Annotated in this window: 52 protein-coding genes (1 of these 52 only partly in view); 34 read left to right on the top strand and 18 right to left on the bottom strand. The window is 68.0% G+C overall.

Going from position 1 to position 47,550, the window contains the following annotated elements; genetic code table 11:
* Positions 1–182: 182 nt before the first annotated feature.
* The 9 genes from rnr to HPA02_RS00700 all read left to right on the top strand — a co-directional run bounded on the left by rnr (position 183) and on the right by HPA02_RS00700 (position 8,483).
* Positions 183–2,555 carry a ribonuclease R gene (gene rnr / locus HPA02_RS00740; protein ID WP_146800867.1) on the top strand — a complete coding sequence of 791 codons (2,373 nt, stop codon included), beginning with the start codon at positions 183–185 and terminating at the stop codon, positions 2,553–2,555.
* Positions 2,556–2,653: 98 nt separating this feature from the next.
* A complete protein-coding gene (gene rlmB / locus HPA02_RS00735) occupies positions 2,654–3,403 on the top strand; it encodes a 23S rRNA (guanosine(2251)-2'-O)-methyltransferase RlmB (RefSeq protein ID WP_146800890.1) in 750 nt (249 codons plus the stop codon).
* A gap of 404 nt (positions 3,404–3,807) precedes the next feature.
* Positions 3,808–4,188 (top strand): 30S ribosomal protein S6, encoded by a 381-nt coding sequence (gene rpsF, locus HPA02_RS00730; protein ID WP_146800865.1) that lies wholly within the window; start codon positions 3,808–3,810, stop codon positions 4,186–4,188.
* Positions 4,189–4,214: 26 nt separating this feature from the next.
* The gene (gene rpsR / locus HPA02_RS00725; RefSeq protein ID WP_146800863.1) at positions 4,215–4,442 is read left to right on the top strand and encodes a 30S ribosomal protein S18; all 228 of its coding nucleotides are present in this window, start codon (positions 4,215–4,217) and stop codon (positions 4,440–4,442) included.
* A gap of 13 nt (positions 4,443–4,455) precedes the next feature.
* Positions 4,456–5,307 carry a hypothetical protein gene (locus tag HPA02_RS00720; protein WP_146800861.1) on the top strand — a complete coding sequence of 284 codons (852 nt, stop codon included), beginning with the start codon at positions 4,456–4,458 and terminating at the stop codon, positions 5,305–5,307.
* Between the two features lie 15 nt (positions 5,308–5,322).
* Positions 5,323–5,769 (top strand): 50S ribosomal protein L9, encoded by a 447-nt coding sequence (gene rplI / locus HPA02_RS00715; RefSeq protein WP_146800859.1) that lies wholly within the window; start codon positions 5,323–5,325, stop codon positions 5,767–5,769.
* A 185-nt stretch (positions 5,770–5,954) separates the two neighbouring features.
* Entirely contained in the window at positions 5,955–7,343 is a 1,389-nt protein-coding gene (dnaB, locus tag HPA02_RS00710; protein WP_146800857.1) for a replicative DNA helicase, read from the top strand.
* Between the two features lie 87 nt (positions 7,344–7,430).
* Positions 7,431–7,724 carry a hypothetical protein gene (locus tag HPA02_RS00705; RefSeq protein ID WP_146800855.1) on the top strand — a complete coding sequence of 98 codons (294 nt, stop codon included), beginning with the start codon at positions 7,431–7,433 and terminating at the stop codon, positions 7,722–7,724.
* Positions 7,725–8,180: 456 nt separating this feature from the next.
* Positions 8,181–8,483, top strand: a complete 303-nt coding sequence (locus HPA02_RS00700) for a DUF6482 family protein (RefSeq protein WP_146800853.1) — start codon at positions 8,181–8,183, stop codon at positions 8,481–8,483.
* Between the two features lie 56 nt (positions 8,484–8,539).
* Here the strand turns inward: HPA02_RS00700 and HPA02_RS00695 are convergent, their stop codons facing one another.
* Positions 8,540–8,950 carry a thiol-disulfide oxidoreductase DCC family protein gene (locus HPA02_RS00695; RefSeq protein WP_146800851.1) on the bottom strand — a complete coding sequence of 137 codons (411 nt, stop codon included), beginning with the start codon at positions 8,948–8,950 and terminating at the stop codon, positions 8,540–8,542.
* Positions 8,947–10,548, bottom strand: coding sequence for a cryptochrome/photolyase family protein (locus tag HPA02_RS00690; protein ID WP_146800849.1), 1,602 nt, complete (start codon positions 10,546–10,548; stop codon positions 8,947–8,949). The genes HPA02_RS00695 and HPA02_RS00690 overlap by 4 nt, the downstream gene beginning before the upstream one ends.
* 139 nt (positions 10,549–10,687) lie before the next feature.
* Here HPA02_RS00690 and hemH point away from each other — a divergent pair, with 139 nt between their 5' ends.
* Positions 10,688–11,677 (top strand): ferrochelatase, encoded by a 990-nt coding sequence (hemH, locus tag HPA02_RS00685; protein WP_146800847.1) that lies wholly within the window; start codon positions 10,688–10,690, stop codon positions 11,675–11,677.
* A 41-nt stretch (positions 11,678–11,718) separates the two neighbouring features.
* Here the strand turns inward: hemH and HPA02_RS00680 are convergent, their stop codons facing one another.
* Genes HPA02_RS00680 through HPA02_RS00655 form a run of 6 tightly spaced genes read right to left on the bottom strand, consistent with a single transcriptional unit; the run spans position 11,719 to position 17,535 of the window.
* Positions 11,719–12,111, bottom strand: coding sequence for a Na+/H+ antiporter subunit G (locus HPA02_RS00680; RefSeq protein WP_146800845.1), 393 nt, complete (start codon positions 12,109–12,111; stop codon positions 11,719–11,721).
* A gap of 22 nt (positions 12,112–12,133) precedes the next feature.
* Entirely contained in the window at positions 12,134–12,403 is a 270-nt protein-coding gene (locus HPA02_RS00675; RefSeq protein ID WP_146800843.1) for a K+/H+ antiporter subunit F, read from the bottom strand.
* Positions 12,397–12,894, bottom strand: coding sequence for a Na+/H+ antiporter subunit E (locus HPA02_RS00670; RefSeq protein WP_146800841.1), 498 nt, complete (start codon positions 12,892–12,894; stop codon positions 12,397–12,399). Before HPA02_RS00670 ends, HPA02_RS00675 begins: the two co-directional genes overlap by 7 nt.
* Positions 12,891–14,408, bottom strand: a complete 1,518-nt coding sequence (locus tag HPA02_RS00665; protein ID WP_146800839.1) for a monovalent cation/H+ antiporter subunit D — start codon at positions 14,406–14,408, stop codon at positions 12,891–12,893. The genes HPA02_RS00670 and HPA02_RS00665 overlap by 4 nt, the downstream gene beginning before the upstream one ends.
* Entirely contained in the window at positions 14,405–14,746 is a 342-nt protein-coding gene (locus tag HPA02_RS00660; RefSeq protein ID WP_146800837.1) for a Na+/H+ antiporter subunit C, read from the bottom strand. Before HPA02_RS00660 ends, HPA02_RS00665 begins: the two co-directional genes overlap by 4 nt.
* Entirely contained in the window at positions 14,746–17,535 is a 2,790-nt protein-coding gene (locus HPA02_RS00655) for a monovalent cation/H+ antiporter subunit A (RefSeq protein WP_146800835.1), read from the bottom strand. Before HPA02_RS00655 ends, HPA02_RS00660 begins: the two co-directional genes overlap by 1 nt.
* A 300-nt stretch (positions 17,536–17,835) precedes the next feature.
* Between HPA02_RS00655 and HPA02_RS00650 the strand changes: the two genes are divergently transcribed.
* The 11 genes from HPA02_RS00650 (at position 17,836) to HPA02_RS00600 (ending at position 27,090) form a co-directional block, all read left to right on the top strand.
* Positions 17,836–20,163: a putative monovalent cation/H+ antiporter subunit A gene (locus tag HPA02_RS00650; RefSeq protein ID WP_146800833.1), complete on the top strand. Its 2,328-nt coding sequence runs from the start codon at positions 17,836–17,838 to the stop codon at positions 20,161–20,163.
* Positions 20,156–20,593, top strand: coding sequence for a Na+/H+ antiporter subunit B (locus HPA02_RS00645; protein WP_146800831.1), 438 nt, complete (start codon positions 20,156–20,158; stop codon positions 20,591–20,593). Before HPA02_RS00650 ends, HPA02_RS00645 begins: the two co-directional genes overlap by 8 nt.
* Positions 20,594–20,620: 27 nt before the next feature.
* Positions 20,621–20,968 carry a Na+/H+ antiporter subunit C gene (locus HPA02_RS00640; RefSeq protein WP_146800829.1) on the top strand — a complete coding sequence of 116 codons (348 nt, stop codon included), beginning with the start codon at positions 20,621–20,623 and terminating at the stop codon, positions 20,966–20,968.
* Complete coding sequence (locus HPA02_RS00635) at positions 20,965–22,473, top strand: Na+/H+ antiporter subunit D (RefSeq protein WP_146800827.1); 1,509 nt, start codon at positions 20,965–20,967, stop codon at positions 22,471–22,473. The genes HPA02_RS00640 and HPA02_RS00635 overlap by 4 nt, the downstream gene beginning before the upstream one ends.
* Entirely contained in the window at positions 22,470–22,943 is a 474-nt protein-coding gene (locus tag HPA02_RS00630) for a Na+/H+ antiporter subunit E (protein ID WP_146800825.1), read from the top strand. Before HPA02_RS00635 ends, HPA02_RS00630 begins: the two co-directional genes overlap by 4 nt.
* A gap of 12 nt (positions 22,944–22,955) precedes the next feature.
* A complete protein-coding gene (locus HPA02_RS00625; protein ID WP_146800823.1) occupies positions 22,956–23,225 on the top strand; it encodes an MrpF/PhaF family protein in 270 nt (89 codons plus the stop codon).
* Positions 23,218–23,622, top strand: a complete 405-nt coding sequence (gene mnhG / locus HPA02_RS00620; protein ID WP_146800821.1) for a monovalent cation/H(+) antiporter subunit G — start codon at positions 23,218–23,220, stop codon at positions 23,620–23,622. The genes HPA02_RS00625 and mnhG overlap by 8 nt, the downstream gene beginning before the upstream one ends.
* A 133-nt stretch (positions 23,623–23,755) precedes the next feature.
* The gene (locus HPA02_RS00615; RefSeq protein ID WP_146800819.1) at positions 23,756–23,899 is read left to right on the top strand and encodes a DUF2256 domain-containing protein; all 144 of its coding nucleotides are present in this window, start codon (positions 23,756–23,758) and stop codon (positions 23,897–23,899) included.
* The gene (locus HPA02_RS00610) at positions 23,896–25,302 is read left to right on the top strand and encodes a DASH family cryptochrome (RefSeq protein WP_146800817.1); all 1,407 of its coding nucleotides are present in this window, start codon (positions 23,896–23,898) and stop codon (positions 25,300–25,302) included. Before HPA02_RS00615 ends, HPA02_RS00610 begins: the two co-directional genes overlap by 4 nt.
* Positions 25,299–25,754: a DUF3429 domain-containing protein gene (locus HPA02_RS00605; RefSeq protein ID WP_146800815.1), complete on the top strand. Its 456-nt coding sequence runs from the start codon at positions 25,299–25,301 to the stop codon at positions 25,752–25,754. Before HPA02_RS00610 ends, HPA02_RS00605 begins: the two co-directional genes overlap by 4 nt.
* A 67-nt stretch (positions 25,755–25,821) precedes the next feature.
* Positions 25,822–27,090: a lytic murein transglycosylase gene (locus tag HPA02_RS00600; RefSeq protein ID WP_146800813.1), complete on the top strand. Its 1,269-nt coding sequence runs from the start codon at positions 25,822–25,824 to the stop codon at positions 27,088–27,090.
* On the opposite strand, the gene HPA02_RS00595 is transcribed toward HPA02_RS00600, so the two are convergent.
* Genes HPA02_RS00595 through HPA02_RS00585 form a run of 3 tightly spaced genes read right to left on the bottom strand, consistent with a single transcriptional unit; the run spans position 27,076 to position 29,542 of the window.
* Complete coding sequence (locus tag HPA02_RS00595; RefSeq protein ID WP_146800811.1) at positions 27,076–27,840, bottom strand: DUF1499 domain-containing protein; 765 nt, start codon at positions 27,838–27,840, stop codon at positions 27,076–27,078. The genes HPA02_RS00600 and HPA02_RS00595 overlap by 15 nt on opposite strands.
* 26 nt (positions 27,841–27,866) lie before the next feature.
* The gene (locus HPA02_RS00590; protein WP_146800809.1) at positions 27,867–28,748 is read right to left on the bottom strand and encodes a GGDEF domain-containing protein; all 882 of its coding nucleotides are present in this window, start codon (positions 28,746–28,748) and stop codon (positions 27,867–27,869) included.
* Positions 28,739–29,542, bottom strand: coding sequence for an EAL domain-containing protein (locus HPA02_RS00585; RefSeq protein WP_146800807.1), 804 nt, complete (start codon positions 29,540–29,542; stop codon positions 28,739–28,741). Before HPA02_RS00585 ends, HPA02_RS00590 begins: the two co-directional genes overlap by 10 nt.
* 223 nt (positions 29,543–29,765) lie before the next feature.
* Between HPA02_RS00585 and HPA02_RS00580 the strand changes: the two genes are divergently transcribed.
* From HPA02_RS00580 to nfsA, 3 genes are all read left to right on the top strand, one after another.
* A complete protein-coding gene (locus tag HPA02_RS00580; protein ID WP_146800805.1) occupies positions 29,766–30,104 on the top strand; it encodes a hypothetical protein in 339 nt (112 codons plus the stop codon).
* 38 nt (positions 30,105–30,142) lie between these two features.
* Positions 30,143–30,625: a hypothetical protein gene (locus tag HPA02_RS18175; RefSeq protein WP_186809895.1), complete on the top strand. Its 483-nt coding sequence runs from the start codon at positions 30,143–30,145 to the stop codon at positions 30,623–30,625.
* Between the two features lie 495 nt (positions 30,626–31,120).
* Positions 31,121–31,852 carry an oxygen-insensitive NADPH nitroreductase gene (gene nfsA / locus HPA02_RS00570; protein WP_146800803.1) on the top strand — a complete coding sequence of 244 codons (732 nt, stop codon included), beginning with the start codon at positions 31,121–31,123 and terminating at the stop codon, positions 31,850–31,852.
* Between the two features lie 40 nt (positions 31,853–31,892).
* Here nfsA and HPA02_RS00565 read toward each other — a convergent pair whose 3' ends face one another.
* Positions 31,893–32,414: a YgjV family protein gene (locus HPA02_RS00565; protein WP_146800801.1), complete on the bottom strand. Its 522-nt coding sequence runs from the start codon at positions 32,412–32,414 to the stop codon at positions 31,893–31,895.
* A 204-nt stretch (positions 32,415–32,618) separates the two neighbouring features.
* Here HPA02_RS00565 and HPA02_RS00560 point away from each other — a divergent pair, with 204 nt between their 5' ends.
* The 5 genes from HPA02_RS00560 (at position 32,619) to HPA02_RS00540 (ending at position 36,866) form a co-directional block, all read left to right on the top strand.
* Positions 32,619–33,329 carry an IclR family transcriptional regulator gene (locus HPA02_RS00560; RefSeq protein ID WP_146800799.1) on the top strand — a complete coding sequence of 237 codons (711 nt, stop codon included), beginning with the start codon at positions 32,619–32,621 and terminating at the stop codon, positions 33,327–33,329.
* Positions 33,326–34,276: a formimidoylglutamase gene (gene hutG, locus HPA02_RS00555; RefSeq protein ID WP_244945827.1), complete on the top strand. Its 951-nt coding sequence runs from the start codon at positions 33,326–33,328 to the stop codon at positions 34,274–34,276. Before HPA02_RS00560 ends, hutG begins: the two co-directional genes overlap by 4 nt.
* 77 nt (positions 34,277–34,353) lie before the next feature.
* The gene (gene gltS, locus HPA02_RS00550; RefSeq protein WP_146800797.1) at positions 34,354–35,559 is read left to right on the top strand and encodes a sodium/glutamate symporter; all 1,206 of its coding nucleotides are present in this window, start codon (positions 34,354–34,356) and stop codon (positions 35,557–35,559) included.
* Positions 35,560–35,670: 111 nt separating this feature from the next.
* Positions 35,671–36,237, top strand: coding sequence for a nucleoside deaminase (locus HPA02_RS00545; RefSeq protein ID WP_146800795.1), 567 nt, complete (start codon positions 35,671–35,673; stop codon positions 36,235–36,237).
* Positions 36,234–36,866, top strand: coding sequence for an SDR family oxidoreductase (locus HPA02_RS00540; protein WP_146800793.1), 633 nt, complete (start codon positions 36,234–36,236; stop codon positions 36,864–36,866). The genes HPA02_RS00545 and HPA02_RS00540 overlap by 4 nt, the downstream gene beginning before the upstream one ends.
* A 22-nt stretch (positions 36,867–36,888) precedes the next feature.
* Here HPA02_RS00540 and HPA02_RS18170 read toward each other — a convergent pair whose 3' ends face one another.
* The 3 genes from HPA02_RS18170 to HPA02_RS00530 form a co-directional block, all read right to left on the bottom strand.
* Complete coding sequence (locus HPA02_RS18170) at positions 36,889–37,059, bottom strand: hypothetical protein (protein ID WP_186809894.1); 171 nt, start codon at positions 37,057–37,059, stop codon at positions 36,889–36,891.
* 278 nt (positions 37,060–37,337) lie between these two features.
* Complete coding sequence (locus tag HPA02_RS00535; RefSeq protein ID WP_146800791.1) at positions 37,338–38,537, bottom strand: MFS transporter; 1,200 nt, start codon at positions 38,535–38,537, stop codon at positions 37,338–37,340.
* Positions 38,534–39,100, bottom strand: a complete 567-nt coding sequence (locus HPA02_RS00530; RefSeq protein WP_146800789.1) for a TetR/AcrR family transcriptional regulator — start codon at positions 39,098–39,100, stop codon at positions 38,534–38,536. Before HPA02_RS00530 ends, HPA02_RS00535 begins: the two co-directional genes overlap by 4 nt.
* A gap of 321 nt (positions 39,101–39,421) precedes the next feature.
* Here HPA02_RS00530 and HPA02_RS00525 point away from each other — a divergent pair, with 321 nt between their 5' ends.
* Complete coding sequence (locus HPA02_RS00525; RefSeq protein WP_146800787.1) at positions 39,422–40,705, top strand: MFS transporter; 1,284 nt, start codon at positions 39,422–39,424, stop codon at positions 40,703–40,705.
* 62 nt (positions 40,706–40,767) lie between these two features.
* Here HPA02_RS00525 and HPA02_RS00520 read toward each other — a convergent pair whose 3' ends face one another.
* A complete protein-coding gene (locus HPA02_RS00520) occupies positions 40,768–40,980 on the bottom strand; it encodes a hypothetical protein (RefSeq protein ID WP_146800785.1) in 213 nt (70 codons plus the stop codon).
* Between the two features lie 374 nt (positions 40,981–41,354).
* Here HPA02_RS00520 and HPA02_RS00515 point away from each other — a divergent pair, with 374 nt between their 5' ends.
* From HPA02_RS00515 to HPA02_RS00505, 4 genes are all read left to right on the top strand, one after another.
* Positions 41,355–41,930, top strand: a complete 576-nt coding sequence (locus HPA02_RS00515; protein WP_146800783.1) for a dienelactone hydrolase family protein — start codon at positions 41,355–41,357, stop codon at positions 41,928–41,930.
* A 28-nt stretch (positions 41,931–41,958) separates the two neighbouring features.
* A complete protein-coding gene (locus HPA02_RS18165; RefSeq protein WP_186809893.1) occupies positions 41,959–42,099 on the top strand; it encodes a hypothetical protein in 141 nt (46 codons plus the stop codon).
* Positions 42,100–42,149: 50 nt separating this feature from the next.
* The gene (locus HPA02_RS00510; RefSeq protein ID WP_186809892.1) at positions 42,150–42,482 is read left to right on the top strand and encodes a DUF427 domain-containing protein; all 333 of its coding nucleotides are present in this window, start codon (positions 42,150–42,152) and stop codon (positions 42,480–42,482) included.
* A gap of 324 nt (positions 42,483–42,806) precedes the next feature.
* Positions 42,807–43,379: a hypothetical protein gene (locus tag HPA02_RS00505; protein WP_146800781.1), complete on the top strand. Its 573-nt coding sequence runs from the start codon at positions 42,807–42,809 to the stop codon at positions 43,377–43,379.
* Positions 43,380–43,406: 27 nt separating this feature from the next.
* Here the strand turns inward: HPA02_RS00505 and recD are convergent, their stop codons facing one another.
* Positions 43,407–45,701, bottom strand: a complete 2,295-nt coding sequence (recD, locus tag HPA02_RS00500; RefSeq protein ID WP_146800779.1) for an exodeoxyribonuclease V subunit alpha — start codon at positions 45,699–45,701, stop codon at positions 43,407–43,409.
* Positions 45,698–47,550: the 3' end of an exodeoxyribonuclease V subunit beta gene (gene recB, locus HPA02_RS00495; RefSeq protein ID WP_146800777.1), read on the bottom strand. The gene runs 1,939 nt beyond the window's last position; 1,853 of the gene's 3,792 nt are visible here — the last part of the coding sequence; its start codon lies off the right edge, out of view; it ends in the stop codon at positions 45,698–45,700. Before recB ends, recD begins: the two co-directional genes overlap by 4 nt.

Genomic DNA, 47,550 nt, shown 5'->3' with positions numbered 1-47,550 from the left:
AAGTGGCGAGCATAATACCGATTTCGCCGGGTTTTGCAAGCCCTGCCGCCGGCTTTCTAAGGGGAAATCGCCGCAATGGTTGGGTCGAGCGATACCTAAGGCTATACTGCGGCCATGAAACCGACCCTTCCTGCCTCACGCCCGCGCCTCTCGCCCATTTTTTGTTCAAGGATGCCACACGCATGACCCACTGGACGCTCAGCGACGACCCCCACGCGGAACGTGAAGCCCACAAGTACGACAAGCCAGCCCCCAGCCGCGAGTACCTGCTCGCCCGCCTGGAGGAGTACGGCAAACCCATTACCCACGAGAACATGAGCCGCATGCTGGGCCTCGACGACGAGGACCTGATCGAGGCGGTGCGCCGCCGCCTGGCGGCCATGGAGCGGGATGGCCAGGTGCTGCGCAATCGCCGCGGCGCCTATGCATTGATCGACAAGCTCGACCTGATCAAGGGCAAGGTGTTGGGCCACCGTGACGGCTTCGGCTTCGTGCTGCGCGACGACGGCAAGAAGCCCGACCTGGTGCTGCCGCCGCGGCAGATGCGTCGGGTCTTCCATGGCGATCATGTGTTGGTGCGCATCAGCGGTCGCGACCGCCGGGGGCGCGACGAGGCGACCATCGCCGAGGTGATCGCCCGCAACACCCAGACCATCGTCGGCGTCTACCGGGCCAATACCCCGGAATTCGGCGTGCTGATTCCGGAGAATGCCCGTATCACCCAGGAGGTGATCATTCCCCACAGTGCCTGCGGCGGTGCCCAGGACGGCCAGGTGATCTCGGCACGCATCGTCAAGCAACCGGAGACCCGGGTGCAGCCGGTGGGTGAGGTGATCGAGGTGCTCGGCGAGCGCATGGACCCGGGGATGGAGATCGATATCGCCATCCGCAGCTACGAGATTCCCGCCGACTTTCCGCCCGACGTGCACGACCAGATCAGCAGCATGTCGGCCGAGGTGGCCGAGGCGGACAAGGCGCATCGCATCGACCTGCGCGACCTGCCGCTGGTGACCATCGATGACGAGAGCGCCAAGGACTTCGACGACGCCGTCTGTGCCTGGAAGACCAAGTCCGGTAGCTGGAAGCTCGTCGTGGCCATCGCCGACGTCTCCCACTACGTGCGTCCCGGCTCGCCCCTGGACCAGGAGGCGATCGCCCGCGGCAACTCGGTCTACTTCCCCGGGCAGGTAGTGCCCATGCTGCCGGAGCTGCTCTCCAACGGGCTCTGCTCGCTGAATCCGAGCGTTGATCGCCTGGCCATGGTCTGCGAGATGAATATCTCTCAGAGCGGCGCCATCAGTCGCTATCGCTTCTACGAGGCGGTGTTCCAGTCTCATGCGCGGCTCACCTACAACAAGGTGGCGGCGATCCTCGACGAGGAGAGCGAGGACGGCGATGCCCTGCGCCAGGAGTATGCGCCCCTGGTCAAGCCGCTGCAGGACCTGCATGCCCTCTACAAGCTGCTGCGCCAGGCCCGGGAAACGCGCGGCGCCATCGACTTCGAGACCACCGAGACCGCCATCCTCTTCAACGAGGAGCGCAAGATCGAGAAGATCGTCCCGCGTTCGCGCAACGATGCCCACAAGCTGATCGAAGAGTGCATGCTGGCCGCCAACGTGGCCACCGCCCGCTTCCTCGACAAGCATGACCTGCCGGCGCTCTATCGCATTCACGAGAAGCCCTCACCGGAACGCCTCGACAAGCTGCGGCTGTTCCTCAACGAGCTGGGGCTCTCCCTGGGCGGCGGCGACGACCCGACGCCCCAGGACTATCGGGACCTGGCCGAGGCCATCAAGGGGCGCCCGGACGCCGATGTCATCCAGACGGTGATGCTGCGTTCCATGAGTCGGGCGATCTACTCGCCCCAGAACGACGGCCACTTCGGCCTGGCCTACCCGGCCTATGCCCACTTTACCTCGCCGATCCGCCGTTACCCGGACCTGTTAGTGCACCGCGCCATCCGTTCGGTGATCCGCGGGCCGCGCCAGACCAATACGGTGCTGCGTGCCGAGGGCGCCAAGGTGGAGCCGCCCAGCAAGTGGGCGCCCTATACCTTCGAGCAGATGCTCGAGCTCGGCGAGCACTGCTCGATGACCGAGCGCCGCGCCGACGACGCCACCCGCGATGTCGAGGACTGGCTCAAGTGCGAGTTCATGTCCGATAAGCTGGGCGAGGTCTTCGATGGCACCATCGCCTCGGTGACCCAGTTCGGCATCTTCGTGCGCCTCGACGAGGTCTACGTGGAAGGCCTGGTGCACGTCACCTCGCTGCCCTCCGACTACTACCACTACGAGGCCGAGAAGCATCGCCTCAAGGGCGAGCGCAGCGGCATGAGCTATCGCCTCGGCGATGGCGTCACCGTGCAGGTGGCGCGGGTCGATCTCGACGAACGCAAGATCGACTTCGAGCTGGCCGATGACAAGCCGCGTCCCCAGCGCGTGCCGCGGCGCCGCAAGGAGGCGCCGGCCGCCAATGCACCCCGGGAGGCCAAGAAGGACACCCAGGATAACGCCAAGGGCAGGCGGCGCGGGCCGCGGCGGAGTCGCCGCCGGTGAGTGACAAGCGCGGCAACAAAAAGGGTGGCCGTCGCCCCGGTAACGTCGCCCGTGGCCCCCGCTCGAAGGGCGTCGTAGCGACTCCGGCGGGGCTCGATATGGTGCACGGCGTGCACGCCGTCCAGGCGCTGCTGGAGCGCGGCGAGGCGCCCCGGGAACTCTGGGTCCAGGAGGGCGACGCCGGTCGGCGCCTGGCCGAGCTCCTCGAACGGGCCGGGGCCCGGGGGGCTCGGGTGCTGACCCAGCCCCGGGACCTCCTCGATCAACTGACTCAGGGCGCCGCCCACCAGGGCCTCGTCGCCTTCTGCCCGCCCTTGGCCTTCGCCGGCGAGGAGTCGCTGTGGCTGCAGCTGGGCGCCTGGCCCCATGCGGCCCCGCCGCTGCTGCTGATCCTCGATGGCGTCACCGATGTGCACAACTTCGGCGCCTGTTTGCGCAGCGCCGATGCCGCCGGGGCGCATGGCGTCATCGTCACCAAGGACAAGGCGGCGCCACTCAATGCCACGGTGCGCAAGGTGGCCTGCGGCGCCGCCGAGAGCGTGCCGATCTATCAGGTCACCAACCTGGCCCGCACCCTGGCCAAACTCAAGGAGCAGGGCGTGTGGCTGTTCGGCACCGCCGGCGAGGCCGAGGCCAGCGTCTATGACGGTGACTATCGCGGGCCCACCGCCCTGGTGATGGGCGCCGAAGGCAAGGGCCTGCGCCGCCTGACCCGAGAAGCCTGCGACACCCTGGTCAAGTTGCCCATGGCGGGCAGCGTCTCCAGCCTCAATGTCTCGGTGGCCACCGGTATCTGCCTCTTCGAAGCGGTACGCCAGCGCCAGTCAGGCATCGCCCCTAGCCAGTAGTGGGCATGCCCCGATGGCTCCGGTCAGGAGGGACCTCCGGGCAGAGTGGCTCGCTCACCTCCGGGACGAAACCCCGACGCTTCGCGAGCCGGGTGACACGCACAAGGCCGGACCGAGGTCCCTCTCGCCGGCCTTAAATCGACATCCCTGTCGATTTGCGCTACCCGGCTCGCTGCGTGTCGGCGTCCCGGCGAAATCGCTCGCCCACTCTCCCCGGTGGCCGCGTGCCCAGTCTGGGATGAAGTGCAGTTTCCGGCTTGTCGCCCTTGCGTCGCGGGGCGGCAGTCCCTAAAATATTGGCGCCCGTGCGTCCTTCGCGCGGGCGTTAGTGTTTCCACTATCACCTCCTTGCTTCTTCGGGCCTCCGTGCGCCCCAGGAAGCTGTCAAACCGAAAGGAGCCACCATGCGTCATTACGAAATCGTCTTCATGGTCCACCCGGATCAGAGCGAGCAGGTGCCCGCCATGGTCGAGCGCTACACCGGCCTCGTCACCGAGAGCGGCGGCAGCGTGCATCGCCTGGAAGATTGGGGCCGTCGTCACCTGGCCTACCCGATCAACAAGATCCACAAGGCCCACTATGTGCTGATGAACGTCGAGTGCAGCGGCGAGACCCTCGAGGAAATCGAGAACATCTTCCGCTTCAACGATGCCATCATCCGCAGCCTGGTCGTGCGCTGCAAGGAAGCCATCACCGAAGCCTCACCGATGATGAAGCCGGCAGAAGAGAAGCGTCCGCGTCGCGAAGAAAAGCCGCGCAGCGCCGAAACCGCCGAAGCTAACTGATTCCGCACGTCCAGAGGAGATTTACAATGGCACGCTTTTTCCGTCGCCGTAAGTTCTGCCGTTTCACCGCCGAAGGCGTGAAGCAGATCGACTATAAAGACATCGATACGCTCAAGGCCTACGTCACCGAAACCGGCAAGATCGTGCCGAGCCGTATCACCGGCACCAAGGCCCGTTATCAGCGCCAGCTGGCCACCGCTATCAAGCGCGCCCGCTACCTGGCCCTGCTGCCCTACTCCGACAGCCACCAGTAATTCCGGATACGCGATGCTGCCCTTCGCCCGATGGCTGATGCGCGGAACGCCCCAGGCGGTGGCAGCGGCGGCGATCGCCGCCCTGGTGCCGTGGCTGTTCTGGCTGAGCGCCGCCATCGCCGCTTTGGTGACCCTGCGCCGCGGCATGGCACCGGCCCTGCCGGTGATCCTCGCCGCCGCCCTGCCCTCGGGCTGGTGGTGGATGCAGGGGGACGTGATTCCCCTGTCCTGCGTGCTGTTGGCCACCCTGATGGCGGTGGTGCTGCGCGCGCGGATGCGCTGGAGCGAGGCGCTGATCGTCGGCGCCCTGGCCGCGGCGGGGATGGTCCAGCTCGGGGTCTTCGTGCCCCCGGGGGGCGTGGGCCCGCTGCTCGAGCAGCTGCGCCAGGGCTCCGCGGAGGTGGACGCCATGCTCCGCGAGTTGGCCAGCCAGGGCATCGCCACCGAGCAACTGGCGACGCTGCTGGTGGGTGGGGTCACCGGGGTGATGGTGAGCCTGACCGCGGTGGGGTGTCTGGCCCTGGGGCGCGCCTGGCAGGCGGGGCTGTATAACCCCGGTGGCTTTCGCGAGGAGTTCCACGGCCTGCGCCTGGCGCCCCGCGAATTCGCCATCCTGCTGGTGCTGGGCATCGTTGGCCTGGTCCTGGGGCTTCCCGCCCTGGCCATGCTCGCCTGGGTGCCCCTGCTGGTCGCCGGCATCGCGCTGATTCACGGAATTATCGGTATCAAGGGGATGAACGGGCTCTGGTTGGTGGCCTTCTATGTATTGCTGATCGCCACCTGGCCCACGATTCTGATTGTGCTGCTGCTGGCCATGATCGACAGCGTCGCGGATCTCCGCGGCCGCCTGGTCCGCAGCGACTGACAAGAGGTTCACGAGATGGAAGTCATTCTGCTCGACAAGATTGGCAAGCTGGGTGGCCTGGGTGACCAGGTGACCGTCAAGGCCGGTTACGGCCGTAACTACCTGGTCCCGTACGGCCTCGCCGTGCCGGCCACCAAGGACAACGTGGCGGCCTTCGAGGCCCAGCGTGCCGAGCTCGAGGCCCAGGCCTCCGAGCGCAAGGCCGTGGCCGAGGCGCGTGCCGCCGAGCTGTCCGAGATCGAACTCTCCCTGGTCGCCAAGGCCGGCGACGAGGGCAAGCTGTTCGGTTCCATCGGCCCGCGCGACCTGGCCGAGGCCCTGAGCCAGGCCGGTCTCGACGTCGCCAAGAGCGAAGTGCGCATGCCGGAAGGCCCGATCCGTGCCACCGGTGAGTACGACATCGACCTGCAGCTGCATGCCGAAGTCGGCACTACCGTGCGCATCGTGGTGGTCGCCGAGTAAGCGGCCCGCCACTCGCCCCGCCGCCCCAGGCGGCGGGGCAGGAAAGGCCCCGGGGGTTCGTCCTCCGGGGCCTTTCGCGTCTCTGGCGCCGCCGGGAAATCGGGCATGGGGCCAGGCGGTCGCTTGGGGTAGAATGCTCGGGCTCGTCCCGAGCATCGTCGTTCCAGCCAAGGCCCTCATGCGTCATGAATGAATTCGCCGAGTCCGATCAGGAAACCGCCGCCCTCAAGGTGCCGCCCCACTCCCTGGAGGCGGAGCAGTCGGTGCTGGGCGGGCTGATGCTCGATAACCAGGCCTGGGATACCGTTTCCGAACGGCTGACCGCCAATGATTTCTACCGCTACGAGCACCGCCTGATCTTCAATGCCATGCAGTCCCTGGCGGAGGGCGCCCATCCCCTGGACGTGGTGACCCTCTCCGAGGCCCTGGAGAATCGTGACCAGCTGGAGACGGTGGGGGGGCTGGCCTACCTGGCCGAACTGGCCCGCAATACCCCGTCCGCCAGCAATATCCGCGCCTATGCCGATATCGTTCGCGAGCGGGCGACCCTGCGCAAGCTGATCCAGGCCGCCAACCAGGTGGCCGAGAGCGCCTTCGCTCCTCAGGGGCGCCCCGCCGACGAGCTGGTCAACGAGGCGGAGCGGCTGGTCTTCCAGATCAGCGAGGAGCGCCCCAAGTCCGGCGGCGCCATCGGCATGAGCGAGCTGCTGGCCAAGGCGGTGGATCGCATCGACGAGCTGTTCAACCTCAAGGGGCAGATGACCGGCCTCTCCACCGGCTTCCGCGACCTGGACGACATGACCTCGGGGCTGCAGCCCTCGGACCTGGTGATCATCGCCGGGCGACCCTCCATGGGCAAGACGACCTTTGCCATGAACCTGGTGGAACATGCGGTGATCTCCGGCGATAAGCCGGTGATCGTCTTCTCCATGGAGATGCCCGCGGATGCCCTGATGCTGCGCATGCTCTCCTCCCTGGGGCGCATCGACCAGACCCGGGTGCGTACCGGCCAGCTGGAGGACGAGGACTGGCCGCGACTGACCTCGGCGGTCAACCTGCTCAAGGACAAGCAGCTCTTCATCGACGATACCGCGGCCCTGTCACCCAACGAGATGCGCTCGCGGGTGCGGCGCATCGCCCGGGAGCACGGCAATGTCGGCCTGATCATGATCGACTACCTGCAGCTGATGCAGATCCCCGGCTTCTCCGAGAATCGTACCGGCGAGATCTCCGAGATCTCGCGCTCGCTGAAGGGCATCGCCAAGGAGTTCGGCTGCCCGGTGATCGCCCTGTCGCAGCTCAACCGCTCCCTGGAGCAGCGCCCCAACAAGCGCCCGGTGATGTCGGACCTGCGCGAGTCGGGTGCCATCGAGCAGGATGCCGATGTCATCGCCTTCGTCTATCGTGACGAGGTGTACAACGCCGACAACCCGGATAACAAGGGGCTGGCGGAGCTGATCATCGGCAAGCAGCGTAACGGCCCCATCGGCACCGTGCATATGGCCTTTATCGGCAAGTACACCCGCTTCGAGGACCTGGCCCCGGATAGCTACGGCCAGCATATGGGCGAGTGACGAGGCTCGTCCTGGGCGTGATGCCGACTTGAGGCTTGGGCTCGGCCCCGTATAATCGCGACCCTCGATCATCGATAGGAGACAACCATGGCAGGCGGATTTCGACGTGGCGGCCGCAAGCGCACCCCCAAGCTGGAGGGCCGCGGCGAGCTGCAATCCCTGGAGCGGGAGGGCCCCTTCAAGGAGTGGCTGGGCATGCCCGACCTCTACCGCTACCAGCTGGTGGTAGACGGCGAGACCTACAGCTACCAGACCGAGGACGCCGAGCTGCCGGTCAGCGTGGGCGACCGGGTGGTGTTCCGCTACAAGGAGACCAAGGCCGGCAACTGGGTCGACCGCAACTCCCTGGGCAAGGCCATCGACCCTTCCGAGTATCAGTAACCGAGACAACAGCGGCCAAATGGGTGGACCGCAGCCCTCTCGCTCACTGGGCCAGGCCATCGACCCCTCCGAGTATCAGTAACCGAGACCCAGGCGGGCAACTGGGTGGACCGCAGCCCTCTCGCTCGCTGGGCAAGGCCATCGACCCCTCCGAGTATCAGTAACCGAGACCCAGGCCGGCAACTGGGTGGACCGCAGCCCTCTCGCTCGCTGGGCCAGGCCATCGACCCTTCCGAGTATCAGTAACCGAGACCCAGGCGGGCAAGTGGGTGGACCGCAGCCCTCTCGCTCGCTGGGCCAGGCCATCGACCCTTCCGAATATCAGTAACCGACGGTCGGCCGGGGAACCCTCCGGGCAAGGCAAAGGTCATAGGACCACTATCTGAGTGTCATCTCGTTGTCATTTGATGCGTTCAGTGTGCAGGAAAGAGAAACCTGCTTTGCTTTGGAGGGATTATGGATATTCATCATCTGAAGGCCTTCGTGGCCGCCCATGACAATTTCGAGATCCGCGTGATCACGCATTCCGGCAGCCGCTTCTACCAAGTGGAAGTGGAGGACCTGGAAGGCAAGCATGAGCTGCTGACCCGGGCCGGCAAGCCGATGCTGTTCCGCGCCCTGGACGACGTCTACCTGGAGCTCAAGCGCGCCGGCATCCACCGTGCCTACCTGGTGCAGCACGTGCCCCAGGACGAGGTAATCGGCCGCCAGGCTCACTACCACGACCCCCTGACCTCACGCATTCCCCTGGCCTTCTGACGGCCTCCTCCCGTCGCCGTCCACGGCGACGCTCACCTGTCGCACCGCACACTCTCTTATCTTTCTCGCTTATTGGCCCCGGGGCAGCGTTCTCCCCGGCCCAGCCAGCGCCCCAGCCGCAGCCGATGGTGGGCGAAGCCGAGATATCCCCAATCCAGTACCTGGCGTAGCCCTGGTAGCGTACTCAGCCATACCAGGCGCCGATAGCCTAGGCCGTGGTAGAGGGCGCGGCTGGCATCCATTCCCCGATACCAGCGACCCTCGGCGTCGCGTAGGTGCAAGCGCCCCATCAGGGCCTCGACGGTGACGCCCAGTGCCGCGGGATCGAAGTCATCGGCCTGGATATCCACCAGGCGCACCCGCCGTCGCCGCGGATGGCGCGACAACCAGGCCACCTCCCTGAGGCACAGCGGACAGTGACCGTCGTAGAAGAGAGTCACCGGCGTGACCGGGGCATGGGGCGTCATGGCGAGGACTCCCGATACCGATACCCCAGCGCGTGTTGGTGGGCCTGGTCGCCGCCCGCCCAGCGGGGCGCCGTCTCGCAGGCCAGCCCCTCGAGGAAGGCCTCGGCCTGTTGGCGGATGGCCTCGCGCTTGGCCTCGCCCATGCGCTCCAGGCCGGCATAGATCAGCCGCATCCGCGGATTGCTCGCCAGTCGGTCGCGGTGACGCATCAGGAAATGCCAGTAGAGCGCGTTGAGGGGGCAGGCGTGGGTGCCGGTGACCCGCTTGGGATCGTAGCGGCAGTGGCGGCAATGATCCGACATGCGATCGATGTACTTGCCGGAGGCACAGTAGGGCTTGGAGCCCATCAGGCCGCCATCGGCGTGCAGCACCATGCCCAGGGTATTGGGCAGCTCCACCCACTCGCAGGCGTCCGCATAGACCGCCAGGTACCAGTCGCAGAGCGCCTGGGGCGCCACGCCGCAAAGCAGCGCGAAGTTGCCGGTGACCATCAGCCGCTGGATATGGTGGGCATAGGCGTGGTCGCGGGTCATCTCGATGGCCCGCCTGAGGCAGTGCAGCTCGGTGTCGCCGCTCCAGTAGCAGCTCGGCAGGCCACGGCTGGCCTCCAGGTGATTGCCGCGCTTGTAGTCCGGCATCCGGGTCCAGTAGAGGCCGCGCACATACTCGCGCCAGCCGAGGATCTGGCGAATAAAGCCCTCTACCGAGTTCAGCGGCGCGCGCCCCTCGAGGTACTCGCGCTCTGCGGCCTCGCAGGTCTCGCGGGGCGAGAGCAGGCCGAGGTTGAGGGCGGCGGCGAGCCGCGAGTGGAAGAGGCGCGGCGCCTCGTCGCTGATGGCGTCCTGGTAGCGGCCGAAATGGGCCAGGCGCGTCTCGAGAAAGTCCGCCAGCTCGGCCCGGGCCTGGGCTCGGGTCACCGGCCAGTCGAAATCCTCGAGGCGGCCGAAGTGCTCGCCGAAGTGTTCCGCCACCAGCTCGAGCACGTCCCGGGTGATGGCATCCGGGGCATGGCGCAGCGGGGCGGGCAGGGGGGGCGCATCCGCCAGCGGGTGACGGTTGTCGGCATCATAGTTCCATTTCCCCCCCAGGGGGGCGCCAGCCTCCATCAGCAACCCGGTGGCGCGGCGCTGGGCCCGGTAGAAGTGCTCGAGGCGCGGCTGCTTGCGGCCTCGCATCCAGGCGGCGAACGCCTCCGGGGTGGTGTAGAAGCGGTTGTCCTCGAGCAGTCGACAGGGTAGGGGCCCGGCCTCGCGCGCCTTGAAGGCCTCCCACAGTCGCCACTCCCCGGGGCGCACCACGCGGATCTCGTCACAGCCGTAGTACCGGGCCAGGCGCTCGGCTTCCGAGACCAACGACTGGGTGTTGTCCGGGGCGTCCAGGGCGCTGTAGTGCACCCTCAGGCCGCGCGCGCGGAGCTCATCGGCGAAGTGGCGCATGGCCGCCAGCATCATGGCGATCTTCTGGGGGTGGTGGGGCACATAGCGCCCCTCGTCGGCCACCTCGCAGAGGGCGATCACGGCGCCGTCGGGGAGGGCCTGCAGGCTCGGCAGGTCGTGGCTGAGCTGGTCGCCGAGCACCAGGATCAGTGGCTTGGACATGGTCTGACCTGAAGTTATACAAATATTGATGATAGTATAACTTCATTCCGCCTTATCGCGAGCCACTGATACAATGGCTCGCGATTCTATGACCTCGGCGTGCCATGGCCGGTGACGCCACCCCAATCAGGAGCCCCCTATGTCCACCCCCCGATTCGGCGTGATGCTGGTCAATCTGGGCACCCCGGATGCCCCCACCCCCCAGGCCGTGCGCCGCTACCTGGCGGAGTTTCTCAGCGACCGCCGGGTGGTGGATGCGCCGCGCTGGCTATGGTGGCCGATCCTGCATGGGGTGATCCTGCGCTTTCGCCCGCCGCGGGTCGCCAAGGCCTACGCCTCGGTATGGACCGACGACGGCTCGCCGCTGCTGGCCATCGGGCGGCGCCAGCAACGGGCCCTGGGCGAGCGACTCGAGGCCGAGCTGGGCGAGGCCATTCCGGTGGAGCTGGCCATGACCTACGGCAATCCCTCGCTGGTGGACGCGGGGCTCAGGCTGCGTCAGGCCGGTGTCGAGCGGATCCTGGTGTTGCCCCTCTACCCGCAGTTCTCGCGCTCTACCACGGCGGCGGTCTTCGATGGTCTGGCCCGCGCCCTGGCGCGCTGCCCGCACCTACCGGAGCTGCGCTTCGTTCGCGACTACCACGATCACCCCGCCTATATCGGCGCCCTGGCGGCGAGCATCCGCGAGCACTGGGCGGCCCACGACGGCGAGCGCGGCAAGCTGATGTTCTCCTATCACGGCATCCCCAAGCGCTATGCCGACCAGGGCGACCCCTACCCGCGCCACTGCCAGCGCACCAGCGAGCTGGTCGCCGAGGCCCTGGGGCTCGGCGAGGACGACTGGCGGCTCTGCTACCAGTCACGCTTCGGCCGCGAGGAGTGGCTCAAGCCCTACACCGACGAGACCCTCAAGGCCTGGGGCGGCAGCGGCGTCGAGCACGTGGATATCATCAGCCCGGCCTTCGCCGCCGACTGCCTGGAGACCCTGGAGGAGCTGGAGGAGGAGAATCGCGAGAATTTTATCGCCGCGGGGGGCAAGACCTATCGCTATATCCCGGCCCTCAATGACCGCGACGACCATATCGGCCTGCTCGCCGAGCTGGTCAGGACGCATAGCCAGGGTTGGTGAAACGCCCGGCGCCGGGGTTGCCCCGGCGCCGGGTCCTGGGGTTAGCCGTGGCCCCGGTCGGGGTGCGGCACCGGCTTCTCGCCGACCTCCTCCGGGCGCAGCTCCAGCGGCTTGCCGCGGGTCTTGTCGGCGTGGCGCAGCTTCTGGTGCAGGCCGGTCTTGGCCAGCAGGTGAGCGGTGACCGGAGCGGTGATAAACAGGAAGAGGGTGATCAGCATCTCCTGGATATCGGGTTTGCCCTCGGTGACCCAGAAATAGAGCATGGAGGCGATCAGCATGCAGCCGATCCCCAGGGTGGTGGCCTTGGTGGGGCCATGCAGGCGCATGTAGAAGTCACGCAGGTGCGCCATGCCCAGCGAGCCGATAAAGATAAAGGCACCGCCGGCGATCAGCAGCAGCGAGATCACCCCTTCCAGTAACACGAAGACAGTCATAGCGTCCCTTTCCTTCCGCCGCCTACTCGATGATATCGCCGCGCAGCAGGTATTTGCAGACCGCCACCGTGCTGATAAAGCCCAGCATGGCGATCAGCAGCGCCGCCTCGAAGTAGGTCTTGGTATTGAGCCAAAGCCCCAGCAGCACGATCAGGGCGATGGAGTTGACGTACATGGTATCCAGGGCCAGCAGGCGGTCCGGCATGTCCGGCCCCACGGTGAGGCGGTAGACGTTCAGTGCCAGTGCCGCGAGCACCAAGGTCAGGCTGATCCAAAGTGCCGTATCTAGCATTCGTAGATCTCCTTCAGGGGCCGCTCGTAGCGCTCGCGAATCTCCGCGATCAGCGCCTCCTCGTCTTCCACGTCCAGGGCATGAATCAGCAGGGTCTTGCCATCCATGCGCAGGTTGGCGGAGACCGTCCCCGGGGTCAGGCTGATGGTGTTGGCCAGCAGGGTGATGGTGAAGCGCTGCTCCAGCATCAGCGGATACTCGACGAAGGCCGGGCGCATGCGCCGCCAGGGATTGATGATCAGCCAGGAGACCTGCAGGTTGGCGACGATGATGTCACCGAGCACCCGCAGGGCGAAGCGCAGCAGCAGCCAGGGCTTCTGCACATGGGGCTGAGCATCCCAGAAACGCCGGGTGGCCAGCGGGATCAGGACCCCCAGGAGGCCGCCGAGCAGGATATGGCCGAGGGAGAGGCTGCGCACCAGCAGCAGCCAGACCACCAGCAGCAGGATCGTCAGCAGCGGAGTGGGTAGCCAGGAACGGGGAGTGATCATGCCTCGTCTCCGTCAGTGGTCTCGGGCAGCAGGGCGCGGATATGTACGGCGGGCTCGCCGAGTTGCTCCGCGGTGGCCTGGGCGTAGTCGCTGACCGGGCCGGCCAGCACCACCAGCAGCGGCGCCGCGGCGAGCAGCCAGGTCACGCCGAACAGCTGACGCTTGGCCAGCGGCTGCCCGCTGGGCTCGCCTTCGTGGCTGCGCCAGAAGAAGGTCGAGCCGGCCCGGGAGAGGGCCACCAGGCTGCCCAGCCCGGCGAGCAGCAGCAGCGGCCACAGCCACAACTGCTGCTCGGCGCTGGCCGCCTGCATCAGCAGCGCCTTGCCGATGGCCCCGGAGAGCGGCGGCAGGCCGGCCACCGCCGCGCCCCCCAGCAGGAAGAGCACGCCCAGCAGGGAGGCGTTGTAGAGCGGCCGGCCCTTGACGATGCGGGTCCCCGCCTTGCCGCGTTGCTTGCCGATCAGTTCGGCGAGCAGGAAGAGGCCCCCGGTGACCAGGGTGGTATGGGGCAGGTAGAAGAGCAGGGCGGCGGTAGCCGCCTCGCTGCGCATGCCGATACCGGCCAGCAGGGTGCCCACCGAGATCAGCACCAGGTAGGCCACCAGCAGCCGCAGGTCGCGGGCGGAGAGCACCCCCAGGGTGGCCATCACCAGGGTGCCCAGCGCCAGCCACCATACCCAGGGCTGGTCCAGCGCCGCCAGGGCCCCGGCCTGGTCGCCGAAGACCAGGTGATAGACCCGCAGGATGGCGTAGATGCCCACCTTGGTCATGATGGCGAAGAGTGCCGCCACCGGCGCCGGCGCCGCGGCATAGGCCTTGGGCAGCCAGAAGTAGAGGGGCAGGATGGCCGCCTTGAGGCCAAACACCACCAGTAGCATTAGGCCGCCGGCGCTGACCAGGCCGGCCCGCTCGGCGGGCAGGCTGGCCAGGCGCTGGGCCATGTCGGCCATGTTGAGGGTGCCGGTGGCGCCGTAGAGGACCCCCACGGCGATCAGGAACAGCGCCGAGCCGGCCAGGTTGAGCACCACATAGTGCAGGCCGGCCTGGATGCGCGCCTTGCCGCCACCGTGCATCAGCAGGGCATAGGAGGCCAGCAGCAGCACCTCGAAGAAGACGAAGAGGTTGAACAGGTCGCCGGTCAGGAAGGCGCCGTTGATGCCCATCAGCTGCCACTGGAAGAGGCCGTGGAAGTTGCTGCCCTGCTCGTCATCGCCGCCGCAGGCGAAGACCACGCAGCCCAGCGCCAGCAGCGAGGTGAGCAGCACCATCAGCGCCGAGAGGCGGTCGAGCACCATGACGATGCCGAAAGGCGGCTGCCAGTCGCCGAGGGCGTAGTAGGTCACCTCGCCGCTGGCTGCCTGGGCCACCAGGGCGATGCTGATCGCCACCAGCAGGACGGTGGCGGTGACGCCGATGATCCGCTTGGGGCGGGTGGCGCCGCCACGACCGCGCAGCAGAATGATCCCGACCACCAGGGGCAGCACGATGGGCAGGACGATCAGGTGCTGGATCATGACGCACGATCCTCCCGGTTATCCTCGCCATCCACGTGATCGTTGCCCAGGTCACCCCGGGCGCGCATGGCCAGGATCACCGCGAAGGCGGTCATGGCGAAGCCGATGACGATGGCGGTCAGCACCAGGGCCTGGGGTAGGGGGTCGGCATAGTCGCTGGGGCCATCGACGATCACCGCGCCATCGGTGGTCAGGCCGCCCATGGAGAACAGGAAGAGGTTGACCGCATAGGAGAGCAGGGTCAGGCCCACCACCACCGGGAAGGTGCGTCCGCGCAGGGTCAGGAACAGGCCGCAGGCGCTGAGCACGCCGGTGGTCACGGCATAGAGGCTTTCCATCAGTGCTTCTCCTCCTTGCTGGGGCGGTGGGGCGTGGTCAGCTTGCCCAGGTTGGCGAGGATCATCAGGGTCGCCCCCACCACCGCCAGGTAGACCCCCAGATCGAAGAGCATGGCGGTGGCCAGCTCGATATCGCCGATGGCGGGAATATGGAAGTGACCGAAGGCCGAGGTCAGGAAGGGCCGCCCGAACAGCCAGCTGCCCAGGCCGGTGAGGGTGGCGATGGCCACCCCGGCGATGGCCACCGGCTGATACTGGAAGTCGAGGCGCTGCTGGGTCCACTCCACCCCGCGGGCCATATACACCAGGATCAGCGCCACGGCGGTGATCAGGCCGGCGATAAAGCCGCCGCCGGGCAGGTTGTGGCCGCGCAGGAAGATAAAGGCCGAGACCAGCAACGCCAGGGGCAGCAGCGCCTGGGAGACGCTGGTCAGGATCAACGGGTAGCGGTCCGGCGACCAGACGCGTCCCTCGCCGTCACTGTGGGGCATGAACAGGCGCAGGCGATTGAGCAGCTTGAAGATCGCCAGGCCGGCCAGGGCCAGCACGGTGATCTCGCCCAGGGTATCGAAGCCGCGGAAGTCCACCAGGATGACGTTGACCACGTTGTGGCCGCCGCCGCCGGGTACGCTGTTGGCGATAAAGAAGTCCGAGATGCCGTGGTTGTCGCGGGTCAGCACCGCATAGTTGAGGCTGGCCACCACCATGCCCAGGGACGCGGCCAGGCCCAGGTCGCGGATATTGCGCCCCGCCGAGGACTCCCGGGGGGTCTTCTGGGGCAGGAAGAACAGCGCCAGCATCAGCAGGATCATGGTCACCACCTCCACCGAGAGCTGGGTCAGCGCCAGGTCGGGGGCGGAAAAGCGGGCGAAGGTCAGCGACACCACCAGGCCCACCACCGAGAGCATCAGCAGCGAGATCAGGCGGTAGCGGTGGGTCGCCACGGTGCCCAGGGCGCCGAAGATCATCAGCGCCGCGCCCAGCAGCAGGATGCCATCGGCCTCCTGGGTGGGACGCGCGCCGGCCAGGCTCGGCAGCTGCAGCAGGCCGATGGCCCCCAGCAACAGCGCCGCGCCCAGCAGCCAGCTCATGTAGCGCTGCAGGGAGCCGTTCTCCAGGCGGACGGTCAGGCGCTCGCTCCAGGTCATCAGCCGCTGCACGGCCCCCTCGAAGATCAGGCGCGCGTCCATGGGGGAGAACTGGCGGCCGAACTGGCGGAGGTGGGCATGCAGGGCATAGAGCAGGACCCCGGCGATCAGCGCGATCACGCTCATCAGCAGCGGCAGGTTGAGGCCGTGCCAGATGGCCAGGTGGAACTCCAGCGGAGTCAGCAGCACGGCCTCGACGGCCAGCCCCAGGGGCACCTCGGCGATCACCGGCAGCAGCCCCACCAGGACGCACAGGGCCGCCAGCAATTCCACCGGGGCGCGCATCAGGCGCGGCGGCTCATGGGGCGACTTGGGCGGCGCCTTGCGCGCCGGCTTGAAGAAGACCGCATGCACCAGGCGCAGCGAGTAGGCCACCGAGAGGATGCCGCCGAGGGTGGCGAGCACCGGCAGCAGCCAGCTCAGGCCGCCCAGCAGCGGCGAGGCGGCGGCCTCGGCGAAGAACATCTCCTTGGAGAGGAAGCCGTTGAACAGCGGCACCCCGGCCATGGCCGCGGCGGTGAGGCTGGTCAGCAGGGCGGTGACCGGCATCGCTCGGCGCAGCCCGCCCAGGCGCCCCAGCTCGCGGGTGCCGGTCTCGTGGTCGATGATCCCGGCGCTCATGAACAGCGCCGCCTTGAAGGTGGCGTGGTTGAGGATATGAAAGAGGGCGGCGAGGATCGCCAAGGGACTGCCGATGCCCAGCAGCACCGTGATCAGGCCCAGGTGACTCACCGTGGAGAAGGCCAGGATCGCCTTGAGGTCGGTCTTGAGCAGGGCGAACCAGGCGCCGTAGAGCAGCGTGGCCATGCCGGTCAGGGTGACGATCAGTTCCCAGGCCTCGCTGCCGGCGATGGCCGGATGCAGGCGCGCCATCAGGAAGATCCCTGCCTTGACCATGGTCGCCGAGTGCAGGTAGGCGGAGACCGGGGTCGGCGCCGCCATGGCGTGGGGCAGCCAGAAGTGGAAGGGGAACTGCGCCGACTTGGTAAAGGCGCCGAGCAGCACCAGCACCAGCATGAGCGGATAGCGCGGGTCGGCGAGGATCGCCTCGCGGCTCTCCAGCACCACGCCCAGGTCGAAGCTGCCCGCCATGTCGCCCAGCAGCAGCAGGCCCGCGAGTAGCGCCAGACCCCCGGCGCCGGTCACGGTCAGCGCCATGCGTGCGCCCTTGCGAGCGTCGGTCCAGTGGGACCAGAAGCCGATCAGCAGGAAGGACGACAGGCTGGTCAGCTCCCAGAACAGCCACAGCAGCAGCAGGTTGTCCGCCATGACGATGCCCACCATGGAGAGCATGAAGAGCATCAGGAAGCTGTAGAAACGCGCGAAGGGCTCGTGGGCCTCGAGGTAGTAATGGGCGTAAAGCAGGATCAGCAGGCCGATGCCCAGGATCAGACTCACGAAGAGCAGTGACAGGCCGTCGAGGCGGAAGGCCAGGTCGAGGCCCAGTTGCGGTACCCAGGCCAGCTGGAAGCGTGGCAGGTCGCCGGCCAGCAGGGCCGGTACCTGGGAAAAGACCAGCAGCAGGGCCAGTATGGCCGGGGCCGCCGTGGCCAGGCTGCAGAAGCGGCGTCCGCGCTGCCGGGTCAGCAGCGGGACCACGACGCCAAGCAGGGCCAACAAGGGAATCCATGGCAAGATCATCGTTCGGTCGTCCTGGGTGGCTCCGAAAAACGTGGGTTTGATACCGGTTATTTCGCGTCGAGGCAAGGTCGCGGGGTGCCGTTGGCACATGCCTTGCTGGCGTCGAGGCCGCCCTACTCTACAGTAAAGGGGCCGGGGCGCCGAGCCCTACACTTGCTCGGCAGCCCCTTGAATCGCTAGAGTTTACCTCACCGTTTCGCTGGCGCATGGCTCCCAGCGACCCGCGGAATCGACCCCGTTTCTCCCGGCAGCCGGTGTCCGCATGGCCCGCCGAGGGACCGACAGAGGAGCGTCGTTATCGTGCAATTCGCCGTGCTGGGGGGCTTCGTCTTGGCGGCCTTCGCGCCGCTGCTGCATCGTTGGTTCGGCGAACGAACCGGCTGGGTCCTGGCCCTGTTGCCCGGGGCACTGCTGCTCTGGCTGCTGGGGCAGCTGCCGACGGTGGTGGCCGGCGAGACCCTGGTCTTCGAGCAGGCCTGGGTGCCCGGCCTGGAGATCACCCTGACCTTCCTGCTCGACGGCCTGTCGCTGCTCTTCGCGCTGCTGATCAGCGGCATCGGCGTGCTGGTGCTGATCTATGCCAGCGGCTACCTCAAGGGGCACCCCGACCTGGTGCGCTTCCATGTGGTGATCCTGGCCTTCATGATGTCGATGCTGGGGCTGGTGCTCGCCGACAACCTGGTCAGCCTGTTCGTCTTCTGGGAGCTGACCAGCATCACCTCCTACCTGCTGATCGGCTTCAACCACACCGATCTCGAGGCGCGTAAGTCGGCCCTGCAGGGACTCTTCGTCACCGTGGGCGGTGGCCTGGCGCTGCTCGCCGGCCTGATCCTGCTGGCCCTGGCCGGCGACAGCTGGTCGCTGCAGGAGCTCACCGGGCGCGGCGAGCTGCTCCGCGGCCACGACCTCTACCTGCCCATCCTGCTCTGCCTGCTGGCCGGCGCCTTCACCAAGTCGGCGCAGTTCCCCTTCCACTTCTGGCTGCCCAATGCCATGGCGGCGCCGACCCCGGTCTCCGCCTACCTGCACTCGGCGACCATGGTCAAGGCGGGAGTCTACCTGCTGGCGCGGCTCTCGCCGGCCCTGGGCGGCACCCCCGCCTGGGAGGCCTGGCTGTGCCTGATCGGCGCCCTGACCATGCTCACCGGCGCCTTCCTGGCCCTGCGCCACACCAATATCAAGAAGCTGCTGGCCTACTCCACGGTGATGGCGCTGGGCACCCTGACCCTGCTGCTGGGCATCGGCAGCGAGCAGGCCATGGTGGCCTTCGCCACCTTCCTGCTGGCTCACTCCCTCTACAAGGGGGCGCTGTTCATGGTCGCCGGTATCCTCGACCACGAGACCGGCACCAAGGATATCGCCCTGATGGGCGGCCTGCGCCGGGTGATGCCGGTCACCGCCCTGTGCGCCGCCGTCGCCGCCCTCTCCCTGGGCGGGGTGATCCCGCTGTTCGGCTTCGTCGCCAAGGAGCTGCTGTTCGCCGCCGCCTGGGAGGGCGGCTGGCGCGACCTGCTGCTGCCGGCGACCCTGATCGCCGCCATCCTGACCCTGGCGGCGGCGGCCATCGTCGGCATCCGGCCCTTCTTCGGCGAGCGCCGCGAGTTGCCCCGGGACCCCCACGAAGGGCCCGGGACCATGCTGCTGGGGCCGGTGCTGCTGGCCGGGCTGTCGTTGCTGCTCGGGCTCTGGCCCGGCGCCGCCGAGGGCTTGGTGGCGGCCACTGCCAGCAGCGTCGGCGGGGCGCCGGTGGCGGCCTCTCTCTACCTCTGGCATGGCATCAATGGCCCCCTGCTGCTGTCGCTGGTCAGCCTCGCCCTGGGCCTGCTGCTGTTCCGCCACTGGGCGCGCTGGCGCGCCGCCCTGCGCCCCCTGGAGCCGTTGATCCAGCGGGGCCCCGAGGCGCTGTATTTCCGCCTGATGGATGCCCTCGTCGAGGTCGCCGAGTGGCAGACGCGGCTGTTGCAGAACGGCTATATGCGCAACTACCTGGTGATGATGCTGCTGGTGCTGGTGGGGCTGACCGGGGTGACCCTCTTCGCCCGCCACGAGCTGCACCTGGCCGTCGCCCTGGACGTGCAGCTGCACGAGGCGCTGGTGGTCGGCCTGATGGTGGCCGGGGCGGTGATGGCCTGCGTGCTGCGGGCGCGCCTGGCGGCGGTGGCCTCGGTGGGGGTGATGGGCTTCTGCATCGCCCTGACCTTCGTGCTGTTCAGCGCCCCGGACCTGGGCATCACCCAGTTGCTGGTGGAGACCCTCACCGTGATCCTGCTGATCCTGGTGCTGTTTCGCCTGCCGCGTTTCGCGCGCCTCTCCTCGCCGCTGGAGCGGGTCCGCGACCTAGTGGTCGCCGCCGCCACCGGGGGCCTGATGACCCTGCTGATCCTGCAGGTGGTAAGCATCGATCCCTTCTCCAGCATCTCCGACTACATGGTGGCCAACAGCCAGCCCCTGGGGCATGGCCACAATATCGTCAACGTCATCCTGGTGGACTTCCGGGCCCTGGACACCCTGGGCGAAATGTTCGTGCTGGCCCTGGCCGCCATCGGCGTCTTCGCCATGCTGCGCTTCCATGCCGGGGAGTACGAGACGCGCGACCGCCAGGCGCGGGGGGAGGTCGTGGATGATTAGATCGGGCACCCTGATCCTGCACGTGGCGGCACGCCTGCTGATGCCGCTGCAGTTGCTGTTTTCAGTGTTTCTCCTGCTGCGCGGCCACGACGAGCCGGGGGGTGGCTTTATCGCCGGCCTGGTGGCCTCGGGGGCCTTCGCCCTCTACCTCTTCGCCTTCGGTCCCCGGGCCACCCGGCAGATGCTGCGGGTAGCCCCCCAGGACCTGATCGGCCTGGGACTCTGCCTGGGGGTGATCTCGGCGCTGCCGGCCTGGTGGCAGGGGCAGCCCTTCCTGACCGCCCAGTGGTGGACGATTCCCTGGATCGACTTCAAGTTCTCCACCCCCTTGATCTTCGATATCGGCGTCTACCTGGTGGTCCAGGGCTCGGTGCTGATCGCGGTGCTGGCGCTGATGGAAGGGGACAGCGAGGAGGTGAGCCATGACTGATCACCGTGCAACCACGGGAGGTGTGCCATGGAACCCTTGATGGCCCTGGCGATCGGCATCCTCTATGCCACCGCCATCTACATGATGCTGCGGCGCTCCATCGTCAAGCTGGTGATCGGCCTGATGCTGCTCTCCAACGCCGCCAACCTGCTGATCTTCGCCTCCGCCGGCATGCGCCGCGGGGCCCCGCCGCTGGTGCCCGAGGGCGCCACGGCGCCGCTGGGTCTGGTGGCCGACCCCTTGCCCCAGGCGCTGGTGCTGACCGCCATCGTGATCGCCTTCGGCGTGCTCTCCTTCGCCGTGGTGCTGATTCGCCGGGCCTACGAGATCGTCAAGGCCGATGACCTGGACCAGATGAAGGATACCGATACGTGAATCCCGAGGTGGCACTGCCGATCCTGATTCCGCTCTTCTCCGGGGCCCTGTCGCTGCTGTTCTGGCGCCTGCGCAGCATGCAGCGCCTGGTGGCGGTGGCAGGCACCGCCGCCCTGCTGATCACCAGCCTGTGGCTGCTGGCCTCGGTGAGCCGCGACGGCATCCAGGTCATGCACATGGGCAACTGGCCGGCGCCCTTCGGCATCAGCCTGGTGGCCGACCTGCTGGGCGCCATCATGGTGGTGCTCACCGGCATCATTGGCTTCGCCGTGGCGCTCTTCTCGCTGGCCACCGTCGGCCGCGGTCACGAGGCCTTCGGCTACTTCCCGCTGATGCATCTGCTGCTGGCCGGGGTGGCGGGGGCCTTCCTCACCGGCGATATCTTCAACCTCTATGTGTGGTTCGAGGTGATGCTGGTGGCCTCCTTCGCGCTGCTGATCCTGGGCAGCGAGAAGGCGCAGATGGAGGGCGCCATCAAGTACGTGGCCCTGAACCTGCTCTCCTCGGTGATCTTCCTCAGCGCCGTGGGGCTGCTCTACGGCCTGGTGGGTACCCTCAATATGGCCGATATCGCCCAGCGCCTGGGGCAGCTGGAGGAGGGCGGGCTGGTGGACGTGCTGGCGATGATGTTCATGGTCGCCTTCGGCATCAAGGCCGCCGCCTTCCCGCTGTTCTTCTGGCTGCCGGCCTCCTACCACACGCCGCCGGTGGCGGTCTCGGCGCTGTTCGCCGGCCTGCTGACCAAGGTCGGGGTCTACGCGCTCTACCGGGTCTTTACCCTGATCTTCAATCAGAGCCCCGACTACACCCACGAGATCCTGCTCTGGGGGGCTGGCCTGACCATGCTCACCGGGGTGCTGGGCGCGGCGGCCCAGTTCGAGTTCCGGCGCATCCTGTCGTTCCATATCGTCAGCCAGATTGGCTACATGATCCTGGGACTGGCGCTGTTCACGCCGCTGGCCCTGGTAGGCGGCGTCTTCTACATCATGCACCACATCATCGTGAAGACGAATCTGTTCCTGGTCAGCGGCTTCGTCCATCGCCTCAAGGGCAGCTACCAGCTCAAGAAGCTCGGCGGCCTCTACAAGAGCCACCCCTGGCTGGCGGTGCTGTTCCTGATTCCGGCCTTTTCCCTGGCCGGGCTGCCGCCCTTGTCGGGCTTCTTCGCCAAGTTCGTGGTGATCCGCGCCGGCCTCGAGGCCGAGGCCTACGGGGTCACCTTCGTGGCGCTGCTGGTGGGCCTGCTGACCCTTTACTCGATGGTCAAGATCTGGGCCGAGGCGTTCTGGAAGGCCGCCCCGGAGGACGCCGAGCCCGCCCCGGAGGCCCCCTCCCAGCGCGAACAGTGGCTGCTCTACCTGCCCATCGTCGGCCTGGCGCTGTGTACCCTGGCCATCGGCCTCTACGGGGCGCCCATCTACGCCCTGGCCGAGGCCTCGGCGGCACAGCTGATGGACCCCGGCCGCTATATCGAGGCGGTGCTGGGCACGGAGGTGACGCCATGATCGGCGCGGCCTGGAACCTGCTGCTGACCCTGGCCTGGGTGGTGCTGACCGGCGACTTCTCCGGCCTCAACCTGCTCGCCGGCCTGGTGTTCGGCTATCTGGCCCTGGCGCTGATCCAGTCCCAGGTGCCGGGGCTGGCGGGCTATGCCCAGCGGGTGCCGCGCTTGCTGCTCTTCGTGGGCTTCTTTATCAAGGAGCTGGTCACGGCCAACCTGCGCGTCGCCTTCGATATCGTCACCCCGCCCTGGCACATGCGCCCCGGGGTGATCGCCATGCCGCTCACCGCCAAGACCGACTTCGAGATCACCTTCGTCGCCAACCTGATTTCGCTGACCCCGGGCACCCTCAGCCTGGATGTCTCCGATGATCGCCGGGTGCTGTATATCCACGCCATGTTCCTCGATGACGAGGAGTCGCTGCGCGACGGGCTCGCCGAGATGGAACGCCGCGCCCTGGCCCTGTTTCGCTGATAAGGAGTCGCCATGGATGCCGTAATCAAGCTCAGCCTGGCGCTGATGGGGCTGGCGCTCTGCCTGGCCTTCGTGCGCCTGATCAAGGGGCCCAGCCTGCCCGACCGGGTGGTGGCCCTGGAGCTCTTCTCGACCCTGATCGTCGGCATCATCGGGGTCATCAGCATCCACACCGATGTGGCGAGCTTCCTCGACGTGACCATCGTCATGGCGCTGATGGCCTTCCTGGCCGCCATCGGCTTCGCGCGTTTCCTGGAGCGCGGAGGACCCCGCGATGATTGAGGTGATCAAGGGAACCCTGCTGCTCAGCGGCGCCGTCTTCATGCTGCTGGCGGCGGTGGGGGTGCTGCGCCTGCCGGACCTGCTGACCCGCATGCATGCCACCACCAAGGCCGCCGCCCTGGGGGTGAGCCTGGTGATGGTGGCGGTGGCCCTGCACTTCGCCGAGGTGGCGGTGGTGGCTCGGGCCTTCGGGGTGATCGTCTTTATCCTGATGACCGCGCCGGTGGCCGCCCATGTGATCGGCCGCGCCGGCTACTTCGTCGGCTCCCGGCTGTGGAGCGGCACCGTCAAGGACGAGCTTCGCCCCAACTATGATCCCCTGACCCATGAGCTGAAGAGCGGCCTGGAGACCGAGGCCAATGCCCGGCGCCGGCCCCGGGAGGACGATCCCGACTAGGGCGTCGCGGCGACCCATGACGATGTGATCGGGCCACCTTGGGGTGGCCCGCGTCGTTTACGGAGCCAGGGTGATGGCCAAATCTTGTACATTGATTTATATTGTGTACATCATTTGTCCAATGAGGCCTTCCATGATTCGCAAGGTCGACCTGCCTAGCAAGTCCTGCCTGTACTGCGGGCGTCCCTTCGCGTGGCGGCGCAAGTGGGCGCGCTGCTGGGACGAGGTGCGCTACTGCAGCCAGCGCTGCAAGCGCGAGGGGAGGCGACAGCCATGAGTACCACCCTGATCTGGTTCACCGAGGACCTGCGCCTGGGGGATAACCCCTTGCTCAGCTTCGAGTCGCCCCCGGAGGCCCTGCTCTGCGTCTATCTGCTCTCTCCCGAGCAGCTCGTCCCCCCGGGGGAGGGGCTCGACTGGCCACGCATGGGGGCGCCCCGACGGCGTTTCCTGTGGCAGAGCCTGATCGCCCTGCGCGGCGAGCTGCTCAAGCGTGGCAGCGACCTGCTGGTGAGGGTTGGCGAGCCGGTGGCGACCCTCGCCGAGCTGGTGGCCACCCACGGGGTCGACGAAGTCCGGGTTCGGGTGCCGGCCAGTCAGGAGCGTGGCGAGCAACTGGCGCGCCTCGCCGAGACCCTGCCCGGTGGCGTACGGCTGCGGCCCCGGGAGGGAGGCACCCTGCTCGAGGAGGCGGCGCTGCCCTTCGCGCCGGAGGCCCTGCCCGCCAGCTTCTCGGCCTTCCGGCGCCGGGTCGAGGCCGCCTGCCGGGTCGAGGCCCCCCGGCCGGCGGCCATCACCCTGCCGCCCTGGCCCCGCGATGCCTCTCGTGGTCTGCCGCCCCTGGTCGAGGTCTGCGGTCGGGCCCACCGCTGGCGCCCCGATCCCCGCGGCGGCTTCGAGTATCACGGGGGCGAGGCCCAGGGCCTGGCGCGCCTCGCGGCCGTGTGTCGGGAGGGCGGCACCATCGCCCGCTACAAGCAGACGCGCAATGGCCTGCTGGGGGCGGACTTCTCCACTCGCCTCTCCCCCTGGCTCGCCCTGGGCTGCCTGTCGGCCCGCCAGGTCCATCGGGCGGTACGCGACTGGGAGGCCGCCTATGGCGCCAATGACTCCAGCTACTGGGTGATCTTCGAACTCTGGTGGCGCGACTACTTCTTCTGGGCGGCCCGTCAGGAGGGGCGGGGGCTGTTCGGCCCGCGGCGCCTGCCGCCCCCCGATGCGGCCTTCGAGGCCTGGCGCCGCGGCGATACCGGCCTGCCCTTCGTGGACGCGGCCATGCGCGAGCTGGCCGCCACCGGCTGGCTCTCCAACCGCGCGCGCCAGAATGTGGCCAGCTTCCTGGTCAAGGACCTGGGCGTCGACTGGCGCTTGGGGGCGGCCTGGTTCGAGCATGCCCTGGTGGACTACGATGTGGCCAGCAACTGGGGCAACTGGCGCTATGTGGCCGGGGTGGGGCGGGACCCCCGCGGCGATCGCTACTTCAACCTGCTGCGTCAGGCACGCCACTACGATGCTCGCGGCGATTATGTCGCCCACTGGCTGCCGGCCCTGGCGGAGCTGCCCGCCGGCCTGGGGCGTCACCAGCCCTGGCGGCTGGCGCCCGAGCACTTTTCGCCGCCCCGGGTCGTTCCCGAGGCCTGGCGGCACGAGATGATCGACCCGCAGGAGTGTCGCTCATGACGCCAGCAATGGAATCGCGCCTGCCCTGGCAACTAGGGCTCGGCGGCCTGGCGCCCTTCCTGGCCACCGCCTCGGGAATGTGGTTGGCGCCCGTGGCTTGGCAGGCGGCGCTGCTGATGGCCTTCCTCGCCTATGGCGCGGTGATCCTCTCCTTCCTCGGCGGTATCCACTGGGGGCTGGTGATGGTCGCCCCGCGTTCCGCGGAAGTCGCGACGAGAGGCCGGTGGCTGGCCAGCATGGCGCCCAGCCTGCTGGCCTGGCCGGCGCTGCTGGTCGGCGGCCTCGCCGGCACCGGCTTGCTGGCGCTGGGGTTCGTGCTGGTGATGGGCCTGGAGCAGCGGCATCGGCGGCGCCTCGCGCTGCCGGCTTGGTACCTGTCGCTGCGCTGGCTGCTGACCCTGGTGGTGCTGGCCTGCCATGGCCTGGTGATCTGGCGCCTGGCGGCCGGCTGATGCCTGGTCTCGAGGGCCATTCTGGGCGATCATCTGCGCTCATTGCCAAGGAAAGCAGGAACTCGAGATGCCCAGGTCACTGATGCTCCCCCTTCTTCTTCTCGTGCTGGCCGGATGCCAGGCGACGCCTCCCGAGGCGCGGGCCGGCGACGCCGACGAGTCCCCCGCCCGGGTCGCGGAGGCGCCCGCCGAGGCCGCCGCCGAGGCGCAGCCGCCCGCCGACTTCACTGGCTGGTTGGCTCAGTTCCGCCGCCAGGCCCGTGCCGAGGGCATCGGCGAGGCGACCCTGGCCCAGGCCCTGGACGGCCTGCGCTATCGTCCCCGGGTGATCGAGCTGGATCGCTACCAGCCGGAGTTCGTGCGTCCCATCTGGGAGTACCTGGACACCGCCGTCTCCGCCCAGCGGGTCAACCAGGGGCGCACCAAGCTGGCCGATCATCGCCAGACCGCCGAGGCCGTGGCGCGGCGCTTCGGGGTACCCGCCGAGATCCTGGTGGCGATCTGGGGCATCGAGAGCAATTATGGCGGCAATTTCGGCAGCTTCTCCACCCTGGAGGCCCTGGCCACCCTGGCCTATGACGGACGCCGCCGGGACTTCGCCCGAGGCGAGCTGCTGGCGGCCCTGCGCATCATCGAGGCGGGGGATATCTCCGCGGACGCGATGATCGGCTCCTGGGCGGGCGCCATGGGCCACACCCAGTTCATCCCCTCCAGCTTCGTGGCCTATGCGGTGGATGGCGACGGCGACGGGCGGCGCGACATCTGGGGCAGCATCCCCGATGTGCTGGCCTCCACCGCCAATTACCTGGCCGAGGCGGGCTGGCGCCGCGGCGAGACCTGGGGCGTTGAGGTCAGGTTGCCGGCGGGCTTCGACTACGCCCAGGCGGAGCTCGCCACCCGGCGTAGCGCCGATGAGTGGGCCGCCATGGGCGTGCGTGGGGTCAATGGCGCGGCGCTGCCCGATTTCGCCGCGGCCTCGGTGCTGGTGCCGGCCGGGGCCAATGGCTCGGCCTTCCTGGTGGGCCCCAACTACCGGGCCATCCTGCGCTACAACAACGCCACCAGCTACGCCCTGGCGGTGGGCACCCTGGCCGAGCGGATCGCCGGCCGCGACGGTGTAGTGAGTGCCTGGCCGCGGGGCGAACAGCCGTTGACCCGGGGCCAGGTGCGCGAGCTCCAGGAGCGCCTCAATGCGCGCGGCTTCGATACCGGGACCCCGGATGGCATCCTCGGTCCCAATACCCGGCGTGGCCTGCGCGCCTTCCAGCGCAGCATCGGCGAGGCGGCGGACGGTTTCGCCACCCGGCGCCTGCTGGAGGCGCTAGTCTCGCCCTAGGCGATTCTCCAGGGCGCTGAGGAAGGCCTGGATTCGCGCGGCATTGGTGCCCAGATCGCTGCGCCCCAGCCGCGAGGCGGAGCGCATGTCGACGCGCACGCCATCGTCGTCCTCGGTGAGGCGTAGCACCAGGTCGTCGCGAAAGCCGAACCAGCGGGTGGCGGCGGTGGCCTCCAGGGTGGTCGCGTTCACCGCGGCGATCTCCCAGCCTCGCTCATGCATCAGGGTCGCGGCGGTCTCGAGGATTCGCGCCGGGGGTGCCTGCAGCCTCAAGGGAGCCAGATCGGGATAGGCGCGTTGCTGCTGGGCGGCGAAGGCGCGGGGATAGCCCACGGCATTGGGCGCCGCCGCCCGGGCGGCGGCCAGGGCCACGAAGGGCGGCGGGTCGGCCGTGTCGGTGGTGATATCGTGAATCGGCGGCACCGCCTGGGCGAGTTGCAGGTACTGGGCGGGAATCAGCAGGGTCACCGCCACCGCCAGCAGCACCAGGATGCCGACCAGGGCCGCCCGCGGGCGGCGATACCAGGCCCCCACGCCCAGGGTCAGCAGCCCCAGCAGCGCCGCGGCGACGCCCAGCAGGGCGCCCAGACGCAGCAGCTCGAAGGCCCGGCCCAGGGCAATCAGCTCGAGGCGGTAAGCCGGGCCGGCACCGGCCATCGACACCAGGGAGAGGGCCAGCAGGCCCAGGCTCGCGGTGACCAGGCGGGCGGGCCAGGGGCCCCCGCGGGCGTAGGGTTCGAGCACCACCATCTCAGGCCTCCTTGCGTGAGCGTGTCTCAGGTCATTAAGGCCAGATTACGCCCTCGCGCCTTGGCGCGATAGAGGACCTTGTCGGCCCGCTCCAGCAGGAGGTGGCTGCTCTCCCCGGCCTGCCAGTTCGCCACCCCGGCGGAGAGGGTGAGGGCCAGGCCCGGCTGTCCCATGGGCGTCAGCTCGATCAGGCGCCGCAGGCGCTCGATGGCCTCCAGGGCCCGGGGGCGGTCGACGCCAGGCAGGATCACCAGGAACTCTTCGCCCCCCAGGCGCACCAGCGCATCGCTGGCACGCAGCTCCTGGCGCATCAGCGCGGCGGTCTCGCATAGCACCTCATCGCCCACGGCATGCCCGTGGCGGTCGTTGATGCGCTTGAAATGGTCCAGGTCGATAATGGCCACCGACAACAGCGTGCCGTAGCGCTGGCCGCGGCGAATCTCCTCGTCGAGACGGCTCATGCCGGCACGGCGATTGAGGAGCCCGGTGAGCTCGTCATGGCTGGCCAGGAAGGCGAGCCGCCGCTGCAGCGCATTCTGGCGGGTGATATCCACCACATAGGTGACCTTCTTCACCTCACCCTGGGCATCCACCAGGCGCGAGGCCTCGGCGAGGATGGTACGCCGCTCGCCGTTCTTGCAGCGGACCTCGTGCTCTTCGCGACACTCTTGGTCGGCTTCGCCGTGGATAAAGGCTCGGTGCTGCTCGGTCAGTCGCGCCCGCTCGGCCTCCGGCACCACCAGGGTGAAGTGCTGACCCAGCAGCTCCTGCTCCGCGTAGCCGTAGAAATCGCAGTAGGCGGGATTGACCATCTCGAAGCGGCCCTCGGCATTGGTGATACAGATGCCGATGGGCGCGGCGTGAATGATGCGCGGCAGGTTGTCCTGGGGCAGCAGGGTCAGCGGCATGCCGAAACTCCTCGTAGGCGGGGCGGGGCGAAGCGCGCCTCGAGTCGCGCCTCCAGGCCCTCCGCTAGGGCATCCAGGGCGGGGCGCGCGAAATAGTAGCCCTGCTGCAGGGGGATGCCCGCCTCGAGCAGCCAGCAGGCCTCCTCGACCTCTTCCACGCCCTCGGCGATCAGGGTCATGCTCAGCTCCCGAGCCAGGGAGACCATGCCGCGAATCAGGGGCTGACGGCGTGGGTCCCGGTGGCAGCCCATGATCAGTTGGCGGTCGAGCTTGAGCTTGTCTGGGTGCAGCTCGGTCAGCAGGTCCAGGTTGGCGTGGCCGGTACCGAAGTCGTCCAGGGCGACGCGGAAGCCCATGCGCCGATAGGCATCGATGATGCCGCGCACATGGGGACGATCCTGGATGCGCTCGGATTCGACGATCTCGAAGATCAGCCGCTCCTTGGGCCAGCCGACCCGCTCGGAGACCGCCAGGGTGGCCTGGATGCAGGCCTCCGGCTCGTAGACCGCATTGGGCAGGAAGTTGATCGACAGGGATTCGCGCATGCCCAGGCGACTGGCCTGTTCGATCGCCTTGACCCGGCAGGCCTGATCGAAGCGGTAGAGCAGGTCGTCGGTGACTTGCGCCAGCACCTGGCCCGCCGGCTCGCCCCGGGGGCCGCGTACCAGGGCCTCGTAGGCGTGAATGCGCCGCCACTGCAGGTCGACGATGGGCTGAAACGCCATGCGGAAGTCGAAGGGCAGCTCCCCTTCGCAGCGCTTACATCGACCATTGAATCGTGCGCAGTGTCCCATGAGTGCCTCCTGAGTTCGCCCTTGGATGCCGCATCCGGGCAGCGGAGGCCCGACGGCTGGATGCCTGTTGTCTTGTGCCTAATGTTAGCGTTGTACCATATTTGTACAAGTATTATTTGTCCAAGCCGTCAACGCTCTCGCGAGTCCCTCTCTGTCGCCTCCATCGGCGAATGCCTGGCGGCCTGGTACCCTGGGCAGCGAATGTCCGCCGTACGAGAATGCCATGCCCCCCTCGACTCTCGATCCCGATGCCCTGCGTCGGCTCCTGTGCTCGCTGCCCGACGCGCAACTGCCGCTCACCTACCAGCAGGCGGCGGAGGCCCTGGGGCTGGCGCCGCCGCGTATCATCCAGCGGGTCGCCCTGGCCCTGGAGGCGCTGATGCGCGAGGACGTGGCCGCCGGCCGGCCGCTGATCGCCGCCCTGGTGGTCAGTCGCCGCGGCGCCCTGCCGGCCCAGGGCTTCTTCGACCTGGCCGTGGCGCTGGGGCGCTTCCCGGCCGACCCGTCACGCCACGCCGAGGCCTACCGGGCGGAGCTGGCCCAGGCACTGGCCGAGCGGTAGTAAACGCAAGGATGTAACCAGGTAGACAGGAGGTAGCCTTGGCAGCCGATTCAGGGATAGGAACGGGCAAGATCGCGATCATCGGCCTTGTCGTGACCCTTTGTGGGGCCGCTCTCGGTTGGCACGGCAGTTATCTGCAGTCCCGACATAGCCTGGAGCAGAGCTGTATCGAGCGGCTGGATGCTCGGGAGCTGCTGCTGCGCGAAAAGGGGGCGAGCCTGTTGGGAAGCATCGGTAGGTTCGCGGGGCAAACCACCTATGCCGACAATACCGAGGCGAGGTTTCGCGAGCATGGCACCGAAGTGATCTCCCGAGCCATGGCTCTGATGGCTTATGCGCCTCCCGAGCTTGGCGGATCGGTCGTGAATGTGATCAGCACCATGCAGTACGGGCTGATGGCACGAACCGCCGAGGAGCAGGCGCGAGCCACGGAGCTGGCCAGTACCGCCCTACGTAGCTGGCCTTCTGAGTTCCAATCGCTGATGGAGGAGTTCGAGCAGCGTCGCGAGGCATGTCGGTGAGCCCATGGCGGGAGCTCACGCCCGCCGGGCACCAGCAGTGCCTGGCCGGCGCTAGTCAATAGGCCCGCACAGAGGCAGTTGAACAGCCGGCGCATGGTCGGGCGTGAGAACCAGTGGCGCAGGAAGGCAGCAACATAGGCATAGCCGGCGATGGCTAGCCACTCCAGGGCCAGGAAGAGGGTGCCTAGGATCAGGAACTGGGCGGCGATATTGCCCCAGGACTGACGAACTGGGGCTGGGAGGCGTGTGGCTCGCCCAGGGGGGTTGCCGTGTCTGCCGTCAAGGCAAGGCCTGCGGCGACTCCTGCATCAACCGGAGCTATCGCTGCAGCAGGCCGCCCGGTTGTGCCTGTGATGGCTAAGTGTGGGTGAAATTTGGGGTGATCGGTGCCTGGGACATCGGCCATCTTCCCGGGATGCAATGGCGGCCGCGATGGCGGATAATAAGCAGGGTAATGAAAATCGTCGCCATCACTGGCGCCAATCCTGAGGTCCCATGAATCCCACCATCGAACTGCTGAAGTCCCACCGCTCGATCCGCAAGTTCACCGAGCAGAAGATTCCCCACGAGCTGCTGGTGGAGCTGATTCGCGCCGGCCAGGGCGCCGCTACCTCCAGCCATGTGCAGGCCTATAGCGTTATCCATGTGACCAAGCCCGGGAACCGCGAGACGCTCGCCGAGCTGGCCGGTGGCCAGGGCTATGTGGCCGGCGCCTCCGATTTCCTGGTGTTCTGCGCCGACATGAAGCGCCCCACCGAGGCCGCCGAGCGCACCGGCGCCAATGTCGTGCGCGGCATGACCGAACAGTTGCTGGTGGCCAGCATCGACGTGGCGCTGATGGCCCAGAACGTGGCCATCGCCGCGGAATCCGAAGGGCTCGGTATCTGCTATATCGGTGGCATCCGCAACAACCCCGCCGCCGTCAGCGACCTGCTGCGCCTGCCCAAGCATGTCTATCCGGTGTTCGGCATGTGCCTGGGCTACCCGGCCCAGGACCCGGACATCAAGCCGCGCCTGCCGGTGGAGGCGGTGCTCAAGGAAGACACCTACTGCGACGATCGCGAACAGGTGGAGGCCTTCGACGCGACCATGCGCGCCTACTACCAGGCGCGCAAGGGCGGCAACAAGGACGCCAACTGGTCGCAGAACCTCACCCCGCTGTTCGACAGCAAGCTGCGCGCCCATATGCGCGATTTCCTGATCGAACGCGGCTTCGAGATGAAGTAAGTCGCCGCGGCCCGCCGTCATGCTGGCGGTGGGCCGGGCATCAGGGCAGGACCGGCCGACCGTCGCGCCTCAGGCGCAGGATGGTGACGACGTTGGTGATAAAGATCAGCGATTCGGCCAGGGTGCCGCCGATGGAGCCCGCCAGCAGGTTGCTGAGCACCCAGCAGAAGGCCGCCACCGCCAGGGTCACGCGCATGGCGATGCCGCGCAGCATGAACATGCCCCAGGTGCCCAGCAGGCCCGCCGCCAGGGCCGGCAGGTCCCGGGGCCCGCTCCAGGTCAGCACCGCCACCGCCAGGGTGGCAAGCAGCATCCCCACCATCAGGGCCCGGTGACGGGGAAAGCGGCGCACCAGGGCGATGCGTACCACGATCAGCGCCGAGATCCCCGCCGCCACCCAGCTCTCGAGCAGGGCGAACTGGGTGGCGAAGGCCACGTTGGCGAACAGCAGCAGTACGAACAGCTTGTCGTCGCGCTTGCTGGCGAAGGCGATCACGCACAGCGCCAGGGCCACCAGGCTGACCCCCTGACCCGCCAGCCACCTCAGACTCAGCTCTTCCATGCGTGCCGCTTCCCCGCAACGCTTCCATCGACCGCCCTAGCCTGGCGGTTTCCCCCGGCCCTGCCAAGCCTGGCGCGGGCGATGACGGTTCCGCCGGTCTTTATACGACTAAAGTCTATGGTCTAGTGTTATCAAAAATTGATAACGATTTTTTCGTTTGTCGATTTTCCTGCGTATCGTTTATCAAAATTTGAGGTGACTGCGATGGGTCCATCCGACCGCATGCTGGCGCTGCTGTGCTGCCTGGCTAATCAAGGGGAGGCGATGACGGTGAAGTCGCTGGCCGAGCTGACCGCTCAGCCGGTCTCGACCGCGTATCGCCACCTGCGCCAGCTGTTGGCCTGGGGCCTGGTCAGCGAGCGCGAGGGCGGCACCTATGCGCCGGGACCCCAGGCGGTGCGGCTGCACCAGGGCTTCGAACGACGCAACGAGTTGCTGCGCTGGGCTCGCCCGGTGCTGACCGAGCTGACCGAGACCACCCAGGAGAGCTCGGCGCTGCTGGTGGCGGTACGCGACCACGCCCTCTGCGTGGAGATGATCGACAGCCCCCAGCCGCTGCGCTGCTGCTACCACCGGGGCCAGGTGCAACCGCTGCTCAAGGGCGCCAGCGCCCGGGCCCTGCTGGCCTGGATGAGCGAGGAGGAGCGCCAGATGGCGCTGATGCTGCGCTCGGAGGCGGAGCGGCAGGAGGCCCTGAGTGGCCTCGAGGCCATTCGCCAACAGGGGGTGGCGATCAGCCTGGGCGAGATCGACCAGGGGGTCTGGGGGGCCAGTGCCCCGGTACTCAGCGGCCGTGGCCGGCTCAAGGCCGTGATCAGCGTGATGGCACCCAGCGCCCGGGCCCGACACCGAGCCGAGGCCCTCGGCGCGGCGACGCGCCTCAGTGCACAACGATTGGGAGAACTCTTGCAGTGAGACAGGCAGACGATGAGGCGGCGCTGATGGCGCCCTGGCAGGGTCGGGTCGACCCGGCGGAGGCCGGCGACGCCCGGCGTTGGCACCAGGTGATGCGTCCCGCCTCCCGGGCCGAGGCGCCGGGGCGTGCCCTGCTGGGGCTGCGTTCCGATGCCGGCGTGGTCCGCAACCAGGGTCGGCCGGGGGCCAGCGAGGGGCCCCTGGCGCTGCGTCGCCAGCTGGCCAATCAGGCCTACCACCTGACGGCACCGCTCTATGATGCCGGCGACGTGGTCTGCCAGGGCGACGACCTGGAGGCCGCCCAGCAGGCCTTCGTCGGACGCGTGACCGGGCTGCTCGAGCAGGGGCACCGGGTCATCGGCCTGGGCGGCGGCCACGAGATCGCCTTCGCCAGCTTCTCGGGGCTGCTGACCCACGCCCAGCGCCAGGCGAGGATGCCGCGCCTGGGCATCCTCAACCTGGATGCCCACCTCGACCTGCGCCAGGCCGAGCGGGCCAGCTCCGGTACCCCCTTTCGGCAGTGCGCCGAGCTGTGCCAGGAGGCCGGCATCGACTTCCACTACACCTGCCTGGGAGTGAGCCGCGGCGGCAATACGCCGGCGCTGTTCGCCCGTGCCGAGTCGCTCGGGGTGGAGTGGGTCCTCGACGAGCAGTGCCGTGCGCTGGACAGCCCCGCGGTGAAGGCCGCCCTGGAGCGGTTGCTGGCGCGGGTCGACTGGCTCTACCTCACCGTCTGCCTGGATGCCCTGCCGGCCTGGGTTGCCCCGGGGGTCAGCGCTCCTTCCGCCCGGGGCATCGAGCTGGCCCTGGTCGAGGAGATCATCGACCACCTGGCCGCGCGCATTGCGCTGCCGGTGGTGGATGTGGCCGAGCTCAATCCGCGCCTGGATATCGATGCGCGCACGGCCCGCGTGGCGGCTCGCCTGGTCGAGCGCCTGGCACGTTAACCAACGATAAACCGGCCGCGACGGCCGCCCCTACCCGACCGCCCCGAGCGGCATACAACGATTCACGGAGCACCGACATGCACTTCACCCTGGATGCCGTGTCTACCACGGCACTGGCCCTGCTATTGCTCGCGTTTGGCGCCGGGCTCAAGCGCCGGCTCAACTGGCTGGAACACTTCTGCGTCCCCACCCCGGTGATCGGCGGCTTCGGCTTCGCCCTGCTGGCCTGGCTGCTGCGCGACCTGGGCCTGGTCACCTTCGAGCTCGACACGGCGATGCAGAGCCCGCTGATGATCGCCTTCTTCACCACCGTAGGCCTGGGCGGCAGCCTGGCGCTGCTCAAGAAGGGCGGCAAGGCCCTGGGCATCTACCTGGTGGCCTGCTGGCTGCTGGCGCTGATGCAGAACGGCGTGGGCATCGGCATGGCCAGCCTGCTGGGCCTCGACCCGCTGATCGGCCTGATGGCCGGGGCCACCTCCCTGGAGGGCGGCTTCGGCGCGGCGGCGGCCTTCGGCCCCGAGGCGGAAGCCCTGGGCGCCCAGGGGGCCACCACCGCGGCCATCGCCTCCGCCACCTTCGGCATGATCGTCGGCGGGGTGATCGGCGCGCCCATCGCCCGCTGGATCATCGACCGTCGCCGGATCCCGGTCGTCGCCGAGGACGTGCATGACCTGGAGAAGCTGCAAGCCGAGGAGCGTCCCACCCAGGCGCCCATCGACGGTCGCATCCTGCTGCGGGTACTGGCCGTGGTGGTGCCGATCATGGTGCTGGGGGTGTGGTTCAAGGCGGCCCTGTCGACCCACCTGGGGATCATCCTGCCGAGCTATGTGGGTGCCATGTTCGTCGCCATCCTGCTGCGCAACCTCAACGATCGCTTCCACTGGGTCAGCATGCCGGACAACGCCCTCGCCACCCTGGGCGACGTGGCCCTGGGCGTCTTCCTGACCATGGCGATGATGAACCTCAAGATCTGGCAGCTGCAGGAGATGGGCGGCTCGCTGCTGCTGATCCTGCTGGTGCAGACCCTGGCCATCGTCTTCCTGGCCGTGGTGGTGCTGTTCCGCCTGCTGGGCCGCAACTACGACGCCGCGGTGCTCACCGCCGGCTTTATCGGCCACGGCATGGGCGCCACCCCCAATGCCGTAGCCAACATGGGCGCGGTGTGCGAGCACTACCGGGTGGTATCGCACAAGGCCTTTATCATCGTGCCCCTGTGCGGTGCCGTGCTGATCGATATCGTCGCCATCCCCGCCATTACCTGGTGCCTGAACGCCTTCGCTTGATCGGCACTTGACCGACAACGCCAGCCGGGCCCGGCTGGCGTTGTCGTTTTTGGTGCCGAGACCGCTAAGATGGGGGGACTTGCCCCGACCCCTGCATCGAACGGAGACGAGATGGAACCGCTACTCAACGCCGGCACGCCGGTGACCGAGGCCGCCCTGGCCGCCATCGCCCATATGCCCACCGCCAGCCTGCCGAGACTGATGGATGACGACTTCGCCCGGCGCCTGAGCGATGCCGAGCTGATGCGCATCGCCGTGCTGTTGGCCGAGAAGAGTCGCGCCGAGGGTGGCTGCCCGATCGGCGCGGTGATCATCGACAACGCCACCCGGCGCATCGTCGGCAAGGGACACAACACCCTGGTCCAGGAGGACCACCCCTACAACCATGGCGAGACCGCCGCCATTCGCGATGCCGGTCGCCTCGACTTCGGCCAGACCACGCTCTTCACTTCCCTGAGCCCCTGCGATATCTGCGCGACCCTGCTCTATATGCGCGGCTTCGCCCGGGTGGTGGTGGGCGACGTCACCAATGCTTCGGGCAACGAGGGCCTGCTGCGCAGCAAGGGCCTGCGCGTCGATATCCTCGAGGACGCCCGCGGCGTCGAGGGCTACGCCCGCTTCCGCGCCGAGCAGCCACAACTGGACCTCGAGGACTGGCAAGGCAGGAGTGCCCTATGACGACCCTGGTGATCGGCGCCAACGGCCAGATCGGCCGCCAGTTCTGCGCCCTGGCCGCGGAGGTCGGCGAGCCGATTCGCGCCATGCTGCGCTCACCAAAGCAGCGACCCTGGTTCGAGGAGCGCGGCATCGATACCGTGATCGCCGACCTGGAAGGCGACTTCGCCCACGCCCTGGACGGCTGCGACCAGCTGCTCTTCACCGCCGGTTCCGGTCCCCATACCGGTGCCGACAAGACCCTGCTGATCGACCTCTATGGCGCCATCCGCAGCGTCGAGGCGGCCCGCGAGCGGGGCCTATCGCGCTACCTGATGGTCAGCGCCATGCGCGCCGATGACCCCCAGGCCGCCCCCGAGGCGCTGCGCCCCTATATGGCCGCCAAGTTCGCCGCCGACGCCTACCTGCGCGCCTCCGGCCTGTCCCAGGTGATCCTCAAGCCGGGGCGCCTCACCGACGAGCCCGCCACCCAGCGGGTCGCCGCTTCCCTGGAGGAGACCGGTGGCGTGAACACCATCTCCCGGGCCAACGTGGCCCACGCCCTGCTGCATCTGGTCAAGGCGCGGGGATTGGTCGACCGCGAGTTCGTGCTGCTCGACGGCCGGCGCCCCCTCGCCGAGGTGCTGGCCTGAGTGCCGACCCCGGTCACGGGGCTCAGCCCCGGTGATGCACGCAGGTCACCCTCGGGTTGAAGGGCTCGAGGTTGCCGCTGGGGTTGTCGCGAAACCACAGGTGTTGATCGTCATGGGCCTCGAAGTGGTGGGCCTCCTCCTCGGGGGTGGCCGGATCGTCGACCATATGGTCCCAGGGGCGTCCGGCCAGCATCGGCGGTCCCGCATGGCCTGCGGCCTCCCAGGCCGCCTGGAAGACCAGGTTCTCGACCCCGACCAGCGCCAGGGAGCCGTCTTCCTGGGGCTCGTAGAGCAGGATGGCGGGTTCATGAAGTCGGTATGGGTGCCGGTGCCATCGACCCGCGGCGTGGTCACCGTGAGGCCGAGCAGGTCGGGCCGCAAATAGTGGATGCCCATATCTCCCGGATCGGCGGGCATGCCGTGGGCCGCCGCAGGCACGACCCTGCGGCTCGAGCGTGCCGGTGGCACCATTTAGGCTTGTGGCTGCATGCCCATCGGCGCACTGGGGCGGTCGCCGACCTCCCTCAGCAACCACACCCCCAGGCCGGCGATGGCCAGTCCCAGGAGGGCGAAGAGCATAAAGGTGGTGACATGGCCTTCGGCGCCGACCAGCCAGCCGGCCAGCGGCGAGCCGGCGACCTGGCCCACCGAGGTGGCCAGCAGCGGCAGCACCGGGGCGAAGGCCGGGGCCTCGGGCATGATCTGGGTGCTCCTGACCAGGTAGAAGCCGCTGAGGGTCATGTAACCGGCGCCGAACAGCGCCGCGGAGGCCAGGGCGTAGCCGAAGTGGCCGGGGTCGACGACCAGCAGCGCCAGGCCGGCGGACATCACGCCGAGGGCGATGGCATGGCTGGTGGCCGGGCCGCAGCGGGTGATCAGATCGCCGGCGCTGGCCCCGGAGAGCCCGCCCAGGCCCACCGCCAGCCACATCCAGGCGGTCTGGCTCGGCAGCAGTCCCCCGACATGGATCACCGTATCGGGGGCGAACACCCAGTAGGCCGCGCTGACGATTCCCACGCCGACGGCCATGCCGCTCAGCCGGGCGATGCCCAGCCACTGGGCCCGGCTGACCGGCGCGGCCAGCAGGCGGGGACGCGAGAGTGATGTATGCCGTTCATCGCGAGGCAGGTAGCAGAGGGCCGCCAGGGCGCCGATGGCCGCCAGGGCGGCGAAGCCGGTATAGGCGCTGCGCCAGGCCTCGGCCCACAGCAGCACCGCTGGCATGGCCAGCGCGATGCCTAGGCTGGTGCCCGCGTTGATGGTGGCATTGACCCGCCCGCGCAGCTCGCCCGGTACCACCCGGTAAACCGCCTGGGCCATGACCGGTGACGACAGCCCGGTGCTGATCCCGCAGATCAGCACGCCGGCGGCCAGCAGCAGCGAGGACGGTGCCTGGGCGATCATCATCAGGCCGACGCCGGCCAGGCCGGTGGCCGCGACGCCGGTGCGGCGCACGCCGAGGCGCCGCGTTACCCAGGGTGCGACGAGGATCGCGAAGACGAAACTCAGGAAGGGCAGGGCGCCGATCACTCCCGCCATGGTGGCGGTGATCGTCAGCTCGTCGCGCATCGCCGGCAGGAAGAGCCCGAACACGAAGCGCGCCAGGCCGTAAGTGATGGCGATGACCCCGCTGCCGAGGGCCGCCATGCCGAGAGGAGAGAGGGGGCTCATCGGGCATCGCTCCGCGCCGTGGTGATCAGGGTGTCGGCCAGTTCCCGGGTATCGGCCAGGGCCGTGGCGGTATCCAGCAGGGCCACCGCCGTGTTGCTGCCCTCCAGCACCATGAAGAGGCGCCGCGCTAGGCCGGGTGAGTGGTTCAGCCCGTCGCGGGCCACCGCGGCCTCCAGGCGAGCCAGTAGATCGGCCTTGGCGGCCGCGGCCAGGGCATGGAGTTCGGCGCTGTGCTCGGCGAACTCGCCCATCGCCTTGGCCATGATGCAGCCGTGTTGGCTATGGCTTCGCAGCCAGTCGCCATGGGCCTCGATCAGCGCCAGGGTCTCCTGGCCCGGCACCGCCGCGGCCATGGCCGCCTCCAGGCTGGCGATAAAGCGCCGATGCCGGGCCGTCAGCACCGCCGCCACCAGCGCCTCCTTGGAGGCGAAGTGGTTGTAGAGCGTCATGCGCACCACCCCGGCCGCCGCCACGATGCGGTCGATGCCGGTGGCGTGGAAACCCTGTTCATAGAAGAGCCGTTCGGCGGTGGCGAGCAGCTGGTCGCGTTTCGAGGCAGGCATCGGCGGTCGCTCCTATATAGACCGATCTATCTAACTTCGCGCCATAAAATGACGGCGGCCCCGAAGCCGTCAATCGATGTTTCGCGGCGGTCGTTTCGGGTAAGGATCGGCGTCGTTCTCGGCAATAAGCCGACACTTTGCCCCCGGGCGTTGAGGGCGGGGTGGGGGCGTCGACGGGGTATCGCGCTAATCGATGGTATCTTGGAGTGGACGGGCCCGGGCCTTGCGCGATCACCGCCAGGTGGCGGGGCGGTCCATCAGACCGGGGGCCCGGCAGCGAGACCGACCATCAACGTCGTAGCGGGATCGAGGGGGAGCAGGATGAGGTTGTCGAGCACAGGATTCGCGATTTTCGGGGCCGTGCTGATCGCGATCAGTTACGGGCTGGCCCGCTTCGCCTTCGGGCTCTTCGTGCCGCCGATCCGCGATGAGCTGGGCCTCACCTCCTCGGTGATCGGCATCATCGGGGCGCTACCCTTGATCAGCTTCCTGCTGGCCACGCTGGTGGCGCCGCTGATCACCGATATCCTGGGGGCCCGCTACGCGGCGGTGCTTTCCGGTGCCTTCGGCGTCGCCGGGCTGGCGCTGATCAGCCAGGCCAGCGGTCCGTTGATGCTGGGGGCGGGGGTGTTCGCCTGCGGGATCTGCACCGGCCTGATGATGCCCGCGCTGACGGCGGCCATGCAGGCGATCGTCAAGCGCTCGCTGCATGGGCGGGTCAGCTCGGTGATGAACGCCGGGACCAGCATCGGCGTGATGGTGGCGGTGCCCACGGTGCTCTTTATGGTTGGCGCCTGGCGCCTCGCCTATGTCTCCTTCGCCGTCCTGGCCGCCCTCGGGGTGATCGCCGCCTGGCTCTTCCTGCCGTCGGTCTCGCGGATCGTGCCGGCGAACGCCGCGCCGCCGCCGCCGATCGGCGAGCTACCCTGGTCACGCCTGATCCGACTCTCGCTATTCGCCTACCTGATGGGGCTCGTCTCCTCCGCCTACTGGATCTTCGCCCCCGACCTGGTGGTCAGCCTCGGCGGCCTGCCCGCCAGCGCCACCGCCTGGCTCTGGCTCGCGGTGGGCGTCGCCGGCCTGGGCGGTGCCGTGGTCGCCGACCTGGCCGATCGCAACAACCCGCCCATTACCCAGGCGCTGATGTTGATGATGCTTTCCGCCAGCCTGGCCCTGCTCGCGGCGAGCCCCGCCCAACCGCTGCTGACGGCCTTCTCCGCGCTGGTCTTCGGGCTGGCGTACATGAGCCTGACGGGGCTCTACCTGATGACCGGCATTCGCCTCCTGCCCGGCCGGCTGTCGGTGGGGCCGGTGCTGCCCTTTATGGCGGTATCGTTGGGACAGGCGACCGGATCGCCCTTGGTCGGTGGGTTGGTGCAGGGCTTCGGCTATGCCGATGCCTTCGCCATGTTCGCCGCGCTGGGCATCCTGGTGGCCGTGCTCTCGCCCTTCTATCCGGGGGCCATCGCCCAGGCGGATGAGGAAGAGGCCGAGGAGGAGAGCGGTCTCCAGGCGGCCTATGACCACCAGCTCCAGAACGAGGAGGGCGAGCCGCTGGAGGACCCCCTCGAGGAGGAAGACGAGGCGCCTACCGCCACGTCATGAGCGGGTAGCCGGCCACCCGGGGCCAGGCTTCCCTCGCGTCCCTACCGGTGCCTTGCCGGTGGTCATTCGGGGGGCCCGCTAAAGACGGCGATGGCCTCGTCCAGGCTGGTGGCCACGGCGTTCCACGGCAGCGGCGAGCCGGCGAAGTGGCAGTGGTAGAGCGCCTCGTCGTCGATCTCGACACGATGGATGCGGTTGCCTCGATCGTCCTGCCAGCAGTCGGCATGGACCTGCTGCCAGTTGGCGGCGAGCGGGGTGCAGATGGCGATGTTCATGATGGCTTCCCTCCTCCAGTCGCTCGAGTCGGGCGTCGGCTCAGGGCGCTTTCGGTTGCCTATGACTTGGTCACTACCGGGGCGACGATCCTTTCAGTGCTTGCCTTGGCAGGCGCTGGGCCAGGAGAAGAACACCGCCAGGGGAGCCGTGATGCCTCGTCTCGCCCCGACCCTCGGTTGCGCGACCCGGTTTCTCCAGTGTAGGACAGGGTGGAAACAATCAGTAACATTTAATTACATTCGCGCGATCCTCTCGTCGGCCAGGATCGTTCTTGCCTCGCCCTGGTGTACTACCTTCACGGGGTGTCCACGGCGGTTGGGCAAGATCATTAAGGCGCCAGCTATCCTGGTGGCTGCGGAAAGGAGATCCGAAGATGGCAGAGATCCTGTTGTTTCACCACGCCCAAGGGCTGACCCCCGGCGTCGTCGAGTTTGCCGACTGGCTGCGCGGCTCTGGGCACCTCGTTCACACGCCCGATCTCTTCGAGGGTTGCACCTTCGATGACCTCGAGAGCGGTATGAGATTCATCGAGGAACTCGGATTCGGCGAGGTGATCGAGCGTGGGGAGCGGGCGGTGGAGGGGCTACCGCACGAGGTGGTCTATGCCGGCTTCTCCCTGGGCGTGCTGCCGGCACAGAAGCTGGCTCAAACCCGGGCCGGAGCGCGCGGGGCGCTTCTCTTCCATTCCTGCGTGCCGGTTTCGGAGTTCGGGGCAAGCTGGCCGCAGGGAGTGCCGGTGCAGGTGCATGCCATGGAGGCCGATCCGATCTTCGTGGGTGAGGGCGACATCGACGCCGCCCGGGCACTCGTTGAAGCCACCGAGGAGGCGGCGCTGTTCCTCTACCCCGGCGATCAGCACCTCTTCGCCGACAGCTCACTGCCTGCGTACGATGCCGAGGCCTCCGCCATCCTGATACAGCGGGTGCGGGGCTTCCTTGCTTCCCGGTAAGGCACCCGTTCGTTGGAGAGAGGACGATATGAACGAGCATATTCGACACGGCATGGGCGGCGTCAGGCCCCACCTGCACGGGCCGGTCTCGTTGGTGACCTATGTCGCCATGGTCTTCGCCGCCACCCCGTCGTTTCCCTGCCTGGGACTCAGCATCCTTCGGTGCTAGTCTGGGACGGACACCGATAACGACACCGCCACTACGCAAGGGATGCCCATATGGCGATGGATTCCACCGAACCCCGTATCACCCTGCACCCGCACTCCCGCCGGGTGCGCGTTACTATCGACGGCACCCTGATCGCCGATACCACCCGCGCCGTCGAACTCCGCGAACGCGGCTACCCGCCGCGCCAGTACCTGCCCCACGACGATATACAGATGGAGCTGCTGACCCCTTCCGAGACGGTGACCCACTGCCCCTTCAAGGGCGATGCCGTGTACTTCTCGTATGGCGAGCACCAGGACGTGGCATGGAGTTATCAACAGCCATTAGAGGGGATGGAAGAGCTTGCCGGACGGCTGGCGTTTTATAAGGGCGTAAGCGAATGACGACGATTGAACCAAAACGGCCATGCTGGCAAAGGCAGTAAGCAGTTTTTTTTGAGGGTATTTGGCACGCGATCTAATGTCTATTAGAGGGTTAAATGAGGTCCATTGCATTCACACCTTTGTGCGTTAGATTCAGGAGATTCGACGCTGGGTGCGCATCTCGTGAAGGAGGTTGGTGGGCGCCACCTTGATACGGACTCATGTTGTTGGTGTCAATGTGAGCCACCTTTTATCTGCAAGCGGTCGCCAGAAAAATACATCGCGATGATCGAGATATGTTGATCTGGTTTGAGAGTTTTATTAATTGATTTGGTGTGAGTTTTTATGGTGATGTTTACAAGGATTGTTGTCTTTCAGATGTTTTTTTTCTTCAGTATGTCGTCGTTCAGTGCGGAAAATGTTGATGAAAAGGACGAAGTGATGGAGGTTTTTTTTGAGTATCTTGACGCTTACTCGAGCTCAGAGTTCTATGCTGCCACAAGGTTTTTGCACCCTCGGCATTTGAACGATTATGAAGAATATGTGCTTCCTGTGCTGGTCGATGCAAGAAACGATGCAAGGGGGGAAAGCCACCCGATTTTGAAAGATTTTTTTGAAGGAGTGCCGGAAGGCAGTGCTGGTGAGATGAGTGGCGCCCAGGTTTCGGCGAATCTTGATCGAGCCATGACGAATTACTTTCCCGCCATCATCGAGTCAACTCGCCTAGAGAATATTTCGATTAAGTCAGTAGCCTTGTTGGGCGATGGTCGTGCCAGAGTAGAGTACGACTACCTTACGCCAAATGGTGAGACGACATCGCTAGAGGAAAGTTTTGCTAGGTATAACGGCGAATGGCGCATTCTACTTCCCGTTCCTCCCTTGGAAGCCGCCGACGAATTGCGGCGGCTCTTCCAGTAAGGCTTGCTCCTTTTTGTGAGGGGGGGGTTATAGCTTACCCAGCCCACTCACCCGCATCACTTCCCTGGTCACCGCCTCGTCCAGCATGCCACGGCCGGTTTCCACCAGCGTCAGCCAGTGTTTGGCGCGGGTGATGCCGGTGTAGACCAGCTCCCGGGTGAGGATGGGGTTGGGGGCATCGGGGAGTAGCAGGGCGGTGTGGGTAAATTCCGAGCCCTGGGACTTGTGTACCGTCATGGCGAAGACGGTTTCCACCGCCTGGAGGCGGCTGGGCAGCACCCACTTGATCCTGCCGCTGCCGTCGCTGGACGGGAAGGCGACCCGCAGCAGCTTTTTTCCCGGCGCCCGGGCGTCGGGCAGCGCCAGGGTGATGCCGATATCGCCGTTCATCAGCCCCAGGCCGTAGTCGTTGCGGGTGACCAGCACCGGGCGGCCTTCGAACCAGCCCCGGTCGAGTTCCATATCGCTGGCATGGAGCCAGCCGGCGCGGCGCAGGGCGCGGCCGATGCGCGGGTTCAGGCCCTCGATGCCCCAAGGGCCCTTGCGCAGGGCGCAGAGTAGCTGGAACTGGCCGTGGGCCTCGAGCACGGCGCGGGCCCAGGCGTCGAAGGGCTGGCGCGCTTCGTCGTCGCCGAAAGCGGTGTCGGTTGGGCGCCGGTCGCGTAGCACCGCCAGGTAGTGGCGATAGCCCAGCGGCGGGGCGACGGGCTCGCCGCGCCGGTCGTGGCGACCCTGTCCACGCTGAGGGAAGCCGGCGGGATTGCCTTCCACCACCAGCCTGTCGAGGCCCGCGTCCTCGGGGGCGCCGAGATGCAGCCGGGCCAGGTCCCGATAGCCAGCTTTTCCTTCACCGAATACCTCGCGCACGGCGCGGCGCTTCTCCTTGGCCTGGCGCTTGTCGGGCAGCGGGCGGTTGACCGCCTCGGCGAGCCGGCCGATGCCGCTTTGGGCGTCGAAGCGGTGGCTGACCCGCAGCATGGCGATGGCCTGGTCCAGGGGCTGGCCCTGGGCGTCTCGATATCGTTCGGGTAGCGGCGTGCCGGTGGCGGCCTCCAGCCAGTCGGCGGTCTCCGGGGTGTAGTGGCCGCCCTCGGCGCGCTGGCAGAGGTCGCCCAGCACGGCGCCGGCTTCCACGGAGGCGAGCTGATCCTTGTCCCCGAGCAGTACCAGCCGTGCCCGGGCGGGCAGGGCGGTCAGCACCGCGGCCATCATCTCGATATCCACCATGGAGGCTTCATCGATCACCAGCAGGTCCAGGGCCAAGGGGTTGCCGGCGTGGTGGCGGAAGTGGCGGGTGTCGGGGCGGGAACCCAGCAGGCGGTGCAGGGTGGTGACCTCGGTGGGGATGGCCTCGCGCAGGCTCGAGATATCCACACCCTGTTGGCCCACGGCGCCGGCCAGCTCGGCCAGCGACAGCTTCTTGACCTGGCCGGCGATGGATTCGTTGAGGCGCGCGGCGGCCTTGCCGGTGGGGGCGGCGAGACGGATGCGCAGCGCTCGGGCGCCGTCCGGCTCGGGGCGGCCCAGGGCCATGGCCTGGAGCAGGGCGAGCAGCTTGACCACGGTGGTGGTCTTGCCGGTGCCGGGGCCGCCGGTGATCACCGCGAAGGGGGAGCGGGCGGCCAGGGCACAGGCGGCCTTCTGCCAGTCGAGGTCGCCGCTGGTGGGGAAGAGGGCATCCAGGGCGGTGGCGAGGGTTGTTGTGTTGTGGTCTTGGTCGGGGCCGGTGGCCGCTTCGGGGCGCCTGGCGGCGCCAATCGCCGAGACGTCGGACCGCTGCTGAAGCAGGCTCCTACTGTGGGTGGTGGTGTCGTTGGTGGTCAGTCGGGCGGCGATCTGTTGGCGGATCTGTTGTTCGTATTGCCAGTAACGCCGCAGGTAGAGGCGCGGGCCGCGGGGGCCGGGGGCGTGGACCAGGGGTGTGCTGCCCGGGGCGTCGTTGGCGACCAGGCCGGGGTTGGCGAGGGCTCGCTGCCAGTCGTCGAGGGTCAGGCCGTCGAGGACCTCGCTGGGCAGCGGCGGCGGGTCGCTGAGGTCGTCGCCTTCCGGCGGCAGCGACAGGGCCAGGTCCGGGGCCTCCAGGGTGGCGGCCAGGTCGAGGCAGACGTGGCCGCGGCCCAGTTGGTGGCTGGCGAGGGCCGCGGCCAGCAGCAGCGGCGCCGGGGCCTCGGGCACCTCGCGGTGCAGGAAGCGTGCCAGGGCCCGGTCCAGGGCGCGTAGCCAGCCACGCTCCACCCAGCGTGCCAGCAGTTCCATCAGCGCCGGCGTCTCGTCCAGGGCCGGGTGCCGGGCCTCGGGCAGGTCGTCGAACAGGTCCTTCATGCGGAGGCCCCCGTGGCGTGAGTGGGCGCCGACTCGCCGCGAAACAGGGCGTCCAGGCCGTCGATCAGGGCGCGGGGCGGGCGCTCGGCGTAGAGGCCGTGGCCCTGGGTGGCGGTGGCGGGGCCGATGCCGCGCAGGAAGACGGTCAGCGAGCCGCCGATATGGCGGTCGTAGTCGTAGTCCGGCAGGCGCGACTTGAGCAGCCGGTGCAGGGCCAGCAGGTAGAGGGCGGCCTGCAGGTCGTAGCGCTTGTCGGCCATGGCCTCGCGCATGGCCGCCTGGGTGTAGGCGTCGTCGTCCGGCCCCAGGTGGTTGGACTTCCAGTCGAGCACGTAATAGCGTCCGTCGCGCTCGAACACCAGGTCGATAAAGCCCTTGAGCATGCCGTTCAAGGTGTCGGCGTCCAGCGCCGGGCGCGGGGCCCCGGCCAGGGTGTAAGCGCTGACCTGGCGGTCCAGCGCCGGGGTGGCGACCCGGTGGGCGGCGAACCAGAACTCCATCTCCACCTGGTAGCTGACCAGTTCCTCGAGGCGCAACGGCGGTGCCTCGGGCAGCGGCAGCGGCGTGGTCAGCAGTTCCCCCAGCCAGCCGTTGAGCGGTGCCAGCCAGGCGCCCCAGCCACGCAACTGGGTGCGCCGGGCTAGCATGTCCTCGCGCAGGGCGGCGTCCCGGACGGCGTGGCCGAAGCCCTGCTCGCCGGCCCACTCCAGCAGGCCATGCAGGAAGGTGCCGGGGCCGGGGCCGCGGGGGAAGCGGTGCAGGCGATGGGCCTGGGGGGGCTGCGTCGCGGCGCTGTCGCGGGGCTCGTCCATTACCTCGAAGGCGGTGGCCTCCAATGGGGTGGTGGGCTCGGGCAGAGGCGCCGTTTTATCTGCCTTGGGCGGTAAGTCAGTGGTTACTGGGGCGCCGCTCTGCGTCGCGGCGGGGCCGGGCTCGAGGATGGCGCCGCCGGTGCGCAGCGCCGAGTAGCTGGCGATCCACCAGTGTTCCCGGGCCGGTCGCGTGGGCACCCGTGCTTCGCCCAGTTCGCCTTCGCCCTGGGCCGGGGTAACGCACTCGGCGGTGGCCGGCGGCGCCGGCTCGATGACGATGGCCTCCTCCTCGCCCTTGAGGGCGGCCAGGGCCGCGCCGAGGTTCTCCGGGGTCAGCACCTCGCCATTGCTTAGTAGCTGGCCCAGCGCGCTGGCCTCCAGCCCCTTGAGAGGGGCGACCCCCAGCCAGGTGGCGTGGCGGGCCCGGGTCAGGGCCACATAGAGCTTGCGCAGGTCTTCGCCCAGGCGCTCCCGGTCGGCGATGGCGAGTGTCGTCTCGTCGGCGGAAAGGCTCAGGCGCAGCCGGCCCTCGGCATCGTGCCAGCGCAGCGGCGAGTCGTCGGCCTTGGTGGCGCGGTGGTTGCCGATAAAGGGCAGGAACACCAGCGGGTACTCCAGGCCCTTGGACTTGTGGATGGTGATTACCTGCACCAGGTCGGCGTCGCTCTCCAGGCGCAGCTTATGGGCCTCGCCCTGGTCGTCCGGCTCGGCGATGGCCTCGGCCAAAAAGCGAATCAGCGCATGCTCGCCGTCGAGCTCCTGGCTGGCATGCTGCAGCAGCTCGCCGAGATGCAGTAAGTCGGTAAGCCAGCGCTCACCCTCGCTGGACGGCCCACCGGCCAGCAGCCGGCCGGGCACCTCGAAGTCGTTCATCAGCCGGCGCAGCAGCGGCAGCACCCCCTGGCGCTGCCACAGGCGGCGGTAGTCGCGGAACTGCAGCACTCGGGATTCCCAGGCCAGCTCGTCCTGCTGCAAGCGGTCGAGGGCGGCGAGGTCCAGGCCCAGGCCGGGGGTGGCCAGGGCGGCGCGCAGCAGGC

Source organism: Bisbaumannia pacifica, assembly GCF_007989625.1.
Lineage (GTDB): Bacteria > Pseudomonadota > Gammaproteobacteria > Pseudomonadales > Halomonadaceae > Bisbaumannia > Bisbaumannia pacifica.
This window is presented reverse-complemented; position numbering and strand designations above follow the sequence as displayed.

What these genes read in the sequence shown, in the direction of transcription:
- rnr (WP_146800867.1), top strand. Translation starts at nt 183, where the DNA reads ATGACCCACTGGACGCTCAGCGACGACCCCCACGCGGAACGTGAAGCC.
- rlmB (WP_146800890.1), top strand. Translation starts at nt 2,654, where the DNA reads ATGGTGCACGGCGTGCACGCCGTCCAGGCGCTGCTGGAGCGCGGCGAG.
- rpsF (WP_146800865.1), top strand. Translation starts at nt 3,808, where the DNA reads ATGCGTCATTACGAAATCGTCTTCATGGTCCACCCGGATCAGAGCGAG.
- rpsR (WP_146800863.1), top strand. Translation starts at nt 4,215, where the DNA reads ATGGCACGCTTTTTCCGTCGCCGTAAGTTCTGCCGTTTCACCGCCGAA.
- HPA02_RS00720 (WP_146800861.1), top strand. Translation starts at nt 4,456, where the DNA reads ATGCTGCCCTTCGCCCGATGGCTGATGCGCGGAACGCCCCAGGCGGTG.
- rplI (WP_146800859.1), top strand. Translation starts at nt 5,323, where the DNA reads ATGGAAGTCATTCTGCTCGACAAGATTGGCAAGCTGGGTGGCCTGGGT.
- dnaB (WP_146800857.1), top strand. Translation starts at nt 5,955, where the DNA reads ATGAATGAATTCGCCGAGTCCGATCAGGAAACCGCCGCCCTCAAGGTG.
- HPA02_RS00705 (WP_146800855.1), top strand. Translation starts at nt 7,431, where the DNA reads ATGGCAGGCGGATTTCGACGTGGCGGCCGCAAGCGCACCCCCAAGCTG.
- HPA02_RS00700 (WP_146800853.1), top strand. Translation starts at nt 8,181, where the DNA reads ATGGATATTCATCATCTGAAGGCCTTCGTGGCCGCCCATGACAATTTC.
- HPA02_RS00695 (WP_146800851.1), bottom strand. Translation starts at nt 8,950, where the DNA reads ATGACGCCCCATGCCCCGGTCACGCCGGTGACTCTCTTCTACGACGGT.
- HPA02_RS00690 (WP_146800849.1), bottom strand. Translation starts at nt 10,548, where the DNA reads ATGTCCAAGCCACTGATCCTGGTGCTCGGCGACCAGCTCAGCCACGAC.
- hemH (WP_146800847.1), top strand. Translation starts at nt 10,688, where the DNA reads ATGTCCACCCCCCGATTCGGCGTGATGCTGGTCAATCTGGGCACCCCG.
- HPA02_RS00680 (WP_146800845.1), bottom strand. Translation starts at nt 12,111, where the DNA reads ATGACTGTCTTCGTGTTACTGGAAGGGGTGATCTCGCTGCTGCTGATC.
- HPA02_RS00675 (WP_146800843.1), bottom strand. Translation starts at nt 12,403, where the DNA reads ATGCTAGATACGGCACTTTGGATCAGCCTGACCTTGGTGCTCGCGGCA.
- HPA02_RS00670 (WP_146800841.1), bottom strand. Translation starts at nt 12,894, where the DNA reads ATGATCACTCCCCGTTCCTGGCTACCCACTCCGCTGCTGACGATCCTG.
- HPA02_RS00665 (WP_146800839.1), bottom strand. Translation starts at nt 14,408, where the DNA reads ATGATCCAGCACCTGATCGTCCTGCCCATCGTGCTGCCCCTGGTGGTC.
- HPA02_RS00660 (WP_146800837.1), bottom strand. Translation starts at nt 14,746, where the DNA reads ATGGAAAGCCTCTATGCCGTGACCACCGGCGTGCTCAGCGCCTGCGGC.
- HPA02_RS00655 (WP_146800835.1), bottom strand. Translation starts at nt 17,535, where the DNA reads ATGATCTTGCCATGGATTCCCTTGTTGGCCCTGCTTGGCGTCGTGGTC.
- HPA02_RS00645 (WP_146800831.1), top strand. Translation starts at nt 20,156, where the DNA reads ATGATTAGATCGGGCACCCTGATCCTGCACGTGGCGGCACGCCTGCTG.
- HPA02_RS00640 (WP_146800829.1), top strand. Translation starts at nt 20,621, where the DNA reads ATGGAACCCTTGATGGCCCTGGCGATCGGCATCCTCTATGCCACCGCC.
- HPA02_RS00630 (WP_146800825.1), top strand. Translation starts at nt 22,470, where the DNA reads ATGATCGGCGCGGCCTGGAACCTGCTGCTGACCCTGGCCTGGGTGGTG.
- HPA02_RS00625 (WP_146800823.1), top strand. Translation starts at nt 22,956, where the DNA reads ATGGATGCCGTAATCAAGCTCAGCCTGGCGCTGATGGGGCTGGCGCTC.
- mnhG (WP_146800821.1), top strand. Translation starts at nt 23,218, where the DNA reads ATGATTGAGGTGATCAAGGGAACCCTGCTGCTCAGCGGCGCCGTCTTC.
- HPA02_RS00615 (WP_146800819.1), top strand. Translation starts at nt 23,756, where the DNA reads ATGATTCGCAAGGTCGACCTGCCTAGCAAGTCCTGCCTGTACTGCGGG.
- HPA02_RS00610 (WP_146800817.1), top strand. Translation starts at nt 23,896, where the DNA reads ATGAGTACCACCCTGATCTGGTTCACCGAGGACCTGCGCCTGGGGGAT.
- HPA02_RS00605 (WP_146800815.1), top strand. Translation starts at nt 25,299, where the DNA reads ATGACGCCAGCAATGGAATCGCGCCTGCCCTGGCAACTAGGGCTCGGC.
- HPA02_RS00600 (WP_146800813.1), top strand. Translation starts at nt 25,822, where the DNA reads ATGCCCAGGTCACTGATGCTCCCCCTTCTTCTTCTCGTGCTGGCCGGA.
- HPA02_RS00595 (WP_146800811.1), bottom strand. Translation starts at nt 27,840, where the DNA reads ATGGTGGTGCTCGAACCCTACGCCCGCGGGGGCCCCTGGCCCGCCCGC.
- HPA02_RS00590 (WP_146800809.1), bottom strand. Translation starts at nt 28,748, where the DNA reads ATGCCGCTGACCCTGCTGCCCCAGGACAACCTGCCGCGCATCATTCAC.
- HPA02_RS00585 (WP_146800807.1), bottom strand. Translation starts at nt 29,542, where the DNA reads ATGGGACACTGCGCACGATTCAATGGTCGATGTAAGCGCTGCGAAGGG.
- HPA02_RS00580 (WP_146800805.1), top strand. Translation starts at nt 29,766, where the DNA reads ATGCCCCCCTCGACTCTCGATCCCGATGCCCTGCGTCGGCTCCTGTGC.
- nfsA (WP_146800803.1), top strand. Translation starts at nt 31,121, where the DNA reads ATGAATCCCACCATCGAACTGCTGAAGTCCCACCGCTCGATCCGCAAG.
- HPA02_RS00565 (WP_146800801.1), bottom strand. Translation starts at nt 32,414, where the DNA reads ATGGAAGAGCTGAGTCTGAGGTGGCTGGCGGGTCAGGGGGTCAGCCTG.
- HPA02_RS00560 (WP_146800799.1), top strand. Translation starts at nt 32,619, where the DNA reads ATGGGTCCATCCGACCGCATGCTGGCGCTGCTGTGCTGCCTGGCTAAT.
- gltS (WP_146800797.1), top strand. Translation starts at nt 34,354, where the DNA reads ATGCACTTCACCCTGGATGCCGTGTCTACCACGGCACTGGCCCTGCTA.
- HPA02_RS00545 (WP_146800795.1), top strand. Translation starts at nt 35,671, where the DNA reads ATGGAACCGCTACTCAACGCCGGCACGCCGGTGACCGAGGCCGCCCTG.
- HPA02_RS00540 (WP_146800793.1), top strand. Translation starts at nt 36,234, where the DNA reads ATGACGACCCTGGTGATCGGCGCCAACGGCCAGATCGGCCGCCAGTTC.
- HPA02_RS18170 (WP_186809894.1), bottom strand. Translation starts at nt 37,059, where the DNA reads ATGCTGGCCGGACGCCCCTGGGACCATATGGTCGACGATCCGGCCACC.
- HPA02_RS00535 (WP_146800791.1), bottom strand. Translation starts at nt 38,537, where the DNA reads ATGAGCCCCCTCTCTCCTCTCGGCATGGCGGCCCTCGGCAGCGGGGTC.
- HPA02_RS00530 (WP_146800789.1), bottom strand. Translation starts at nt 39,100, where the DNA reads ATGCCTGCCTCGAAACGCGACCAGCTGCTCGCCACCGCCGAACGGCTC.
- HPA02_RS00525 (WP_146800787.1), top strand. Translation starts at nt 39,422, where the DNA reads ATGAGGTTGTCGAGCACAGGATTCGCGATTTTCGGGGCCGTGCTGATC.
- HPA02_RS00520 (WP_146800785.1), bottom strand. Translation starts at nt 40,980, where the DNA reads ATGAACATCGCCATCTGCACCCCGCTCGCCGCCAACTGGCAGCAGGTC.
- HPA02_RS00515 (WP_146800783.1), top strand. Translation starts at nt 41,355, where the DNA reads ATGGCAGAGATCCTGTTGTTTCACCACGCCCAAGGGCTGACCCCCGGC.
- HPA02_RS18165 (WP_186809893.1), top strand. Translation starts at nt 41,959, where the DNA reads ATGAACGAGCATATTCGACACGGCATGGGCGGCGTCAGGCCCCACCTG.
- HPA02_RS00510 (WP_186809892.1), top strand. Translation starts at nt 42,150, where the DNA reads ATGGCGATGGATTCCACCGAACCCCGTATCACCCTGCACCCGCACTCC.
- HPA02_RS00505 (WP_146800781.1), top strand. Translation starts at nt 42,807, where the DNA reads ATGGTGATGTTTACAAGGATTGTTGTCTTTCAGATGTTTTTTTTCTTC.
- recD (WP_146800779.1), bottom strand. Translation starts at nt 45,701, where the DNA reads ATGAAGGACCTGTTCGACGACCTGCCCGAGGCCCGGCACCCGGCCCTG.